Below are 57189 nucleotides of genomic sequence, written 5' to 3'. Positions count from 1 at the left end.
GATTTCGTTGACGCCCTGGGCCTTGAGTTTGGCTGCCGCGTCGATGAACCACTGCATTTCGGCCATTTGCTTGTCCTTGGACAAGGTCGATGGCTGGAACTCTGAATTCACCCATTTTTCTGCCTCGGGAACGCCGGCCCAGGCCGCCGTGCTCCCGATCAACGCGATGGCCACGGCCATCGTCCGCATACGCAATTTCATGACCCATCTCCTCGAAAGACCTTCCCGTTATGCTGCGGACCTGGGCCTGGGAAGAATTCGGCCGACGGTCGTTTCCCTGCTGTTTTTTATTCAACCCTTGCGCATGACCCAGGCCAACACCACGAGCGACACCGCAAAGCTGATCCATAAGCTCGGGGGATCGTCCAATGCCAGCCAATCCATCATTTTTTCGCCGAACCCTACATAGGCCAGATTGATCCAGGCCATGATCATCAGGCCGATAAAGAGCCGGTCGCCGCGCGTCGTGGCCATAGGCAAAAAACCTTTACGCAATCGCGTTGGCGATTTCAATTCCCACACCGTCATACCGGCCAGCATGAGCACGATGCAAATGAAGAACACCGCAACCGGCGTGGTCCATACCATCCACTGAAACATGGTGCGCGCTCCTTTAGACCCGGCCCATCGCAAAGCCCTTTGCGATGTAATGCCGCACGAACCAGATCACAATGCCGCCCGGCACGATCGTCAGTACGCCTGCGGCCGCCAACACCCCCCAGTCCATGCCGGAGGCCGACACCGTCCGCGTCATCGTCGCCACAATGGGTTTGGCATTGACCGAGGTCAGCGTGCGCGCCAACAGCAGCTCTACCCAGCTGAACATAAAGCAGAAGAACGCCGCCACCCCGACGCCCGATTTGATCAGCGGCAAGAAAATCGTCAGGAAAAACCGCGGAAACGAATAGCCATCGACATAGGCCGTCTCGTCGATCTCACGCGGCACGCCGGACATGAAGCCCTCCAGGATCCACACGGCGAGCGGGACGTTGAACACCAGATGCGCCAACGCGACCGCCAGATGCGTGTCCATCAAACCCAGCGAGCTATACAGCTGAAAGAACGGCAACAGGAACACCGCCGGCGGCGTCATGCGATTGGTCAGCAGCCAGAAAAACACATGCTTGTCGCCAATAAAGCGATAACGCGAAAACGCGTAGGCAGCCGGCAACGCCACCGCCAGCGAAATCAGCGTATTGATCACCACATAAATCAGCGAATTGATATAGCCCGAATACCAGGCCGAGTCCGTGAAAATAGTGAGATAGTGTTCAAAGGTGAAATCGCGCGGCCACAAGGTCAGCGAGCCGACGATCTCGGTATTGGTCTTGAACGACATATTCAACATCCAATACAGCGGCAGGATGGCGAACACCAGATACAACACCAGAAAGCCTGTGCGCCAGGCCCAGCCTCGCTTATCCATGAGACTCCTCCTGCGTGGCCGTACCGGCGCGCTGCATCCAGTTATACAGAACAAAGCACAGCAGCAAAATAATCAGGAAATACACAATGGAAAATGCCGCCGCCGGCCCCAGATCAAATTGGCCCACCGCTTTCTGTGTCAGGTATTGCGACAGGAACGTCGTCGCATTGCCCGGCCCGCCACCGGTCAAGACAAAGGGCTCGGTATAAATCATGAAGCTGTCCATGAAACGCAGCAGCACCGCGATCATCAACACACCGCGCAGCTTGGGCAGCTGGATATAGCGAAACACCGCCCACCGCGTTGCGCCATCGATGCGGGCAGCCTGGTAGTACGCTTCGGGAATCGCGCGCAGCCCGGCATAACAGAGCAGCGCCACCAACGGCGTCCAATGCCAGACATCCATGACCAACACCGTCAGCCACGCATCCAGCGGATCGCCCGTGTATTGATACTGCACGCCCAGCCACGTCAGTCCTGCGCCCATCAAGCCAATATCGGTGCGCCCGAATACCTGCCAGATCGTGCCGACCACGTTCCACGGGATCAGCAGCGACAGCGCGATGATCACCAGCACCGCCGATGCCCGCCACCCCGAGGCGGGCATGCATAGGGCCAACAGAATGCCCAACGGGATTTCAATGGCCAGCACCGCCAAGGAAAAACCGATCTGCCGCAGCAAGGCACTGTGCAGTTCCTCGTCCTGCAGCACCGCCGCATACCACTCCGTGCCGACAAACACGCGCCGATCGGGCGACAGAATGTCCTGCACCGAGTAATTGACGATCGTCATCAGCGGCAAAATCGCCGAAAACGCCACGCATATCACCACCGGCAACACCAATAGCCAGGCACGCTGATTAATCGGTTTCACGTCAGCAGCTCCTCGTTCCGGTAGAAGCACGTATGCGTATTCAACAAAGGCAGCCACACCGTATCACCCACCGCGACCGCACTGCCGGCACGCGCACGGGCGCGCAAGAGCGAGCCCTCGAACTCGCCACTCAACAGCAGATAGGTCCCCAGGTCCTGCACTCGCGATACTTGTACAGGCACTGCGCCCGGTGTATTGGCCGCGCAAGGCTGCAAATATTCTGGCCTCACGCCCAATCGCACGTCGCCAGCATCTGCCAGCGATGCCGCCCTGTGCGGTGGCCAATCGGCGGATGGGTGGCGGCTGGACGTCGCGTCTGCGGCGTGATGGACAGAACCAGTATCAACGGGCGCATTGACATCCGGCATCGAAGCCGAGCCCACGCCTCCTCCGGTGGCAGCCGATACCGCCGCGGAATCAGACGGCGAATGCGCGGGTGCCTGCGACGCCCGGCCGTCCCATAAGCGACTCGTCCCGACCGTCAAGACACCGCCCTGCCATTGCGCCGGCAAAAAATTCATCCCCGGCGAGCCAATGAAATTCCCTACAAACGTATGCGCGGGACGCTCGAACAGATCTTCGGGTGTGCCGATCTGCACGGCCTTGCCACGCGACATGACAACGACCTCTTCGGCAAACGTCAGTGCTTCGGTTTGATCGTGCGTGACATAGATCAGCGTCAGATTCAGTTCTTGATGAATCTCTTTGAGCTTGCGCCGCAGTTGCCATTTCAGGTGTGGGTCAATCACGGTCAAGGGCTCGTCGAACAGCACGGCTGATACATCGCTGCGCACCAACCCGCGGCCTAGCGAGATTTTTTGCTTGGCATCGGCGCTCAAGCCGCTAGCCCGGCGATTCAGCTGCGCCGACATGTCCAGCATCTCGGCAATGCGCCCGACGCGGCCCTGGATATGGGCCTCGGGCATGCCACGATTGCGCAACGGAAAGGCCAGATTGTCCGCCACCGTCATCGTGTCGTACACCACCGGAAACTGAAACACCTGGGCGATATTCCGCTGCTGCGGCGTCAACCCCGTCACATCGCGGCCGTCAAACAAAATACGTCCCTGCGACGGTTTCAGCAGACCGGAAATGCAATTAAGCAGCGTCGTCTTGCCGCAGCCCGATGGCCCGAGCAAGGCATAGGCGCCCCCGTCGCGAAACGTAAAGCGCAAGGGCAACAACGCATAATCGTCATCCGATTGAGGATGACTGACATACGCATGAGCCAAATCCAGTTCAATGGCGGCCATCAGGCAACCCCCGCCGGATTACCGGCCGCCAGCAGCCGGCCCGCCGCGTCAAAGGTGTACAAACTCGCCGGATCGAAATACAGGGTCAACGGGTCCTCCAATTGATAGCGGTGTACACCCGCCAATTGGGCGACCACGGGCCCCGCCGCCGTTTCGGCATGCACATAGGTATCCGAGCCGGAAATCTCCGCGAGTTTTACCGTGCCCTGCAGCGCCACCCGGCCCGCTGCCGGCTCGACACTGAATGCGCCCGCTCGCAGCCCCGCCGTCATTTCGGACTGACCCGTGCCGGCATGTGGCTGCGCGGCTGGCGCAGACCGGCCAGCGCCGGCATGCAGCCCTGGCACGAACTCACGCGCGTCTGGACCTGCGTCGGCCGGCGCGCCTGCCGCTAGCGCAGCCTGCCCCCTGCTTTCCGGCACGCGCCCCGCCGCAATGCCTCCCTGCAACACGATGCCACCGTCCTGACGCTGTGCAGCAAATAAATTCATCGGCGGGTCGCTGAACACCTGCGCCACCCGCAAGGACGCCGGCTGGTGAAACACCTCTGCCGCAGGGCCGTATTGCAGCAACTCGCCCGCATCCATCACCGCGGTATAGCCCCCCAGCAGCAAGGCCTCGGCCGGCTCGGTCGTGGCGTACACCACAGTCGATTCCCCCTCAGCAAAGAGGCTGCCGAGCTCGTCGCGCAACTCTTCGCGCAGCTTGTAGTCCAGATTGACCAGCGGCTCGTCCAGCAAAATCAGCGGCGCCTGCTTGGCCAGCGCCCGCGCCAACGCCACACGCTGCTGTTGGCCACCCGACAATTCGGCCGGATAGCGCTGCAGCAAATGTTCGATATGCAGGCGCTCCGCCATCGCATGAACCCGAGCCCGGATGTCTGTAGCGCCTCGCAGCTTCAGCGGCGAGGCGATGTTGTCGTACACCGACATCGACGGATAGTTGATGAACTGCTGGTACACCATGGCCACGTTGCGGCGGCGTACCGGCACCCCGGTGACATCCACCCCGTCGACCAGCACCCGCCCCGAGGTCGGCCGGTCCAGCCCGGCCATGAGGCGCATCAGCGAGGTCTTGCCGGCCAGGGTCACCCCCAGCAATACCGTCATTGCCCCGGGAATCGGCGCCAAACTCATCGGATACAGATGCGTTTGTGCCCCCTCCTGCAGAGCGACCTGGTCCAGCGTCAACTGCATTGCTCTCCTCCGGATCACGGATTCGCTGCGTTTTCGTTGTATTTTTGGTTTTTTGCGTTTTAACCAACAAACGAAAGAAAAACAATCTTGCAGTGCGTCATTATTTTTCGCTTTTGTTGTTTTAATATACAGAAATGATCCTGAATCCTCGCCAAAGCGCACTGGTAGAACTGGTCCGTTCCCACGGATCGGCCAGCATCGAGTCCCTGGCTCGGCATTTTGACGTCACGCTGCAGACCGTGCGGCGCGATGTCAATCTGCTGGCCGAGGCCGGCCTCCTGTCACGTTTTCATGGTGGCGTACGCATCGAGTCGTCCACCATCGAAAACATCGCCTATCGCAAGCGTCAGGGCCTGCATGCCGAGGCCAAGCAACGCATCGCCCAGGCCGTCGCGAAAGCCGTCCCCGATGGCTGTTCGCTGATTCTGAACATAGGCACGACGACCGAGGCCATTGCTCGCGCGCTGTTGCATCATCGAGGCCTGCGCGTCATCACCAATAACCTGCACGTGGCCGATATCCTGTCCGACAATCCGGACTGCGAAATCATCATCGCGGGCGGTGTCGTGCGCTCGCGCGACCGGGGCATTGTCGGTGAAGCCACCATCGACTTCATCCGCCAGTTCAAGGTCGATATCGGTCTCATCGGCATCTCCGGCATCGAGGCCGACGGTACCTTGCGTGACTACGATTTCCGCGAGGTGCGTGTTGCACGCAGCATCATCGACCAGTCGCGCGAGGTCTGGCTGGCGGCTGACAGCAGCAAATTCCAACGGCAAGCCATGGTCGAGCTGGCGCATATTTCGCAGATCGACAGGTTCTTTACCGATGCCTATCCTCAGCCCCCTCTGGCGCAGGTGTTGCAGGAATCCGGCGTGCGCTGCGTGATCGCCGAAGCGGACGCCAATGCCTTGGAGGCAGATCCCTTGAATACGGACAGTACGGGCACGGCCGATGCCCCCACAGCCTCTCGTTCCCACCGCGCGCGGCCATAGCGCTTTACGCACGATTTTCCCATCTCTGCCCAAACCGATAAAAACACCATGAACACCGCCCCCGTTCCCAAAGCCATTCCCAGTCGCGATGCCCTGCTGGGCGTACTGAATGACAACGCGACCTGGGATGTGGTCGTGATCGGCGGCGGCGCCACCGGCCTGGGGACGGCAGTTGATGCCGCGGCACGCGGCTACCGGACCTTGCTGGTCGAGGGACAGGATTTCGCCAAAGGGACCTCCAGCAAAGCCACCAAGCTCGTTCATGGTGGTGTGCGCTATCTGGCACAAGGCAATATCAGCCTGGTGCGCGAGGCCCTGCACGAGCGTGGATTGCTCAATCGCAATGCGCCGCACCTGGTCTGGCCGTTAGGGTTCGTCGTGCCGGCCTACGGCATGTTCGATCAGCCGTTCTACGGCATCGGGCTCAAGATGTACGACATGCTGGCCGGCAAACTCAATCTGTCGCCCAGCCGCTGGCTCTCGAAGAAAGAAACCCTGGCCGAGGCCAGCACCATCGCACCGTCCGTGGGCGGCCGCCATCTGCGCGGCGGAGTGCTGTATTACGACGGTCAATTCGACGACGCGCGGTTGGCGATGGCGCTGATGCGCACCTTGTTCGACCTGGGTGGCACGGCCATCAATTACGTGCGTGCCGCCGGCCTGGTGCGCAGCGGCGATGCCCATAACAGCAAAGGCGCCATCGAAGGCGTGATCGTCCAAGACGCCTTCAGCGGCACGGAATACACGGTACGCGCGCGTTGCGTGGTGAATGCCACCGGCGTGTGGGTCGATAGCGTGCGCCGCATGGACGATCCGCAGGCACAGACCATGGTGGCGCCCAGCCAGGGCGTGCATCTGACACTGCCGCGCGACTTTTTGCCGGGCGACAAGGCCATCCTCATCCCCAAGACCGATGATGGCCGCGTGCTTTTTGTCGTGCCCTGGAACGGCCACACCATCGTCGGCACGACCGATGCCCCGCGCGACGATCTGCCGTTGGACCCGATCGCCTCAAACGCCGACATCGATTTCATTCTGCAGACAGCGGCCCGCTATCTCAGCCGCAAACCCACGCGCGCCGATGTGACGAGCGTCTGGGCAGGCCTGCGTCCGCTGGTCAAGGCGACCGGCGAGGCCGCGACGAAAACGCTCTCGCGCGAACACACGATCCTGGTGTCGCGCAACGGCCTGGTCACCGTGACTGGCGGGAAATGGACGACATACCGCCGGATGGCCCAGGACGTCATCGACACCGCCATTCAACATCAGCTGTTGCCTCAGGCGCATTGCCGCACTGCGGATTTGCCCCTGCATGGCGCAAGCCCAGTGGGAGCACAGCCTGGCCGAGCCGGTACGGGGGCGACATTGCCTACGGGCTCGAGCACCGGCTCCCACACCAACGCGACGCGCAACGCCACGGCCTCGCCGTCCGCGCATCAACCGGCCCATGGCACGCCGGACAGCTACTACGGCACGGATCTGCCGCTGCTGCGTGCCCTGCCCGGCATCGATCATGTGCTCGTCAACGCCAGCGGCCTGACAGAGGCCCACGTGCGCTTTGCCGCGCGACACGAGCTGGCGCGCACCGCCGAAGACGTCCTCGCCCGGCGCAACCGCGCCTTGTTCCTGGATAGCGAAGCCGCCATCCTCGCCGCCCCCGAAGTCGCGCGCATTCTGGCTGAAGAACTGGGCCACGACGCTGCCTGGCAACGCGCTACGTTAGAGGCTTTTATGCACACGGCGGCGCATTATCGTCTGAGCAAATAGCACGTAGATCCTCCGCGTACGAGCGATGAAATAGTGCGGACAATGACAAACGGCGCCGTTTCCCGCGCCGTTTGTCAGTCCATCTCAATGTCGTCGAGGCCAGCCAGCCGCATGAGTGATGCTCATGCGTGGGCTCACCCGCGGGTCCATGTCTTACAGCTTATCCAGATCGAGATACCGGCTGGTTTGAACGATCTGCTCGCGTTCCTTGAAACTCGTCAGTTGCGCAGCCAACGCGCTGCTGTCGCCAGTGCGCTTGATTTCCTGCAAGGTGGTTTGCATGGCATGGATGGCAGCACGCTGCAAATCAGACGGAATGATGGCGATCTGATAGCCCAGGGCCGACAATTCATCGACAGGCACCAGCGGCGTCTTGCCCCCGTAAAACATGTTGATCAGCTTTGGGCCGGGAATCCGGCGCGCGATCTCGCGGATCTGCTCGATGGTCTCGGGCGCCTCGACAAACAACATGTCCGCGCCAGCGGCGGCGTACCGCTCGGCACGCACGAGCGCCGATTCAAAGCCTTCGACAGCGATGGCGTCAGTACGCGCAATCACCAGGCAATCCGGGTCACTGAGCGTTTGCCGGGCGATCTTGATCTTGCGCACCATTTCGTCCGTGTCGACCAGACTCTTGTCGTCCAGATGGCCACAACGTTTGGGGAATGACTGGTCCTCCAGATGGAAAGCCGCCACGCCCGCACGCTCCATGACGCGCACGGTACGCTCGACGTTCGCCGATCCGCCAAAGCCAGTATCGGCATCCGCGATCACAGGCAGGCCGCTGGCCTCGACGATTTTCTCGACCCGGTCCATGACCTCGGTAAAACTCAACAACCCGAGATCGGGCACCCCGGCAGCGCGGGCGATCGCTCCGCCACTGGCATAGACGGCATCAAAACCTGCCATCGCGACCAAACGCGCCGAAAGACCATCAAAAGCGCCTGGCGCTACCAAAGTCTTGCCCGTCGTCAATGCCTGCCGCAATTGCTGCGTCGCTTTCATTCTTTGCTCCTTGTCGTTTGGCTCGGAATGGCGAACTCGCGCCTATCTCGCAAGGCAGGCCATCTCGATCAGGGCGCAAATTATGGCGCGGCGAAATCATTACGTCTAATATATGAAAAATACATAATTAATACTTTTTAAATACCGATATGGAACTACGCCATCTGCGTTACTTCGTTGCCACCGCGCAGGCTGAACACTTCACGCGTGCCGCTCAGCAACTCGGTATTGCTCAACCGCCCCTGAGCCAGCAGATACGCGAACTGGAAAAGGAAATCGGCGCCCCGCTGTTTGACCGTGTCGGCCGTGGCGTAGTGCTCAACAGCGTCGGCAAAGTCTTCCTCGAACGCGCCTCGGATATCTTGTCGCGCGTGGATGATGCCCTGCACACGGCACAGCGCGCCGCACGCGGCGAGGCCGGTGTACTGCGCGTCGGATTCACCGAATCCGCCTCCTTCAACGACCTGGTGACGCACACGCTCAGCCTGTACCAACACCGGCATCCCGAGGTCGAAGTCAGTCTGGAGGAAAGCAACAGCGAATCACTCATCGCCTGCCTCGGTGACAAGACAATTGACGCCGTCTTTGTACGGCCGCCCTTTTCCGTAGCCAGCGGCATTCACTTTGTGAAACTCGCCGAAGAATCGCTGGTCGTTGCGCTGCCAGACAAGCACCCACTCGCCACGCAAGCCAGCCTGCACCTGCAGGACCTGCACGCCGAACGCTTCATCATCTATGCCCGCAAATCCGGCTATGGCCTGAGCGCCGACATCGTCTCGGCCTGCCGCCAACACGGTTTCAGTCCGAGTATCGGGCAGCGCGCACCGCAGCTGTCGTCCGCCGTCAACCTGGTCGCTGCCGGCATGGGCATCGCCGTTGTTCCAGCGTCCATGCGCTGCATGCAACCAGCGGGTGTCACCTATCGTCCTTTGGACTCGTCCTGGCCCAAAGCCGTACTGGGCTTGGCCACGCGCCGCGATGAAACGTCCAGTGTGGTGTCGAATCTGCTGCAACTGGTGAGCGAGGGCAGCGATGGCCGAGCCGGTGCGCTCGATAGCCCGCCCCATTGAGAGGGCGTATTATCTCGGGGTTGACTACCGCACCGCTCACTTGCCATGGATGTATTTCAGCAACTGCAGACCCTGCTGACCGATCACCAGATTTCCTATCGCCTGCTACGCCATGAGCCCGCAGGCAAATCCGAAGAAGTCGCCGTCATCCGCGGCACCACCGTCAGTCAAGGCGCCAAGGCGCTAGTGTGCCGCGTCAAGATCACCTCTAACCAGCGCAAAAATGTCTTGGCGGTTTTTCCGGCCGATAAACAAGCCGATCTGGCCGCCATCGCATTAGCCGCTGGCGGCAAGAAAGCCTCGTTGGCCTCACAAGACCTCGCACGCGAACTCACCGGCTGCGAAATCGGTGCCATTCCCCCCTTCTCGTTCAACGAGGAACTATCGCTATTGGTAGATCCCTCGCTGCGCGAACGGCATGACGAAATTGTTTTCAACGCCGGGCGATTGGACGCATCCATCGTCATGCGCACAGAAGACTATTTTCGTCTGGCCCAGCCTGTACAAGCGGTGTTTGTGCATGCTTGACCAGACATACTGACTCGCTCACCAGACTAAAAACATTCCATGTGTCTCGCCGTACTCGCCCTGCACCATCTCACCGGCATTCCCGTCCTCATTGCCGCCAATCGCGATGAGTTTCACGAGCGCCCGACGCAAGCGGCGTCAATGTGGCCCGGCGAGTCCCGCATCTATGCGGGTCGCGATCTGCGCGCAGGCGGCACCTGGATGGGCGTGAACGAACACGGCCGTTACGCCATCGTCACCAATTTTCGCGACCCGCAGCATCTGCTGAACGACGCGCCGTCGCGTGGCGCATTGGTCGAGGACTTTCTACGCGGCGACGCCAGCCCAGCGGACTATCTCGCCGCGGTGCATGAGCACGCGGCGCGCTACAACGGATTCAACCTGATCGTCGGCGACATCGCCGGCGCCTGTTATCTCAGTAATCGCGACGGCGCACCGCGTGCGCTGCCGCCAGGGGTCTATGCCCTCTCGAATCATCTGCTGGATACGCCCTGGCCCAAGCTCACCCGTACCAAAACCGGTTTTGAACGCATATTAGAGGCCACGCCGCAACCCGACGTGCCCGCGCTCTACGCCAATCTCTTTGACCGCACGCCAGCCGACGACGCAGACCTGCCGGCCACCGGCATTCCGTTGGATCGCGAACGCTTGCTCAGCAGCCCCTTTATCGTCAGCCCCAACTACGGCACCCGCGCCTCCAGCGTGCTGGCTCTGCATGCTGATGGCCGCGGCGAACTGCACGAACGCCGCTACGGGCCAGATGGCGTGCCGGTCGGTGATAGCGATTTGACGTTCAATTGGCAGGCTTGAGCCGATATCCGGCAATCAGCCTCTCAACTATCGTTGACTTTTCCGCGTAACCGCTTGACCTCGCCATGCAATACCTTGCGCTGCACCCTGCGGCGCTGCGATGCCCGTGTCGGTCGCGTCGGCCGCCGGGCCTTTACGGGCTGAGCCACCGCGCGCACCATCTCTGCCAGACGCTCCAGCGCCTCGGCGCGATTTTTTTCCTGGCTGCGATAGGCCTGCGCTTTGATCACGATGACGCCGTCTTTCGACACGCGTCGATCCGGTAATTCGCACAGCGCGTCCTTGATGTGATCGGGCAAACCCGATGCCCGCACATCAAATCGCAGATGCACTGCGCTGGATACCTTGTTGACGTTCTGGCCGCCCGCCCCCTGGGCGCGGATCATGCCGAACTCGATATCGCGCTCGTCGAGGTATAGGTCGTCTTGAATGTGATACATGAATAGAAAATCAGCGCGGCGATGGGAAAACCCCTCGCCGCCCTCGATCAAAATGAGAACTACAGATCACATTTCATCGTTATTTTCCGTTTTTGTGAAGTACAGATCGCATTCTGGTGCCCATCGGGTCGAGCACGGTACCAGAACGCATCAATGGATGGGGGGCTCCGGTGTGGGGTCATTGCCCGACAGACTGGCAAAGTCGCAGCCCAGATGAGCCTGCGTCACCTCGTTTTGATAGATGCGCGTAAAGCCACGCGTATAGGGCTGCGGCGGCGGAGACCATTGGCGGCGGCGTGCCTCCAGTTCCTCATCGGACACCAGCATATCCAGACTACGCGCGCCGATATCCAGTCGCACCCTATCGCCCGTACGCAGCAATGCCAGCGGCCCGCCGATGGCTGATTCGGGCGAGACGTGCAACACACAAGTACCGTAATGCGTGCCGCTCATGCGTGAGTCGGAAATGCGCAGCATGTCGCGTACGCCCTTTTGCAGGAGCTTCTTTGGAATCGGCAGATTGCCCCACTCCGGCATGCCAGGCCCACCGATGGGTCCACCGTTACGCAGCACCAAGACCGTGTTCTCGTCCACATCCAGATCGGGGTCCGCCATCGCCTCGAACATCTCGGCGTTCGAGTCGAATACCAGCGCCGGGCCGGTATGGCGCAGCAGATGCGGACTCGCCGCCGAAGGCTTGATGACCGCGCCGTTAGGAGCAAGGTTGCCGCGTACCACGGCCATCGCCAGACCGGCCTCGGCGCAATCCCCTACACCTTGTTTGAGCGGGGCGGCGGGGTCCAGGATCGTGCCGTCCTCCTCGACCTCAGGCCAGTCCGCGAGGTTTTCTCCCAAGGTGCGGCCGGTACAGGTCAGCGTGGATAGATCCAGATGAGCGGCCACCTTGCGCAGCACCGTCGGCAATCCACCCGCATAGAAAAAATCCTCCATCAGGCGCGTGCCCGATGGGTACAGATTTGCGATCACCGGCACGTCTCGCGCAATCGCATCGATCTCATCCAGATTCAACTCGATCCCAGCCCTGCCCGCCATGGCGGGTAAATGGACGGCGGCGTTGGTCGAGCCGCCCAGGGCGACATACGTCACCACGGCATTGCGAAATGCCGCTGCCGTGCAAATCCGCGAGGGTTTCAAGTCCTCCCACACCATTTCAACCGCACGATGACCGCATTGCCACGCCATGCGAGTATGTGCGGCATCCACGGCCGGGATCGCCATCGAACCCGGCAACGATAGTCCCAGGGCCTCGACGATGGCGGTCATGGTGCTGGCCGTTCCCATGGTATTGCACGTGCCTACACTGCGCGTCATGCGCGACTCCATCGCCATCCATTGCGATTTGTCGATGGCGCCGATGGTGTACTCGGCAAAGAATTTTTTGGTATGCGTGCCGGCGCCGACGGCTTCGCCGCGATAGCGGTCGTTCAGCATCGGCCCCGCCGGCATGAAAATGACGGGCAAATCCATCGACAGCGCACCCATGACCAACGCAGGCGGCGTCTTGTCGCAGCCTCCCATCAGCACTGCACCGTCTATAGGCAAGCTGCGCAACAACTCCTCGCACTCTACCGACAGCAGGTTGCGATACAGCATCGTGGTGGGCTTGACCATGACTTCGCCCAGACTGAGCGCGGGCAGCTCCAGGGGATAGCCGCCTGCCTGCAATACGCCGCGTTTGACGGCCTCGGCCCGCTCGCGCAAATGCGCATGGCACGGCGATAAATCGCTCCAGGTGTTGATGATCCCGATCACCGGCCGTCCCATGAATTCCTCACGGTTCAGGCCCTGCTGTTGCATACGCTGGCGGTGCGCGAAGCCGCGAATATCATCGCTGGCAAACCAACGGTGGCTACGCAGCGTTTCTGGTGTCTTGCGTTTAGGTGTGGTCATGGGCGAACAGGTTAATAGGTGGCAGGCGTCACATCGGCGCCGCGTTTCGCAAACCGGGCAGCCGTCTCATCGCAGGCCTTGCGCAGCAGCACTTGATCCGTCGCCACGGCGACAAACAAGGCGCCCAGATCCAGGCACTCGCGCGCCCGAGGCTCGTCCAGCATCAATATACCCGGCGCTTTTCCGCACGCGAGGATCCGGGCGATGGCGCTATCAATGGCGGCGCGCAACTTGGGATGATGCAGCTCCCCAGGAATGCCCATACTGGCCGACAAATCTGCTGGACCGATGAACACCCCATCGATGCCGTCCACCGACGCGATCTGCTCCAGTTGATCCAACGCCTCCATGGTTTCGATCTGCACCAACACACAAAGCTCGCGTTCGGCCTCTTGCACGTAATTCGTGTCGCGCCCAAAACGCGAACCTCGCATGGAGCCACCCATGCCGCGCACGCCCCGTGGCGGATAACGTGTCGCCGCCACCGCCGCCTCGGCCTCATCGCGGTTTTGCACAAAAGGCAATAACAGCGACTGCGCCCCCACATCCAGGTGACGCTTGATCAGCACCGTGTCGTTCCACGCAGGCCGCACGACGGCGGATGCGGGCCGATCATGTTCCGCGGCGACCGCCTGCAATAGCTGCTGAACCACAATGGGATCGCTGGGCGTGTGCTCGGTATCGATCAGCAGCCAATCAAACCCGGCACCCGCGATCAGCTCGGACACCATGGGAAAGGGCAGCGTCGACCACAGGCCGATCTGTGCTTGCTGCGCCTGCAAGGCACGTTTGAAAAGATTAGGACTAGGCATAGGAAAATAGAAAGTTCAATCGATGTGTACGTTGCCGGCCTTGATGACCTCGGCCATGCGTTGGGAATCAGTTTTCAAGCGCGCCTCAAATTCCTGGGGCGTGGACGACAGGATTTCACTGCCTTGCGACTCTTGCGGTTTACGAAACTCTGGCGTGGCGAGAATGGCAGCCATTTCTTTATGCAGCCGCTCGACGATAGGCGCCGGCGTGCCGCTGCGAACCAACATGCCGCTCCACGCGATCTGTACAGTGCCTGGCGCACCGGCCTCTGCCATCGTCGGTACGTCAGGGGCCAGCGGCGAACGCTTTTCATCGGCCACCGCCAGAATACGTATCTTGCCCGCTTGCGCCACCGGCAATACCGCCGACAAATTGTGGAACATCATCGGGATCTGCCCGCCCATGACATCGGTCAGGGCTGCTGGCCCACCCTTGTACGGCACATGCACCAATTGAGTCCCGGTACTCGCCTCGAATTGCAACCCGGTCAAATGCATGGTGTTGCCGTTACCCGCTGAACCAAACGCCAGTTGGCCGGGCGCGGCCTTTGCCGCCTTGACCACATCGGCCACGGATTTGTACGGCGTCTGCGCGCCTACCACCAGTACGTTCGGCGTCTGGTTCGTCAGCGTGATGGGCTGAAAATCCTTGAACGGATCAAAGCCCGGTGACTTGTAGAGATGCGGATTGACCGCCAGCGTACTGATCGAGCCATAAAAAATGGTGTAGCCATCGGCGGGACGCTGCGCCACATAGGCCGCAGCGATGTTGCCGTTGGCCCCTGCCCGATTCTCCACCACCACGGGCTGGCCCAGCCGGGCGGCCAAGGCCTGCGCGAACGGCCGGGCAACCGCGTCGGCGGCGCCACCCGGCGGCTGGGGCACCACCAACGTGACGGGTTTCTGCGGATAGTCCGCCGCGTGGGCAAGCGGCACGGCGGCCAACGCCACCACGGAAAAAACAGCGCGGCCTAGGCGCGAAATCATCATCGTTTGTCTCCTGTCTGCGAAATTCAGGGGTTGTCGTTATCTGCTGGCCGGTCAAATGATACCGGTTTCATTCACTATGGTACCGGTATCATTTTGCACATGCAAGAGGTATAGTTCCGTCCTATGACGCATGTACCCTCGCCCCCTCCGGACTCTGATCACGCGGCCGATTCCCCTGCTGAATCTCAGCCACGGTCTCGTACTCGTCCCAAACTGGGTCATTACACGATCCATGACGTAGCCGCCCTGGCTGGTGTATCGTCTGTCACCGCGTCCCGCTATTTCAATGCGCCCCACAAAGTCTCGCAAAAGCTGCGCGAGCGCATCGATGCCGTCATCGCCCAGACCGGCTATGCCCCCAATCAGATCGCCCGGCGCCTAGCCTCGACCCATGGCGGCCCTGTCGGTGCGATCATGCAGAACGTCAGCAGCCCTACGTTCGCGCAAATGGTGCGTGGGATGACCGATGGGCTGGAGGCCCAAGGGCTGCAATTGCTATTGGCCAATACCGAGTACTCGGTGGACACCGAATCCCGCGCGATACGTGCCTTTGTGGGGTGGCATCCCAGCGGCCTCATATTGACCCGCGGCGATCACTCCCCTGCCATCGACAGCCTGCTGCAGACCTTGCAGATTCCCATCGTTGAGGCCTGGGAAATCCTGGAAGGCCGCCCGTATCACCAAGTCGGTTTTTCTCAGCACGCTGTCGGGCTGATGCTGGCCGAGCATTTCCTGCAGCAAGGCGCGCGGCGCGTTCGCTTTGCCATGGCACAGGGAGCGCACGGCGCACAGGACACACGTGCCGAACGGCGGGCGCAAGGCTATTCGCAGGCCATGCAGCAGGCGGGACTCAGCAGCGACATCGTGCGCGTCGCTGCCGACGATGACTACGCGGCAGGCTTGGCTCACGTGACGCGATTAGCCCAGGAACCCGCAGAGCAACGCCCCGAGGCCGTGATATTTGCGCACGATCATCTGGCGCTCACAGCGCTCTTGCGCGCGCCGACATTGGGTCTATCCATTCCGCGCGATTGCGCGATCGCAGGCTTTGGCGACGTCCCGCTGGCCAGCATTGTCGAACCCGGCCTGACCACCGTACGCACGCAACCCTACAAAATCGGCGAACAAGCCGCTGCCACGCTAGTGGCTGCTCTGCAAAATTCAGCCCAGGAAATCACGGCGCCCACCATCCACCACGTGCCTTGCGAACTGGTCGCACGGGGCAGCAGCCAAGTCCAGGCCTAGAACCTCTCATTGACATCGTCGACGGCCTGGATCAGGCCGGGTTGGAGCGCTTGGCCGGCCTGCCAATCAGCGACGCAATCTGAATTGCTGTTAATGCCGCTTGCGCTTCGGCGCCGGCATGCCGCGCATGCGCGATGCCAGCGTCTTTGCAATGCACGCAAAGGAGTTTGCTGCACAGCGAGTGATTTATCCGGGATCAAAACCTTTAAGCTGAAACACGCTAAGAAATTGAAGCCGCAACACAACGGAGCTTCAACTTCTAATCTAAAAATACGGAGACAATCATGATCAAACGTAGGCTATTCGCCAGCGCGCTGTCATGCCTGGTATTTTTCAGCACGCCTGCGCCGGCCCAATCATTTCCGTCTAAGCCGATAAGGCTGATTCTGGGCTTTGGGCCAGGTGGAGGCGCCGACGCCATCGCCCGTCTGTATGCCTCAGAATTGCAAAATATCCTGGATACGCCAGTGATCGTGGAGAACAAAGCCGGTGCATATGAACAGCTAGGCGGCCGTGCGACTCAGTCAGCCGATGCGGACGGACATACACTCTGGATCGCCACGACCGGCGGCGTCATCCAAGCTCCACTAATACGGGACATGCCCTATGATCCCGCTCGAGATTTCACGCACGTCGGTGTCATTGCCGAAGCCGACGCCGTGATCGCAGTCAAAAACGACCTGCCGATAAAGAGTATGGATGAGCTGATTGCATACGCACGTGCTCATCCTGGCAAGCTCAACTACGGGTCTGCCGGCACAGGTGCGCCCAGCCATTTGCTCGTGGAATACATTCAGTCCGTTACCGGCATCACGACCACACATATTCCGTACAAGAGCGCCGCTGATGTGGCTAGTGCTCTGATGTCGGGCAACGTAGACTTCGCAGTTATCGTGCCAGGCGTATCGGCGCCGTTGATCAATGCAGGGCGAATCCGTGGAATTGCCATCACCGCTAAACAGCGGGCCCCTGCTCTGCCTGATGTGCCGACGCTCGAAGAAGGTTCCATTGCGGAACTGAAGAATATGAGCGTCTATGCTTTTTACGCTGTCCTGGGTCCCAAAGGGATACCTCCCGACATCACTAAAAAGCTGAATAACGCGTTCAATCAGGCCTCCATGTCGCGGGAGGTGCAAGAACTTTCGGTAGGAATGAATTTCCGCCCGGTTGTCAGCACCCCTCAGGAGTTCACAGACCGAATTGCCCTTGACACGGCAATATGGCGCAAAGTTGTACAGAAACCAAAATAGCCTGAACTCCGACCGCGACATTCAAGTATGAAAAAGACAGCAATCATCACCGGCGGCGCATCCGGAATCGGCCAGGCAACCGCACAAACCCTGCATACCCGAGGATGGGATATATGGTGTCTTGATATCAACATACCCAAATCCGCATCGGGTGCCCTACCCGATCCGTTGGGCATTACTTATCTCCAATGCGATGTTTCCGACACCGCAAGCGTGCAGTCGGCACTGTTAAAGATCGCGGAAAGCACTGATAAAGTCGACGCATTGATCTGTTCGGCCGGAGTACTGCGCACCGGCAACCTGATGGACCAAACGCCCGGAGAAATTGACCTGATGATGCAAGTCAATATTAAAGCGCCATGGTTAATTGCCAGGGAGACACTCCCTCTGCTAAAGAGGGCCTCGCGTCCAGACGACCCGGCCCGTGTGGTCTTTGTAGGATCTATAAGTGGCATTCGGCCCAAAGTGGGAGCCGGGTTCTACGGCGCGAGTAAAGCGGCATTACATGTACTGACCGGAGTACTGGCAGTGGAACTGGCAGCCAGTGGCATATTGGTGAATGCCGTCGCCCCTGGAACCGTTGACACACCGATGATAACGGCAGCATCCCAGCCCTCTAAAACCTCTCAGTACAAGCCTTCAGGCGAGTCGCCTTTGGGCAGAATCGCGAACCCTGGTGATATTGTGCAGGTCATTCTTTTCTTTCTCAGCAACGCCGCCCAGTACGTCACAGGCACAGTCCTCCCCGTGGATGGGGGAACACGAGCAGCATTCCAGCCCAGGTAAAGCCCTGGCCCATCGATGATGAAAACAGAGACGCGGCCTAGCTGCCCAACTATGAATTTGCAAGGCGCACTCTTATACTGAGGTCCGCAGATGCATCGGGAATACGAGCCTCGAATGGACGAACTTGCAGCAATTCGTGTCTTTATCAGTGTCGCTGAATCAGGCAGCTTTTCCGAGGCGGGACGCCGGCTGGGCATGTCGACGAGTTCAGTTTCCCGGCAAGTGGGTGCCCTGGAGGAATGGGTTGACATTCGTCTATTCAAACGCACCACACGCAATCTGTCGCTTACCGAAGCGGGTGAAAACTATCTGGCCTCGGTGGCTCCCGCGCTGCGGGAACTCGAACTGGCGCGGCGCAATGCTCACTCCTATCAGCACAAGGTCAGCGGCGCCATTCGGGTCCATGTACGTGCGTCGGCAGGCACCGAGGTTATCGTGCCGGCCCTCTCATCGTTTTTCGCTCTTTACCCGGATATCGAGATTGACCTTACGCTCACAGACGAGCGCATTGATCTTTTGAAGAACGGCGTGGACGTCGCCGTGTGGTTGGGAAAACTCGATGATTCCAACATGGTTGCACGAGAGCTCAGCGGCAGTAAACGCGTCGTATGTGCAAGCCCAGCCTACCTGCAGCGCAGTGGAGTGCCGAAAAAGCCCGAAGACCTGATACACCACAGTTGCCTCGTCTATCTGAAGCACAACTACTCCAAAGAATGGCACTTCAAGAAAGGCGATGAATCCTACAGCATCCCCGTTTCCGGGGCTTTGCGTACCCCCGACAGTGCGGTTCTGATGGCGGCCGCACGGCAAGGGCTGGGGCTTGTGCTGCTTCAAGATTGGATGGTGCGCAAGGCCGTCGAGCTGGGTCAACTACAGGCGGTGCTGACCGACTACGAAGCGTCGCCCACAGGGCAGCACACCTCGCTCTATGTCGTGTATCCACACCGGCACCGTATCCCCCAGAAAGTGCGAGTCTTCATCGATTTTCTCGTGCGACTCTTCGACTCCAGATCAAGCGTAGCGAGATAACACCTCTTTTTCACCTGGGCCTCAAACCAGACCGCAGTCCGCCGTCGACTCAGCAGGGTGCTTCGGCAAGGTGTATGCGGAGTCTGCCAACTCAGCAGCGGTGTTGTCGGGCAAACCGAGTTCGAATGCATTGAGCGTCAGGGATACCAGGCAGTAATAGCCCAATATGGCAACCAGCTCGACCATTGCACGCGTACCGAGCCCGTTTGTTCCCTTCTCGTAACTGGCTTGAGAGAGTTTCCCGGTCTTCAACAGCTCTGACGAAAGCTGATACACCAGTTCCTCATCAGCCTCACGGAACACAGGTGATCCATGGCTGGCGATGGTCGAAATAATCCCGGGGTCAAGCCCGGCATCCAATGCAATTTTCTTGTGTGCCGTCCACTCATGATGAGAAGTCCAGTGACGTGCGCAGACCAGGATTGCCAGCTCGCTGAGCCGGGGGCTCAGCGACGTCTGGAATCGCAACAATGCCCCTAGATGCTGCGCTCGACGAGCGAGCTCGGCATTCTGCAGCCAGGCAATCATGGGAGCGGGTATTTTTCCGCGAGGCCCGGCCTTGGCCTCTTCACACACGCAAGCCTGTTCGGGAGACATGGTTTGCAAATCGGGTAACTCAATGCGGGACATCGGAGCCTCCAGACGGTCAAATAGCGGGACGTGCAGCCGTTAGGCCACCGTCCACGACCAGCTGGGTTGCAGTGATATAACCGGCCTCATTGCTCGCCAGAAACAACACGGCGTTCGCCACATCCCAAGCATCGCCCATGCGGCCAATCGGAACGCTTGCATGGCGGCGTGCAACGAAAGCCTCGGTATCCGTGACGCCCAACTGTTTGACCAGCCGGCTTTCAACCAAGGGCGTGTGCATCGTTCCTGGAACCACGGTGTTGACTCGAATCCCCTTGCGAGCATAGGCGATACCCAGTGAGCGGCTGAACGCCATGATGCCGGCCTTTGACGCTGCATAGCCCACGCTCACTCGCCCCCCCATCTGGAATGTCATGCAGCCGATGCTGGAAACGTTGACAACGGCGCCTACACTGCCATCTTGCTCAAACTGCCGCTCCATGACCGGAAGAACATGCTTGCAGCCGAGAAATGCGGTTTTCAAGTTGAGATCCATCTGGGCATCCCAGGCTTGCTCTGACATCGTCACGGGGTCGCCCGGAGCACTGCCGCCCACATTATTGACCAGCACGTCGATGCGTCCCATTTTGTCGAGACATTCCTGAACCGCGCTGGCAACCTGTTCACTATCGGTCATATCACATTTGCGAAACGACCAGTCCGTGAGGTTCCCCGCAAGCATCGCAGTGCGCGTCCCCTCAATGGCGGCCTCGTCTCGATCAACGCCAAAAACACGTGCGCCCTGGCGAGCCATGAGGACGGCAGTGGCTTTTCCGTTACCCCAGCCCTCCCCTATGGATCCGGCTCCCGCAATGAAAACGACTTTACCCGACATATTGAGCATATTGCCTGTTCCCTTAGAGCACTTGATGAAGCCCCATGTAAAGATTCTACGTACGGAGAGCGAGGGAGAAACAGCACAGAAACCGGAAAGCAACCTTGCTCCACATGCAAAGATCAGGCCATGCGCGGCCCTCAGTTCTGGAATGTCCCGGCGTCTGCAACACACCTTTCCATAATCAGTACATGCATAAACTGCGGAATCCAAGAACAATGAAGCTCCTGCTCCTTCGCACGGAGCAAGGCTCAGATAACAACATGGGACAAATCAATGAAAATCACGAGAAGATCTCTTCTGATAGCCAGTGCCGCACTGCCGCTTGCGGGCTGGGGCAAGCTCGCGCATGCGCAGCGTTATCCTTCACGGCCAATACATATCGTGATACCTGCTGCCGCATCGACCTCGATTGATGTCACGGCCCGGTTTTTCACTGAGCCTCTAGCTCAGCGTCTTGGCGGTTCTACCGTCATTGAGAACAAGCCAGGCACAGGCGGACTCATTGCGTACGCTGGCGTAGCCAAAGCGGCCGCAGACGGCTACACCTTGATGATGGCAGGAATACCAATGTATCTGCTGCCTTTGCTCTCCCAGGGCACCGCCACCTTCGATCCATTGGCGGCTTTCTCGCCTATTGCCCGCGTCGCGAGGGTGTCTTTCGGATTGGTGGTGAACTCAAGCTCGCCTTACCACACCCTGCAGGACTTGATCCGAGCGATGCGCGACAAGCCCAATGAGTTGACCTACTCGTCTCAGGGAGTCGGCAGTGCAGCTCACTTGTGCGGCGCCCTTCTGACCCATATGAGCAATACAAAAGCACAACACGTTCCGTACAAATCAACGGCGACGGCAACGACAGACGTAGCGGCCGGCCTGGTCAGTTTCACCATGCAGCCCGGCCCGTCCGTCCTCGGTTTGCTGCAGACCGGGAAACTGCGCCTGCTGGCTGTATCAGGAGCTCAACGCTGGGAAGCTTTCCCGGATGTCCCCACCGTCGCACAGGCGGGCATCCCAGACTACGAGCTTTCTTCATGGTTAGACTTCGTCGCGCCAAAGGGCACGCCCGATACAGTCATGACGCTCTTGGACGGGCAGCTCAGAGAGATTGCACGCACGCCGGAATACAAGGACTTCTGCAGCCAAAAAATGATCTTTGCAGAAGAGGTCGGCCATCAGGAGCTCGCACGACAAATGCAACACGAGGCCAGGAGATGGAAGGAGATCGTCGAGTTGATTTAGGCGTCAAAAGGCTGGCGGAACGTTGAGAGGCAGGTTCCCCGGTATCAGCCCGATACCGGAGAGTCCTGCCTATTGAGTCAATCCCAGCTCGCGCGCCTTGATCTGTATCGCAACGTAGTGCGTATACACCCGGTTCTGGGATAACCCGCCCCCCACAAACCACAAACCCCGCTGCGGCGTCGGGCCAAACATGTTGCGCAACTCCCCGTTTTCTGCCAGCCCCCAGATGGGGCCCACTTTCTCGGCAATCTCTTCACCGAGCAAATTTTTCACTACCTCTTCCTGCGGATAATAGCCAGTAGCCGCAATCAGGAGATCGGCCTTCTCTATGGTGCCATCCTTCATCAACAAGCCTTCGGCAACGAACCTTTCGGCATCCTGCCATTGCAGCAGACCGATGTCACCGCTCGCGATCAACTCGGCGCATCCACAATTCAGGTAATAGCCGCCATGGCGCGTACGCAGCTTCATCTGGTGACCTGCCTCATCAGGGCCGAAATCCAGCTTGAAACCACGCGCCCGCAGGCCATTCAACAGCTCTTTGTCGTGCTCTTTCATCCTCTTTACGTTGAGCTGATATCCACGGCGCAGCAATGGCATGGTCGGCGCGGTGCCGATGAGATCGGCATCTTCCAGAGGGATGTTCTCTTGGTAGTGCACCGTGTTGTTAAACGCGGCGGCCTCCACACTCACCACAGTCGTTGAACCGCGCTGTATGAGTCTGACGTTCGCACCATGCTCGTGTAGATCTTGAGCGCAATCGTGCCCGCTCGTACCCGTACCCAGTACGAGCACGTCCTTGCCCTTATACGAGGCACCGGAGTAGTAGTCTTCGGTGTGCAGCACTTCGCCCTTGAAATCGGACAGACCGGGTAACTCGGGGATTCTTTTTCCGCCGGCGATTCCGTTGGCGAAAACAATATGTGTTGGGTGCAGCGTTCGCTCTGAACCGTCCTCGACCCGTACGGTCGCATTCCATCGCCCGGACTTTTCATCGTAGTCGCCATGTATGAACGTCGTGCTCGTCCAGACATTGCACTGCATCGCCCACGCGTAGAACTCCAGGAAACCCGCAAGCATGTCCTTTGGAAGGTACTTGGGCCAGTTCGGCGGAAACGGTATGTAGGGAAAATGGTTGATAGCCACTTCGTTGTGCAGTGCCAGCGAATGATAGCGATCACGCCACGTCTGACCAACACGTGCGCCCCTCTCGACCACCAATGCGTCCACGCCCAGCAAGCGCAATCGAGCCGCCAATGAAACGCCACCCTGGCTTCCGCCAATGATCAGAACCACGGGTTCGCGATCTTCGAAACGTTGTTCTTGCGTGCGCAAATCCGACCAGTTTGCACCTCCAAAGTTGCGCGAAATCGCTGAGCCTGCAGGCCGGCGCTGCAGAATCGGTTCTTCGTGCCCCTTAAGCTCCGTCATCGAACTGGAAAACACCCACGCCCTGTCCGGCGCAGTGACAGGCAGCCGAAGCACACCATGGCAACGCGCGACGTCGGTTTCAAAGCTGAAGATCGCTTCGATGACATCCTCTCCCGTCCGTTTCACACGCCGGGGGGGAGTCCGTCCTTGCGCCACGCGGAAATTGCGAGCGTTGACTTGAGGCTGATGGCATATCAGAGCATCTACCACGGACAAGCAATCATCGTGCGGCGAAATGTTCCAGGTGAATGCCAGCATGTCACGCCAGTGACATTCCCCTGCAAAGCACTCGAGCAAGGCTTCGCGATCACATGCTCGCAGCGCTTTTTCGAACGCAGTCAGCCACCTGCTGGCTTGCGCATATTCGGAGCGTTGCTCCATCGCAGTGCAATTTTCTTGTGTTCCTGTGTCGACCAACATTCTTGCCCCTGATAAGACTGGGCTCCCTGCCATTAGGGCCCCACGCATGCAGTCGATTCTAGAGTGGGCGCGGGCCTCCACTAAGTAGCTGGCGCGGCAAAGAACATTGCAGAAACCGCAAAACTCCTGAAGCGAAGTTTCCTTTCCAAATGCCTTTGCCGGGGATGCAAAGCACCTTTTCGGTCTTCAAGTATCTATTGCGCAAGCCAGTCCCTAAAATTTACGCAACACGCCTCCGAGTTCGGCGCTTGTAAATAATCCTTAAAGGGAAACGCCATAGTGCCAGACGAATTCATACTGAAGGCATTGGGAGCAGACATCCCCCAATCATGGCCAACTCAATACCTGCGAGCCGCCTCCAAAGGCGCCAGCGTGCTCACCTCCCTTGAAGACTAATCCACCAACCACAGCCGAACAGACATGAGACTAAAGAACAAAATTGCCATCATCACCGGTGCAGCAAACGGCATGGGCGAAGCAGAGGCGCGCCTCTTTGCCCAAGAAGGCGCCACCGTCGTACTTTCCGACATCGACGACGTTCGTGGCGAGCTGGTTGCCGGGCAGATTCGCCTGGACGGCGGCCAAGCCACATTCTTCAAAGCGGACGTATCGCGAACAGATGATTGGAAGGCCCTGCTCGATCATGCCGTGTCTACACACAGTCGACTCGATATCCTGATCAATAATGCCGGCATATCATCCAGCTCGTTCGGTATCGACGACCTGGATGCTTGGGACACGCTAATGGATGTCAATTCCAAAAGTGTTTATATCGGCTCGCAACTGGCTGCGGAAATCATGAAAAAGGCCGGCAGGGGTTCAATCGTGAATATCTCGTCAATATTTGGAATCGTGGGCGGCGAGACCGGGCATCCGGCGTACCATGCATCAAAAGCTGCAGTACGAAACGTCAGCAAAGCGCTGGCGGTACGGCTGGCCTCGCATGGCGTGCGGGTCAATTCGGTGCACCCCGGCTATATGACGCCGATGGTGTCGTCCAATGCCGCGGGGGTGGACCGGGCCTCAAAATCCCCAATGATGCGCCTGGGACAACCGATAGAGGTTGCTTACGGTGTGCTCTTTCTCGCTTCGGATGAGGCATCTTTTGTCACCGGAGCCGAACTGGCGATTGATGGCGGTTTTTTAGCGCGGTAGTAACAGGCAGGCTAGGCGGCGCTGCAGATCACGAAACGGTACTTCCGTGCCAGTTGGTCGCGCGCGGCGGCAACAAGGCCGCATAACCCGGTAAAATACTGGATTACCCTAGATCGGCCCTGCCGTTCTCGCATGACTTATTCCGCCAAAGAAATCTTCAAAACCCTGCAAGGCGAAGGCGCCCAGGCGGGGCGTGCTGCTGTGTTCTGCCGGTTCGCCGGATGCAATCTGTGGTCGGGCCGCGAGGCCGACCGGGCCAGTGCCGCCTGTACGTTCTGTGACACGGATTTTGTCGGCATCAATGGCGAGGGTGGCGGCAAATTCGCCACGGCGACCCTGCTCGCCGATACCATCGCGGCGACATGGGGCCCGGATACCAAAGACCGCTATGTCGTCTTCACCGGCGGCGAACCGCTGTTACAGCTCGACGAGGCCTTGCTCGAGGCGGTGCACGCGCACGGTTTTACCGTCGCCATCGAAACCAACGGCACGCTGCCACCGCCCCCCGGTATCGACTGGATCTGCGTCAGCCCCAAGGGCACCGCACCCGTCGTCATCGAACGCGGCCACGAGCTGAAGCTGGTCTACCCGCAAGCCAATGCATTGCCCGAAACCTACGCCCACCTGGATTTCGAGCACTTTTTCCTGCAGCCCATGGACGGGCCGGCGCGCGTCGCGAACACCGAACAGGCCGTTCAGTACTGTTTGCAGCACCCGCAATGGCGGCTCAGCCTGCAAACCCATAAATACATAGGCATTCCTTAATGATGACCCCTCACGCCCAGCGAGGCTTGCGATGATCTCAGTGACTCGCAAGCTGGAATTCGATGCCGGGCACCGCATCCCCGATCACCGCAGCCAATGCCGCAACCTCCATGGCCATCGTTATGTCCTCGAGGTCACCCTCACCGGCGATATCGTCGACGCGCCGGGGGAATCCGATAACGGCATGGTGATGGATTTTTCGGAAATCAAATCCATCGCCAAGCAACATATCGTCGACCCCTGGGATCATGCCTTTCTGGTGTATCGCGGCGATGAGGCGGTGCGGGGGTTTCTCGATACCTTGCCTGGCCACAAGACCGTGGTGCTCGACTGCATCCCCACGGTCGAAAACCTGGCCAGCATTGTTTTTCGCACCCTGGCGCCGCACTACCATGGGCACTATGGCGCACAACTGCGCCTGAGCCGCGTGCGCCTGTACGAGACGCCCAATTGCTGGGCGGATTGCGAGGGCTGAAACGCCCTCATCACAGGCCTTTCTCTCGCGTTGCCATCAGATAGTTTTCCGCCGCGCCATCGTTCACGCTGTTCCACAGCAGTTGATCCGCACGAAACTCGCGCCACGATGTAAAGACTTTGGCGAACTGCGGGCTCTTTGCTGCGTAGTCGTCCAGGACCTGCTTGGTCGCGCTCTGCATCGCTTGCATGACCTCGCGCGGCCAGGACTTTAGCTTGACGCCCTGCCCCACCAGGCGCTTGAGCGCCACGATATTGTTGGCGTCATACTTGGCCAGCAAATCATCGGCTGCCATGGCGCTGGCGGCACGCAATGCCTCTTGGTAACGGGGCGGCAGCTTGGCCCAGCTATCGCGATTGATCGCCAGGCATAGGTTCGCCCCCAGTTCCATGACGCCAGGACCGTAGTAGTAGCTCGCGACCTTGGCAAAACCCAGTTTTTCGTCGTCGTACGGCCCCACAAACTCCACTGCGTCCAGCGCCCCCTTTTCCATCGCGGGATAAATATCGCTGCCCGCGACCTGCTGCGGGATGGCGCCGAGTTTTTCGTACACCATGCTCAGCATGCCAGGCGTACGTATCCGCAGTCCCTTCAGATCGTCGACTGTCTTGATCTCTTTGCGAAACCAGCCGCCCATCTGCGCGCCCGTATTGCCGCAAGGAATCGCCAAGGCATTGAAGCGAGCGTACAACTCGTCCATCAATGCACCGCCGCCGCCATGCAATAGCCATGCCGTCTGCTGACGCGGCGTCAGTCCGAACGGCACGCCTGTATCAAACGACAAGGCAGGCTCTTTACCGAGGTAATAAAAACCTGCAGTGTGCCCACACTCGGTCGTGCCGTTCTGCACGGCGTCCAGCACCTGCAAGGGCGGCACGATCTCGCCCGCAGAAAATCCCCGGATGGTGAATTTTCCATCCGTCAGATCGGAAACGCGCTTGGTCAGGTATTCCGCGGCTCCCCAGACGGTGTCCAGGGACCGTGGAAAACTGCTGGGCATACGCCAATTGATGGTGGGAGCCTCTTGCGCCACGACCGGCGCGGACAACAGGGCCCCACCCGCCCCTGCCAAAGTTAGGAAACGGCGGCGTTGCATGGCAAAGCTCCTCTCAATCGAGACAGTCAGGCGCCTCGCGCAACGCGCGACGGGCGAAATAGGCGAAAGTCAGCTCCAGGATCTTGGGCTTGACCAGAAAATCGTGGGACTCGCGTGCGCGGTCGGCAGGCACGGGATTGACCGGCCCGATCGCGCGGGCACGCAATTGCAATGCCGCGACCTGCTCGAGCCAAATAGCCATCACCGTGGCTTCCTCGACCGATTTGCCGGCCGTGAGCAGGCCGTGATTCGCCAAGAGGATGGCACGTTTGTTACCCAACGCCTTGGAGATGATTTCGCCTTCGTCGTCACCGATAGGCAAACCCGGCCACTCGGGCAGATAGGCACAATCGTCAAAAAACGGCGTGGCGTCCATGTGCGCCACAACGAGCGGCTCACCCACCATCGACAGCGCCGACACGGACGGGGGATGCGTGTGCACAATGCACTGGACTTCCGGGCGATGCCGGTAGATCCAGGCGTGGAAACGATTGGCCGGATTCGGCAGCGATTTGCCATCCAGAGGATTGATGTCTTCATCGATCAGAATCAATTCGCTGGCACGTGCCTCGTCGGCGCCGATCCCGAAAGGCAAGGTCCAAATCGTGCCAGGCTCATCGCCCCGCGAGGTGATCTGTCCGGCCAGGCCGCCATGCCAATGGCCTTGCGCGGCCAGCATCCGGCAAGCCAGGGCCATTTTTTGCGCTGAAGTCCAATTCGCCGAGGGCGTCGCCCGTGCCTCGATCTCGCGATCGACACGGCTGCGCAGGGCTTCTTTATCTTGAAAAGCGTAATCCGACATCTTGATATCCGTTCATTCCAGGGAGAGACAACACGTACCGGTTATCTCGTCTGCTTTGCCCTATAGGCAACATGTTGTCCAAAGTACAAATTATTGCCCATATAGACAACAAGGGGAAACCCTCAATGTCGCGCTGTGCGCCACGCCCAAAAGTGGCATCATCGCGTTTTCGCCCGAGATAGCCGCCGTCTTGCCATGCCAGCCAAACGTCCACCTTTAGCCGCCGCGCCCCCTGATGCTCAGCAAGTGGGTCTACGTATCCGGGCAACGCGACGCCAGCGCAAATTGACGCTGACAGCACTGGCGGCGCAAACCGGCTTGGACAAGGGATTTCTGTCGCGCCTCGAACGCGGGGAAAAATTCGGATCGGTCGGCACGCTGCATACGGTGGCAACCGTGTTGGGAACGCCGCTGTCCGCCCTGCTGGGCGAGGCCGATCCCAAAGACGAAATCCATATCGTGCGCGCAGGCGAACGGCACCGATTGAGCTCGTCAGACACGGAGCCAGGTGAACACACTTATGAAGCCATCACCATGGGAGCCAGCAACAGCGGCCTGTCCGTCATGGTGGTAGAGGTCGGAACGCATGGCGAGCGCACCGTGGCTCACCACGGCGGCGATGAATTGATCTTTGTGCTGGAAGGCCGCGTCCGCGTGCATTTCGGCGAACACACGGTGCTGCTGGAGCGCGACGATAGCGTGCGTTTTCCGGGCTATCTGCCACACAGCTTGTGCGCCGAAGGCCGCAAGACCGCACGAGCGCTCATCATTATCGCCAGCGATCAGGCTTGAGAGCAGGTTGCCTGGTCGGTACCCTGCCGTCATAAAGCAAGACGCCCTCACCCCATGCAATGAAAAGCATGGCATGCAGTAGAGAGGTCTTCAGCCAGCCACGTCGGCCGCCCCCATGGATACGGCCGTTTCGTTCATGAAACGGGCCATGCGGACATCCAACTCGGTCACGCCGTCAGCCGAATGGGTGGACAGCACCACGTCGACGCGGTTGTACACGTTGAACCATTCGGGGTGGTGATCGAGCTTCTCGGCGTACATGGCCACGCGCGCCATGAAACCAAAGGCAGCGTTGAAGTCTTTGAACTGGAAGCTTTTCTGGATAGCGTCACGCTCGGCATGCGCCCGCCAGCCGGCAAGGCCGGACAGGACGTTCTGCGCGCCCAGCCGGGGCAAGGATGGTTTAGTCAAAGTCGCTCTCCTGAACGGTCAATGTGCCCTAAAGGAAAATTCTCGCCCAAATATATTGTTAGGATGCTAATAAATAGCATACAATACAAATATGACGAACCCACACACCGACTCCTGCCTTATGGCCACCACCGCCAGCCTGATGGTGCTATCGCGTGCTTATCGCAGCGTAGCCGATAGCGCCCTGTCTGCCTATGGCCTGTCACAGGCAACTGCCTGGCCTGTCATTTTGACGGGCCGGCTGGGCGATGGCGTGCGCCAGGGTGCGCTCGCCGAGGCGCTCGGTGTCGAGGGACCATCGTTGGTTCGTGTCTTGGATCAGTTGGTTTCGGCCGGTCTGATCGAACGCCGCGAGGATCCGCACGATCGCCGTGCGCGCACGATACATCTGACGCCTGATGGCCATGCCCTGCGCGAACAAGTCGAAGGCGTCCTCGTCAAGCTGCGCCGCGAGATTTTCAAAGACGTCAGTCACGAAGACCTGCAAGCATGCATGCGTGTTTTTGACACATTGAAATCGGCACTAGGCCGAGACGATGCGGTTCCCATGCCCAAGGAGCCCCGGCCATGAAACTGCCCGACGGCGATGAAATACTGTTTTCGATCAAGTGCTACATAGGCGCCATTACGGCGCTTTATCTTTCGTACTCCATCGGATTGTCCCGCCCGTTCTGGGCGATGACGACGGCCTATGTTGTGGCTCAACCGTGGGCCGGCGCAGTGCGATCCAAGGCGGTTTTCCGGCTTGGTGGTACTTTTTTTGGCAGCGCCGTGGTGGTGTATCTCGTGCCGCGCCTCGCCAGCCAGCCAGTGCTGATGGTGCTGGTCATGTCGCTCTGGATCGGTCTGTGCCTGTATATCTCGGTTCTCGACCGCACTCCCCGCTCGTATTTGTTCATGTTGGCGGGTTATACCGCCGCCATGATCGGCTTTCCGAGCGTGACCGATCCCACGACGGTGTTCGATACGGCTTTAGCACGGGTCGAGGAAATTTCTCTAGGCATTGTTTGTGCAACGCTAGCGCATAGTTTGATTTTCCCGCACGGAATTGCCGGCCCCTTGATGGCGCGACTGGATGCGACGATGCGCGATGCGCGCAACTGGGTTCACGATATCCTGACCAATCGCGAGACCGTGCTGCGCGGCAAAGAGCGTCGCGTCTTGGCCGAGGATCTATCCCAACTGCGTATACTGGCCACTCACGTGCCGTTCGATACGGGCAATATCCGTTGGACGGCGGGTGCGGTACGCGCAATGCAAGACCAGATCTCTGCCTTGACACCATTGGTGTCGGCTGTCGATGATCGTTTGAACGCACTGCAAAAAGACGGGCGTGCACTGCCCGATACCGTCAATAGCATTTTGCGGGACATTGCGGCTTGGGTCGATATGGGTCCCAAGGCCGACCGCGCACAAGCCCACACACTGCGTACGGCGTTGACGGCGCTGACCCCCGAGATCGGTCCTGCTGCCGATTGGCATGATGTGTTGATGATCAGCCTGGTCAATCGTTTACGTGAGTTGGTCGACGGTTTTGATCGCTGTCTGGCATTGCGACATGATATTCGTGATGGTCTGGCGGGTACGCCGCGCAAGTCCGGCCGCCCCGCCCGTCTGGAGTTCGGTGCCGTGATGCACCGTGACCATGGCTTGGCATTGTGGTCGGCGCTGGCCGCTGGCCTGGCCGTGTCAATCTGCAGCATTTTCTGGATTCAAACGTCGTGGACTAACGGCTCGACGGCAGTCATGATGGCTGCGATTTTCAGCTGTTTCTTTGCCGCGCAGGATAACCCCGTGCCCGGCATCATGATGTTCCTGAGGTACACGATTTACTCGATTCCCATCTCAGCACTGTATTTATTGGGGATCTTGCCAGCGGTGCATTCGTTCGAAATGCTGGCGTTTGTCATGGCGCCTGTCCCCCTGATGCTCGGTGTATTGATTGCCCGTCCGGCTTATACCCTCAAGGCCATGGCCTTGCTATTCGGCTTTCTGGGGACACTCGCGCTGCACGATACGAACACAGCCGATCTGGTGTCGTTTATCGACACGATGACCGCACAAATCATCGGTGTGACGACGGCGGCTATCACTGCCGCGATCTTCCGTACCATGAGTGCAGACCGCAGCGCACGTCGAATTCAAGCCGCGAACTGGAAAGAACTGGCGGCGTTGGCGAGCGCCAGCCAGGCTCCCTCGCGTTCGGCCTATGCCTCTCGGATGTTGGACCGTATCGGCATGCTGCAACCTCGCCTGTCTCTCGCTAAACGCGCCGATGACCATTTGGCCGATGATGCGTTGAAAGATCTGCGCGTCGGTAACGATATTGCCGAGCTGCAGCGTGCACGCCGTATTCTGCCTGCCATCGACGCCACGGTACGCCCGGTATTGAAAGGCTTGGCGGATTTTTTTCGGCAACGCTCGACCCAACACCGCAAGTCATCCGATTACCCCAACTTGCTCGACAACATTGACCGGGCCTTGGCTCGCGTTACGGCATCTCCTGGGGCGCTGGTGGCGCGCGAACGCGCCGTCGTGGCGCTGGTCGGCATCCGGCGTGCCTTGTTTCCTGAAGCCCCTGACTATCAATCCGGTATTTTGCTGCCGGCCCATGCATCATGATCGGCGAATTTAATTTGTACGGCATTTATTTCCCTTGGCCATTGGTGCTGGGGGTGATCACGCTAGGGGTCGCCTGGGTCGTGCGCCGGGTGTTGGCCCGAGTCGGTTTTTATCGGCTGGTATGGCACCCCGCCTTGTTCGATATGGCGCTATATGTGGTCCTGCTCTATGGCGTGTACCTGATTTCACCTTATATATTCAAGAAGTAGCATCATGAACATCCTCAATTCGCCGCGCTTTCGCCGTGTAGGCAAATTTGTCGTGACGGTACTGACCGTATGCGCGGCGGTCTATGCCGGCTGGCAGTTATGGATCCATTACGAAATCGATCCCTGGACACGCGATGGGCGCGTCAAGGCCTACGTCGTGCAGGTCGCGCCCGATGTATCCGGCCTGGTCACTGCCGTCCCTGTGAACGACAACCAAGACATCAAGAAAGGCAATGTCCTGTTTGAAATCGATCGCGCACGGTTCCAATTAGCCCTGGACCAGGCCCAGGCCGCCGTACGCTCACAACAAGTGGCTCGTGACCAGGCGACACGAGACGTCAAACGCAACCGTTCGCTCGGTTCGTTGGTCGCGACCGAAGCCGTCGAACAAAGCCAGGCACGCTTGCAACAAGCCGAGGCCGCTTTGGCCGAAGCCGAAGTCCAACTCAATACCGCCAAGCTGAATCTGGAGCGTAGCCGCGTGGTGGCGCCGGTTGATGGGCGCGTCACGAATTTGGATTTGCGCGCGGGCTCCTATGCGACAGCCGGCCGCGGCGTCATGGCTCTCGTTGATGCCAACTCGTTTTACATCGAAGGTTATTTCGAAGAAAACAAACTGGTGCACATCCACGAAGGCGATGCCGCCACGGTCACGCTGATGGGTGAATCCCGTCAAATCAGCGGCCACGTGGAAAGCATCTCGATGGGGATTGCGGACCGCGATCGCAGCTTGGGTGAAAACTTGCTCCCCAACGTGAACCCCAACTTTAACTGGGTACGCCTGGCGCAGCGTATCCCCGTGCGTATCCGCATTGATAAGGTACCCGAGGGTGTCCGTTTGGTAGCGGGTCAGACTGCAACGGTGGAGGTTCATTCAAAATGATTGCCTCTCGCGCTCTAACCCCGCTGGCGCTAGCCATCATCCTCGCGGTGGCGGGCTGCGCCGCGGTCGGCCCGGACTATCAAGTCCCCACAGACGCCGCCGTGAATCGCCCTGCCGCTGCAGGCGAGTTTCAAGAGTCCCACGAAGCGGTCTTTCAGCAAAATAGCGTGCCCGGTACGTGGTGGCGCTTGTACGAAGACCCGACGTTAGACAAACTCATCGGTCAGGCACTGCAGGCCAATACCAGTTTGCGTATGGCGGCGGCTAATCTGGAACGCGCTCAGGCCGTGACCGAAGAGGCCCGTGGTGCTCAACAACCGACCATCGGCGTGAATGCTTCGCCCACCTATGGGCATGCGTCCGGGGTCTCCGTGCTGTCGCCAGACACACGGCCCATGAACCGCTGGTCGTATTCCGGTGGCATCAGCATCGGCTACCAAGTCGATTTATTTGGCAAAATCCGTCGTGCCATCGAGGCTGCCGAGGGCGACGAACAGTCTGCTCAGGCCGCCTACGATGCCACACGCGTGACCGTCGCCGCGGAAACAGCGCGTGCCTATGCGGATATCTGCTCGGCCGGTATGCAACTGGCCTCGGCCCGCCATTCGGTGAACGTGCAGCGCGACTCGCTGGACGCGGTGCAACGCCTGCAACAAGCCGGTCGCGGCACCGCACTGGATGTCACGCGTGCACGTAGCCAGTTGCAGCAATTGCAAGCCAACCTGCCGCCCTTTGAGGCGAGTCAACGCACAGCACTCTATCGCTTGGCTGCGCTGACCGGCCAGACGCCCGCCGAAATGTCCACGACGCTATTAGAGTGCCACCAACCACCCCGCCTGACGCAGGCGATCCCGGTCGGAGATGGCGCCGCCCTGCTGCGCCGCCGGCCCGATATACGTCAGGCCGAGCGCAGCTTGGCCGCCGCGACCGCGCGTATTGGCGTCGCCACGGCGTCGTTGTACCCGTCCATCTCGCTGGGCTTGTCGGGAGGGTCTGCTGGGCCTGCCACCATGTTTGGCGAACGCGGCACCTTTAGCTGGAGCGTCGGCCCACTGATTTCCTGGACAGTCCCTAACACGGGTGTGGCGCAGGCGCAGATCGCGCAAGCCAAGGCCGTCGCGAGCTCCGCCCTGGCCAACTTTGACCAAACGGTATTGGGTGCACTGCGCGAAACTGAAAGCGCACTGGTCTCATATGCCCGACAGCTCGATAGAAATGCCGCCTTGGCAGAGGCGCGCAACCAAAGCGCGATCGCAGCCAAGCAAGCCGAGCAACTATTTCACGCAGGTAAAACCGATTATCTGAACGTGTTGGATGCACAACGCACGTTGGCCAGCGATGAAAGCGCATTCGCAGCATCGCAGGCGGCATTAAGCAGCGATCAGATCGATTTATTCCTGGCGTTGGGTGGAGGTTGGCAGGATACGCCGGTGGCTCAAGATACGTCCGCGTCGGATCAAACCACATCGCATACTCGATCCCAGAACCGGCCAAGCGACAGGTAAAGTGCCTGTCGCTCAAGCTGTCCGCCCCTAAAGCCGCAGCTCAGACCTGGTTTTAAGCACTACGGATCAATGCAGCGTCTCGCCCTTTGACGGCGCCTGATCCAGCCCCAGCGCGGCTTCCCAACTGCGCAGCGGGACGCAGGTTTGCAGGCGTTCGATGGCGCGCTGGATCAAGGCCGGATGCAGCTCGTGGCCGACGCGGCTGGCCACGTCGATGGTGCAATCACCATGTAGAGAATCCAGCCATGCCTGCGCCGTTTGGGCATACGACACGTTCATCACGTGATCATCGGCCCCGTGCAACAAGTGGATGGTCGTATATTGCGGCGGGACTTTAGGCAACTGGGCATAGCGGCCGGAAAATGCCAGCACGCGCCCGGCCAGACCATCATGTGCCTGCACGGCCTCGAGCGACATGATCGCTCCCTGCGAAAAACCGGCCAGCGCGGTATCGGACTGCAATAGGCCAAATCGAGCCTGTGCGGCGCGGACATAATCCACCAACGGCGGCAAAGCACGGGCCACGCGTTCCGCGCGGTTGTCCTCGTCAATCCCGCGCACCGAAAACCATTGGCGCCCCTCGCCCCCGCCGTCATAGGGCTCAAATCCGGCCGGTGCCAAAATCGCCGCCGCCGGAAATGCCGTGCGTACAGCCTGGATCAAGGCTGCAAGACTGTGCGGCGTACTGCCCACACCGTGCAGCAGGATAAAAAGCTGTTTGATCTCGGTATCGGCGTCAGGCAGGAATTCAAGGGAGGCAGGCTCTGTCATGGGGGGCTCCAGCATGTCGGGGCATGGTGGATCTGGCCCCAATACGTCATTGTAAATCCCTCCCGAAAATACTGTATATTTATACAGCAAAAGAGATTAACCATGATGTCCCCAGAACATATCCATCCCGCCTTATGGCGAGCTACCCAATTGGCTCACGGCGCCCAGCGCGGCGTTGCCACCGGCTATGCCACGCTGTCGGCCCAACTGCCTGGCGGAGGCTGGCCCTCGGGCGCGCTCATCGAGCTCCTGACACCGCATGCCGGGATCGGTGAAATCCGACTGCTGCAGCCGGCATTGGCGCAGCTTGATCGCCATCATCCGATTGCCTTGGTCCAGCCCCCGCATGTGCCACACCAGGCTTGCTGGCAAGGCTGGCGCTTGAATCCCGAGCAGTTGCTCTGGATTGCCCCCGAGCGTCCGCTGGATGCACTCTGGGCGGCCGAGCAAATCCTGAAACACGGCAGTTGCGGGGCACTGTTGTGCTGGCTGCCTCGGGTCCGTCCAGAATCCTTGCGCCGCCTGCATCTGGCGGCTCAGATGGCAGATACGCTGTGCTTTGTGTTGCGTCCGGCCACCGCTGCACAACAGGCATCACCCGCGCCATTACGACTGGCCCTGGCGCCTGCCCCCGGCGGGCTGTCTGTGCATATTCTGAAACGCCGCGGTCCGAGTTGCACAGAGCCGTTGTCGTTGGTTTTCGAATCCCCGATGCATACGGGGGTGGAGACTGGCGTAGGTACGGTGCCATCCGTGGAATCGACCGAGGATACGGTCGCCACACCGATGCTCACATCAGGAACCCTGTCTCCTGACTCGTTAAAAACAATGCTTTCATCAGGAACCCTATCCCCCGGCGCGCTTAATACCCTTTTCACATCCGGAGCCCACGCCACCGACGCGTTAAAAAGCTTGTCTTCTGATCATGTCTCTTTGGATCGCCACCTTTCTGCGCAGCCTGCCGCTCGACGCCGTTCATCCACGATGGTCCCCTGAGTCGGCGTTTGCGGTGTTGGAGCAAGCTCGTGTTGCGGCGCTGACGCCAGCGGCTGCGGCGACGGGCATCCATATCGGCATGCGTCGCGCTGGCGCTGCCGCGATCGCGCCAGATGTTCCGCTCTTGACACGTGATCCCTTGGCCGAAGAGCACTTGCTGCACGAAACCGCGCTCGCTTTGCTGCAATACACGCCCGACCTTGCCATCGCAGCGCCGGATACGTTGCTCTTACAAGTCAGCGCCAGTCTGATGTATTTTGGCGGCCCTCGCCGCCTGCATCAACGCATTGCCACTACGCTGCAGGGCATGGGTCTGCACACGTCTTTAGGCATGGCTCCCACGGCACAAGGCGCCTGGTTGTTAGCGCATCAATCCTCGGACCGAACACCGAGACGCACGCTGCAAACTCACACCTTGGCACGTCGGCTCGATACCTTGTCCCATACGTTATTGCCTAGTGCTGAGCCTCGTCGGGAATGGTTGCACAGTATTGGCTGCCGCACCCTCGGCGACCTGCGTCGATTACCTCGTGCCGGGCTGCAACGTCGTTGCGGCACCGAGTTGCTCCATACGTTGGATGCGGCTTATGGCGACGCGCCCGAGTGCCACGTCTGGATGCAGCCACCCGCCCGTTTTTTTCAACGTCTGGAATTACCCGATTACATCGAGCATGCCGAGGCGGTTTTGTCCTGGGCGCAACGGCTCATCGAGCCTCTCTGTGGCTGGCTCGTCGCCAGACGTCGCGCGGTTCAACATTTCACGCTGGCGCTGGAGCACGAGCGCGGCCGACATGCTCGCCCGCCGACCACCTTGCCGATCAGTCTGGCACAGCCCGCGTGGCAGACCTCGCATCTGCGAAATCTGCTGCGTGAAAAACTTGGACGTTTACCACTGGAGGCCCCAGCCATCGCATTGAGTCTGCGTGTGGATGACACCGTAGAACAACCTACCGCCAGCACCAGTTTGTTTCCCGATCCCGGTGGCTCGCCAGCGGAGCACGCCCGTTTGCTGGACCTGCTCAGCGCACGCTTGGGACGCGAACGCGTGTTGCAGGCGCAACCGGTTGCGGACCATCGCCCCGAGACAGCGAATCGCTGGTGTGCGGCTCAAGACGCCAAAAAGAGTCCTGACTCTGTCCAGCGCTCATCGAGTCACCCCGATCCGCTATCACGGCCCCCGTTCGCCCTCATGGATCGTCCCTTTTGGTTGCTCGACCCTCCGATTCCGTTGCAGGTCCAGCAACATCGTCCGGTCTATTCCGGCCAACCTTTGCGGCTCGTGCGCGGACCCGAGCGTATCGAAAGCGGCTGGTGGGATGCTGCGTTGACGGTGCGCGATTATTTTGTCGCCGAGGACGCGGCATCCGCACGCTATTGGATTTACCGCGAGCGCGATACCGAACACGCACGGTGGTTTTTACATGGACGGTATGCCTGATATTCCGGCCCTGCCGGGCTTGCCCGCTTATGCGGAATTGCAATGCCTGTCGAACTTCTCGTTTCTACAAGGGGCCTCGCATCCCGAGGAACTCGTCACGCAAGCTGCGCTATTGGGATACAGCGCGATTGCCATCACGGATGAGTGTTCGTTGGCCGGTGTGGTGCGTGCATTGGCTGAGGTGGAAAAACTGGCTAAAGAGGAAGAACGGAAGATTCACCTCATTATCGGCAGTACGCTGCGGCTACATACCGCCTCTGCGTCGCCACAGACATACCCTCTGTCACTCGTGTTGCTGGCACAAACACGCGAAGGCTATGGCAACTTATCCGAGTTGATTACGCTGGGTCGGTCGCGCGCTGAAAAAGGCGCGTATCAGCTCTATCTGGATGATATTTCTGCCCCCACACCTGCGTATACGCATCTGCGTCATATGCCCGAGTGCCTGGCAATTTTGTCACCCCCACAGGGTACACCGGCAGAGGTCATCGCGAAACAAGCACAATGGCTGGCGCACACCTTTCCTGGCCGGGCCTGGATCGGCCTGACATTACTGCATCATGCGCGCGATGATATACATCGCAACGCTATCCAGCATGCCGCCCGTCTAACGGGGCTGCCCGTCACCGCGCTCGGGGATGTGCATATGCACGTGCGCTCGCGCAAACCCCTGCATGACACATTGACTGCCATCCGCAGCAAGCGCACTGTCTCGCAGTGTGGCTACGATCTGCAATCCAACGCTGAACAGCATCTGCGCAGCCGCTTGCGCCTGTCATCACTCTATTCGCTCGAAATATTGGCTGAAACGGTAGCCATCGCACAGCGTTGCACGTTTTCGCTGCGGACCTTGCGCTATGAATATCCTGATGAAATCGTGCCCGAGGGAGAAACGCCCACCAGCTATTTGAGACGAGAGGTCTATGCCGGTGCGGCAAAGCGCTTTGCCGCAGGCATCCCTTCCTCTGTTCGCGAGACAATCGAAAAAGAACTTTCGCTCATCGCCGAATTGCAATACGAGCCGTATTTCCTGACGGTCTACGACATTGTGCAAGAGGCAGATCGCCTAAAGATTCTCTGTCAGGGACGCGGCTCGGCCGCCAACTCCGTCGTGTGCTACTGCCTGGGTATTACTGCCGTCGATCCGCAATGCAGTCAGACATTGTTCGAACGCTTTATCAGCAAGGAACGTGGCGAGCCGCCCGACATCGATGTCGATTTCGAGCATCAACGTCGCGAAGAAATCATTCAGTATATCTATGAAAAATACGGCCGGCATCGTGCTGCGCTGACTGGCGTTGTCATTTCCTATCGGCCCCGCAGCGTGTTGCGCGATACTGGCCGCGCGCTGGGCATCGACCCAGGAGTCATTGATGCGGTGGCTCGTGCGCATCAATGGTGGGATGGCAAACGCGCCATGCTGCGTACGTTAGGTGGCTGTGGTTTGGATCCTAATTCGACCGTCGCTAAACACTGGGCCATTCTGGCCGAAACCTTGATCAATTTTCCGCGCCATTTGTCTCAGCATCCTGGCGGATTTGTTATTTCACAGGGAAATCTGGCCCGTCTGGTGCCCATCGAAAACGCAGCCATGCCGGATCGCAGCGTTGTGCAATGGGACAAAGATGATCTCGATACGTTGGGCCTATTAAAGGTCGATGTGTTGGCGTTGGGTATGTTGTCTGTTCTGCGTCGGGCATTGAATTTTGTTAATCAACGACGAGGGATATCGTGGGCTTTGCACGATATTCCCAAAGAGGAATCCGATACCTACGACATGATCTGCAAGGCCGACACGATAGGCGTATTCCAGATCGAGTCTCGCGCGCAGATGAGCATGTTGCCTCGTCTACGACCTCGCAAGTATTACGATCTGGTCGTGCAAGTCGCCATCGTGCGGCCGGGGCCGATTCAGGGAGGGATGGTGCATCCGTATCTGAAGCGGCGACAAAATCCTGCGGAAATCACCTATCCCAGCAAGAAGGTAGAGGCCGTTTTAGAGCGCACCATGGGCGTACCCATATTCCAAGAACAAGTCATGCAAATCGCCATGGTCGCTGCCGATTTTTCAGCTGGCGAAGCCGATCAACTGCGACGCTCCATGGCTGCTTGGAAACGCAAAGGCGGCATCGACAAATTCAATGACAAACTCGTCACAGGTTTACTCAAAAACGGCTATACCGAGGAATTCGCTGACGCCATCATCCGGCAGATCCAAGGCTTCGGTGAATATGGTTTCCCGGAAAGCCATGCCGCCAGCTTTGCCCTGCTGGCCTATGCGAGCGCTTGGATAAAGTGCAATGAACCGGAAGCCTTTCTGGCAGCGCTATTGAATTCCCAACCCATGGGCTTCTATGCGCCCGCGCAATTGATCCAAGACGCGCAACGCCATGGCGTGCGTGTGTTACCGACCGATGTCACTATCAGCAATTGGGAAGCTACATTGGAGCCCTTGCCAATAGAAGCCTTGCCTGTGGAAACATCATCTATCGCTACACCACTGGCCTCGTTGACACAGCCTCCCGCAGCATCAGGCAGTGCACATCGCGACGCATCACTCCCGAACGATTCATCCGACCAGCCACGTCTCGCCGTCCGCCTGGGCCTGAACCAAATCCAAGGCCTCTCAGAAGCCGCCGCGCTACGCATCGAACACGTTCGCGCCATACAGCCTTTCATTCACACCCAAGACCTCGCGCGTCGTGCAGAGCTCACCCGGCATGACCTTGATGCATTAGCGGCGGCCGATGCGCTGCATCGTTTGGTCGGCCATCGCCGGCTCGCCAGTTGGGAAGCCAGCGCCAGCGTAGCCAGCCGCGATCTGCTGCGCGAGGCAGATCTCACAGAGACCGAAACGCCATCCTTACCTGTCCCCACCGAAGGCCAATCGATTATCGAAGACTATCGCAGCTTGCGAATGACCTTGCGACGCCATCCGCTGGCGTTGCTGCGTCCTCGCCTGCAAAGCATGCGTTTTGAGTCTGCAGCGATACTCAACGAGTATCCCGACCGCCGCCTGGCCCGCGCCTGCGGACTCGTCACCATGCGCCAACGCCCCCAAACCGCCAAGGGCGTCATATTCCTCACCCTGGAGGACGAAACCGGCCCCGTGAACGTCGTCGTACGGCCGGAGCTCATGGAGCGCCAGCGACGAGAGCTGCTCGGCTCCACGCTATTAGGGGTGTATGGCACGTGGCAAAACGTCCAGGGCATCCACCATCTCATCGCGAAACGGTTGATCGATCTGTCGTCATTACTCGGTGGACTGACGGCACGCAGCCGGGATTTTCATTGAGGCCGGCTGCCCAGCAATCCCCCCCACGCCGCGCCTTCGGCTTGCTGCCCCGTCAAAGGGGGTTCTTTTGTTTTTTATGTGGCCGATGAGTTAGCCCCCAATAGAGAAAATATCGCGGGCTCCACCACCCTCTTTTCCGCCATAGCCGATTGCATCGCAAGAGTGATGTCCACGTTCAGACGGATCAGGTTGTCAGCCGCCAGCAACTGAGAACCGGCAAGCGCCTGCCCTAACGTCCCAGCTCCATCGACCCCCACCCCCAACAATGCCCGGGCCAAGCCGATATTACCGTTACTAGCCGCCTGCATCAGCGCAGCACGCCCCTCGTCAGGCTGGGCCCGCACGAACATCTGCAATTGATCAGTTAGACCATTTTCGAACAGACTCTCACATACCTCGACATCATGCAGACCGCAGATCTCGATCCAATTGATCGCCTCACGCACATAGCCTTGCTCGATGAAACGGGTCAGCCCCTCGGTGACGTCCAGCCCTGCCCCAACCAGCGTGTTGACCGCTCTCCAACGTCCACTTTGCAAGGCGTAATTCACCACAGCGGTAATATCGACACCAGCAGCCACCAATAGTATCGCCGCGTTGACATCGGTTTCGTCCACCGCATTTTTGAGCGCCTCAGTACCATCGACCGTTCCGTCTGCGATCAAACGTTTGATCGCCGGCCAATCGCCGCGCTCGACGGCGAGCCACAGCTCAGCAGATCGGTGAAATCCACTCGCCGCCAATGCATTTGCTGCGGTTTTCCAACTGCTTTCCGGTATATCCCCCATATTGCTGAGTGCCTCATACCGTCTCTTTGCAAGCAGAGATGCGCCGATCACGCGATCATCGTCCACATCCACATACGGCGCGACCTCGGATACCTTGGTTTTTACCAAATCAACGAAGCTTCGGATTTTTGTGTACGTCGGCCCCGAGCCATTCCCGTTAAAGTGCGGTTTGAGCTCAGCAAAGTCCGCGCCAGCGATCATCAACAAGGCCGCCATCGGGATACGATTCAGGCTCATCGCATTCCGCACGGCAAATGTGCTGTCTGCGTTCGCGTCAATGAGGCTGCGCGTCTGTGCCAGATTTCCTGCATCTGCCACTTCGATCAAGAGCGCGCTGATAGCATTTTTATAGCGGTCGTAACCGTCCGGGCTCGATGGCACGTGACCACATAAAACCATTTCCCCCGCCTCCAGCATTGTTTGGAACGCGTCGTCATCCTCCGGTTTTTTCGCTAGCGCCTGCAACGCCCGTAATACGTGATCGCCCCCTTCACCAATGAGAACCGCCACTGCCCTGACATTGTTATCTCTGGCCAGATCCATCAGCACGTCAAAGGCGTTGGCCCCATTGGACAACAAGGTTTTCATCGTTTTCAGATCACCGACATCGGCGGCTTGTTCCAATAGCTCGGAGGGATCCACGCCAATATCCAACAATCGTCTCACCGCGTGCATCTCTCCGCGATCGATAGCCGACGTCAGCTCCCCAATACCATCGGCACCACAAACTAACAACACGGTGGCGACGTCCATTAAATTGCGTCGGACGGCCCGTTCGAATGCCTCGGACACGTCGGCCCCCGAGGCGATCAATTCGTCAGCCATCTCTTTCCAGCCTCTGCTCATGGCATTCACCAAGAGCTTCGATGGATTTGCCCCGGCGGCGGCCAAGACTTTCATCATCGCAATACCTTGTGCTTTGTCCGCGGACATCAGCGGCGTGTATCCCAACCGATCCGGCGTATTAATGATGCGAGGATCATCACCACATCGCAGCAACAAGGCATCAAAAATCTGCGCATGACCCATTTCAATGGCGACATGCAGTGGTGTCTGCCCAGCGGTGTTGATCGATCTCAGGTCGACCTCGGGATGCTGCAGCAGATCCTTGACGGCACCAAGATCGCCCGCGGCGATAGCGTCGAAAAAGATCTCATTGGAAAAGGGGCGTTGTGTTGAATCGCGGTCGGCGACGACATGCTGGACGTTGGCTGAGGCGGCAGCGCCATTGGACGGGCTTTGATTGACTTGCATAGAGTGGGCTCCGTAAGCGAAAAAAAGCGCTGCCTCGTGTGGATCACGCCGATATAACGCGCCCCCCAGAGACAACGAACGCCTCAATGAGTAACTCAAGCCCAGATATTGTTCCGCCAGTCACACGGCTCTCGCCAAATTAGCCATACACCGCGCTAAGTATCGATCACCCTGCGCGTAAACAGTTCTAAATAATCCATCAGGCGATTCGCGCCGACCACGGCCTCGGCGGCCTGGCCGCTGACAATCGCCTCGACCATAGCGAGATGCGCAGCCGCCCCCTCGCTGATCTCGCCCTCGTGCTGGTAGGCATACCAGAACCTGCGGCACTGCACCACCAGAGGGATGACTGCCTTGACGGCGGATTTATTACGGCAAGCTGCGTGACAGATGTGATCCAGTTCTTGATCAGCGGTCATGTAATCATCGAGATTGCCCCGATCGGCCGCCTTGACCATCTTGTGCGCACATGCCAGCAACGCCTTGCGCTGACTGTCTGTCGCCCGCCGCGCCGCGCTGGTGCAGATCAGTTGCTCCAGCACGCGCCGCGTGGCCAGGACATCCAGGTGCTCCATCACATCGATCGTCGACACCAAGAGCCCGCGCCGCGGTTGTTGCACGACCAGGCCGATTGAGACCATGCGCATCAGCGCCTCGCGTACAGGCGTGCGCCCCAGCCCTGTCATCTCAGCCAATTCGGCTTCGATGACGGGACTGCCAGGGGCAATCTCCAGTTTGGAGATCAATGTCTCGATCTTGTCGTACGCAAGGTCGGCGGCTCGCCGTTTAGGCAGACGGGCCGACGATGAAGCGGATGTTTTTGTCATGAACGAAAGCGTACCGGAATCCTGCCGGGCTCACAGTCCCGGCGTGCGCACGAATTTACAGGGTCGCGCCGATTTTGCGCAACTCGGCAATTTGCGGCGCCTTCGGCAACCAGATCTTGTCGAACTCCGCGATGACGGGCTGCGGATCGTAGCCGGCATCGCTTTTGAAGGCGATCGGCGTCTCTTTCAATTTCTCGATCAAGCCTTTTTCTGTGGTCACGATGTCTGCGATCTGGGCATCAAGCGACTGCGCCACCAGGCCGCGGATCAGGTCCTTGTCCTTGGCATCGAGGTCCTTCCAGACACGTCCGGATACCAATGGCGCAAACGGCATGAACAGCGCATTCATCGGCAAAAGCGCTTTGGAAACCTTGTCAAAACGCTGGTTCCACGATAGCTCGATATCGGCCTCCAATCCGTCTACCTGGCCATTGGTCATGGCATCAAACACCGCCGGAGTCGGAATCGGCGTCGGCGCCACACCAAAGAGCTGGTAAAAATCACGATAAACCGGCGTAGGGTTAATACGCAGCTTCATGCCCTTCAGATCGGTTGGCGCATTAACGTCGCGCGTGGCAAACACCACCCGCATTCCCGTAATCCCCCACCCCAAGCCTATCGTCCCGGTCTCTCGCGGCAACACCTCCAGCAACTTGAGCGCCTGTGGTGTCTTGACCAATTTGGCGACGCTCTCCGTCGAACGCACCAAATACGGCGCATTGATCGCCGCCACACTATCGACGCGCGATCCCAGTTCGGCTGCCTGAATCCAGCCCATATCCAAGGCCCCGGTTTGCAACTGCTGCATCATGACTGACTCATTACCCAATTGGCCCGAGTGAAAAACCGTCACACTCAGCCGGCCATCGGTTTCTTTCTTCAGCGCTTCGCCAAACGCCACGGCTGCACGATTCCAGGAGTGCCCTGCGGGAGTAATCAGCCCCACGCGAAACTCTCGCGATGACGCGGCCCGCACAGCAGGCGTCCAGATCATCGGCGCCGCAGTCGCGGCCAAAGCAGTTTGCATAAAACGGCGGCGGGAATAAATAGTCATGACGCGATCCTGTGATGGATTATCAAAGAGAGAAAACAACAGACAGCGTAAGAAGACCTGCGCGGCCTACCTGAGCAGAGCCAAAGACAGCGACGGGAAAAAAGACAGCAAGATCAGTGCGACGCAACACACCAGAAAAAACGGCAAGGTGACGACAAACATCTTGCCCGGCTTGGCCCCAGTCACGGCTGCCGCGACAAAAAAGCACAACCCGACAGGCGGTGACATCAACCCCAGCACCAGATTGATCACCACCACCACACCAAAATGAACGGGATCAATGCCATAAATCCCCGTCGCCACGGGCAACAGAATGGGAACGGTCATGATCAAACCCGGAATGCCGTCGATCACCGTACCGATCACCAGCAGAATCAAATTGGCCAGCAGCAAAAAAGCCAGAGGCGTCGTGGCCACGGACTGAATCCATTGCGCCACCATCTGCGGCACCTTGCCGTAGATCAGCAGCCAGGAAAACACCGCCGCGGCGGCCACGAGAAACAAAACAATGGCCGCGTAAATCGCCGACCGCAACATGATGTCGGGCAACATGCGCCAGCGAAATTCACCAGTGATATGACGGCCCACCAATGCCGCTGCCAGCGCCCCTACCCCCGCCGCCTCGGTCGGGTTGGCCAGACCGCTTGTGATCGACCCCACAATAATCACGGGAATGGACAGCGTCGGGCTGGCCCGCACAACAATCGCAACGCGCTCACGCCAGCTGCGCCGCTCGCTGCGGGGATAGGCATACACCATTCCCATCATCGCAATGATGATAAAGAACAGCACCGTCAACAGCAGCCCCGGCAAGATGCCGGCAATCAGCATATCGCCCACCGCCACCTGCGCGAGCACGCTATACACCACGAACATCACTGACGGCGGGATGATGGAGCCCAGCATCCCGCCATACACCGTCAAGCCCGCCGAGAACGTCTTGTCGTAACCCTGGCGTTCCATTTCAGGCACCATGGTTTGCGACATCACCGCTACCTGTGCAGTCGCCGACCCGATGATCGACGACACCAAGGCATTGGCCAACACATTCACATAGGCCAATCCGCCTTTGACCGAGCCGATGAACGCCATGGCCAGCTCGACCAGCCGGCGGGTAATGCCACCGTTGTTCATGATCTCGCCGATCAAGATGAACAGCGGAATCGCAATCAGCCCGTAGCTATCCACCCCTGCAAACATCTGCATGGGAAACGATTGCAGCAGCACGGTATTTCCCGTGCCGAAAATATAGGCCAGGCCAGACAGGCACAGACAGATACCGATCGGCACGCCTGCCAGCAACACCACCAGGAAAAAAATGGATGTCAGCATCTCAGTTCACCATGTCCGGACTGCTCACAGGGAAATTGCGGCGTGACTGACGCGGTGTCCAGGACAGGTCCTCAAACAAATTGGCCAGCGCATGCAAGGTCAGGGATATGGCGAACAGAGGCATTACCATCCTCAATATCCAGACGGGCCAGTTCAGCGTCTGCGTGCGCTCGGTATAGAGAAAATTGAACGATTCTCCGGCGTAGGCGTGCGCATCAAAGCCATAACTGGCAATGCCGATGGGGTCCAGCCACGTCCAGCACATCCAGACCATTGCCAATGCAAAACTCAGCACACAAGCGGTCGCGACGATGCGTGCGATCCGCACACCACGCGGGCTGAGTTTCTCGGTCAGCATGCCTACTGAAAAATCCAACCGCAGCCGCGTCATGATCGACGCGCCGACAAAGGTCAACCACACCATCGTGTACACGGACGCCTCGTCGATCCAGTAAATCGGCACACCGGCATAACGCGTCACCACGTTGATCAATACCAAAATCACCAACAGCGCCATCAGCCCGCTGAGCACACGCCGCTCAATACGCAAGACGCACTCCGAGGCGCCCACAATCCCACGCACAGGCCATGATGCCGCCGAGACGATAGGCGGATCGCTCTTCAGATCAGACATTTTTCACCCTTGGTATTTCTATTGAATATTTGAAATATATTTAATTTTGAACAAAAGCCTGGCGTGTCGGCATTGGTTGTTTCCCTTATCTGGTTGAACACGAGCGCCCCGTAGAGCGGGGCCAACAGTTGGGTATCCCCCAAACTGTTGGGTCCTTCATCACGGAGACTAGGCGATGAGCTACATCACCGAACGATATTGTTCCGGACGTTCGGCTAACGCCTTTTTCACGACACCTTCGACATAGGCGCGCTCGTCGCCCGTCAACGGCAAACGAGGACGGCGTACATGCTCGGTGCCTACACCGACCAGCGCATCAATCAGCTTCAAATTCTGGACCAGCTTGGTAGACACGTCCAAGTGCAGCAGCGGCGTCATCCACCGATATAGCGCCAATGCCTCTGCGAATTTTCCAGCCTTCATTAAATCGAACAGCGCGACCGTCTCACGCGGAAACGCGCACCCCACCCCCGCCAACAAGCCGTCGCAGCCCAGCGCCAGCCCTTCGTACGCCAGGTCGTCCACGCCCATGAAAATCTGGAACCGATCGCCCAGCGCATTGCGCAGATCAGTCACACGGCGAATATCACCTGTGCTTTCCTTGATCGCCCCGACCCATTTGCAATCGGCGAGTTCGGCCATGTGCTCCGGTTTCAGATCGACGCGATACGCGACCGGATTGTTGTAGACCATCACAGGCTTTTGCGCCGCCTCCGCCATCGTACGCACGTTCAGGATGGCTTCACGCGCATCCGCCACATAAATCACCGACGGCATCACCATAAAACCCGCAACGCCCAGTTTGTTCGCGCCATCAATATATTTCAACGCGTCGCGGGTACTGGTCTCCGACACGTTCGCCAGCACTGGGATCCGCCCATCGGCAGCCTCCAGCGCAATGCGCGTCACTTCCAGTTTTTCATCCAGCGACAACGTGCTGGCCTCACCCAGAGAACCGCAGGTCACTAGACCGTGTATGCCATTGCGGATCTGAAAATCGATGTGCTTGATCGTACCTGCCGCATCAATGCTCTCGTCGGCGTGGAATTTGGTCGTAATGGCCGGAAAAATACCGGTCCAGCGGGTGGCGTTCATGCGCGCTCCTTATGCACGGGGTTGAACTGAAAAAGTGGCATTGATATTTCATTAATATATTTACGATATCTTATGAAATTAGCCGCCCGCCATTAAGGTTTTCCATGAGATCGACCACGCTTTTTGTTTTGGGGCGGCCCGGCAACAAAAAAGGCCCCCACGCTGCGCCTCCGGCTTGCTGCCCCCCAAGGGGGCGTTTTTGTTTTGGGGCGGCCCGGCAACAAAAAAGCCCCCACGCTGCGCCTCCGGCTTGCTGCCCCCCAAGGGGACGTTTCTTGTTTTGGGGCGGCCCGGCAACAAAAAAAATCCCCCGCGTTATAGCGGGGGAAACGTCATCTCGTATCCGTTATCAGCGCGCCCATCAAGGCCTGAACGGCACCGCGTCAATCGGCAATTCCAATCCTGACATCTGCGCCGTCAATAGCGCCGCGCTGCCGCAGGCAAGCGTAAAGCCCAAAGCCCCCTGCCCCAGGTTCAGCCACAGGTTATCGGCCACACGGCTCTCGCCAATCAAGGGCTTGCCGGTAGGGGTTGCCGGGCGCTGCCCTGCCCACGATACGGCCTGGCTCAGATCCAATTGAGGAAAGGCCTCGCGCACCTGCCGTTTCAGCAAAGCGATACGTGCCGGATCAATATCGGCATTGGGGCTGCCGATATCCACCATGGCAGCAATGCGCAACACGCGTCCGATGCGCGCATACACAATGCGCCGCTCGTAATCGGTCACGCTGATTTCGGGGGCTGTCCCATCGCCGGGCTCCATTGGCACACTCAGGCTATAGCCTTTCAGCGGATACAGCGGCAAATCCCGGCCCAAGGGCTTGATCAGACTGCGCGATGCAACCCCTGCTGCCAACACGACAGCATCGGCCGTAATATCCCCATTTGCCGTTTCCACCGCCACAATCCTGCGGCCCTCGCGACGCAACGATTGCACGGGAGTCGCCATGCGGCATTCGACATTGCCCAAGTCTTTCAGGCGCCGGAACAAACCCTCGGTAAATTGACGGCAATCGCCGGCCTCTTCGCTGGGGGTGTAGACAGCTCCAGCCAGATTCCCGCCCAATCCCGCCAAGGCGGGCTCCAGCGCAACGGTTTCGGCTGCGCTCAATACGCGCTGCTCGGCCCCCAATGCCGCTTGATAGTCCACCAGCCGACGCGCTTTTTCCAACAATTCGGGGCTGCGATAAGCAATCAGTTTGCCATTGCGCACGTGACCAAAATCGAGATTTTCTTGTTCGAGCAGACGATGCAATACATCGCGGCTGAGGTACGACAGGGACTGTAATTGCGCCGTCGACGCCTGGGCCACGGACGCACGGCAGGCCAATGCGAATTGCAGGCACCATAGCCATTGATGAGGGTCCAGGCGCGGCTGGAACCGCAGCGGCGAATCGGACCGCAACAGCCAGCCCGGCACGCTGGGCAGCACGCCCGGCCCCGCCAGCGGGGCCACATAGCTATAGCTCAGTTGCCCGCCGTTGGCGTAACTGGACACCGTCGCCGGACGCGCCCGGCTATCCACCAGCACGACGTCATGACCTTGACGCGCCAGAAAATAAGCCGACGTCACACCAATGACGCCGGCACCGATTACACAGACTTTCATCGAAACCTTGGCTGATAAGAGACATTCTCGCTGTCTCTTATTCTGAGAGCTTGGCCCCGTTCCCACCAATGCCAATCTGACAGGTAGTCATAACCTAAGGTTTACCCTAGGTCCATCAAGCCACCAATTGCAGCCTCACGATAGCCTCGCCCGTGGGCGCACGCACCAGATCGGCCAAGGTGTGCCGATTCAATTCGTCGTAAAACGTCTTCAAGCTGTCTGCCAATACGCCTGAGAGCAGGCAAAACCCCTGCAGTGCGCAAACCGGCTCCCCGCAATTCACCAATGCTTTTTGGTTTTCCAGGGCATAAACCAGATCGCCGAGCCGGTATTCGGCCGGCGCACGTGCCAGCCGAATACCGCCGCCCTTGCCCCGGGCGGTCGTCACCCAGCCCTGCTGGGCCAGGAAATGCGCGACCTTGACCAAATGATTGCGCGACACGTCGAACCGCTCGGCGATCTCGGGGATCGTCACCGGCGTATCGCGGCCGTTGCCCTGCGTCAGATACATCATGACGCGCAGGCCAAAATCAGTGTATTTGGTCAGTTGCATGCGGTCGCACTATACCGGTTAAGCGCCCGGGCCGCCCGTGCCGAATAATTCGGCATGGATGCGCTCTGGCGCCACACCCAACGCGGTCAGCGCTTGACGCTGCGCGCTCATAAAGGGCAAAGGACCGCACAAGTAGTAGTCCGCGTCCGGCAGCACTGCAACATCGCGAATGGACTCCAGGTTCATACGGCCCGCGTAGTCATAATCCTGGCCTTGCTGGTCCTCCGGGGAGACGCTTTCGTAATAGACCACTTTGCGCACATTGGGCCGCGAATTCGCAATGTCGTTTACATGCGATTTCATGGCATGCACGGAACGGTCACGGCAAGCGTGCACGAATCGAATCTGACGGCCGTCATCGCGCGCGACCAGGTGATTCAGCATCGACACCATCGGCGTCAAACCTACGCCGCCGCTCAACAGCACGACTGGCGCAGCGCCTTGATCGTTCAAGGTGAACTCCCCTTGCGGAGGAGCCAGGTCCACCACGTCACCTTCTTTTACGTTGGCGTGCAATACATTGGAAACGCTGCCCGCAGGCGTGTTGTCGGTGCCCGCCTCACGTTTGACCGAGATACGCAGACGGCCTTTGCCTGGCGCATCCGACAGGCTGTACTGACGCGGCTGCATGAGGCCTAATTGAGGCACATAGACGCGCAGGGAAATGTATTGCCCGGGCAGATAATCCGGCACAGAGCCGCCGTCTGCGGGGACCAGATAGAACGACGTGATTTCGGCGCTTTCCGGGACTTTGCTATCCACACGGAAACCACGCCAGCCAGTCCAACCGCCGTCCTTGCCAGCGGACTGTGCGTAAAGCTTGGCTTCTTCGGCGATGAGCAGATCGGCCAACTGACCATAAGCCGCAGCCCAGGCTGCAATCAACTCATCAGTCGCGGCCTCCTCGCCCAGGACTTCTCTGATCGAAGCCAGCAGATGCTTGCCGACAATCGCGTAATGCTCGGGCCGTATCCCCAAGCTGACGTGCTTATGCACGATGCGAGTCACTACCGGCATTAACACCGAAGGATCATCAATATGCTCGGCATACGCGGCAACAGCCGCAGCCAAGGCCTGCTGCTGTTGCCCGCCATCCTGGTGGCCTTGATTGAACACCTGCTTCAGTTCCGGGTTGTGGCGGAACATGCGGGCATAGAAGTGACAGGTGAGCGTTTCACCGTGGACTTTCAATACCGGCGCAGTGGCTTTTACCAGATCGCGGACTTCCTGGCTCAACATGATGCTAGCTCCTTCGGCTACTAGAAAACTTTAAACATGTATTTATTATACATATTTAAGATGCTTATGAGGTGACGAGGGGTGGTGCGTGACTATGTGTGTGTTTTTTTTAGGGTGCTTGGGATGGGAAGCGAGAGTGATTTTTCGTGGCGTGAGGTAGAGGTTCTGTTGGTCGTCGAGCCGAGGCAATCGGCCCGGCCGGGCTTCACAAAGTCGGTCCGGCGCGCGGGCGCCGGACACCGTGTTCGCTCGCTTCGTCCGGCCCCTTCGGGCCTCCCTTCAGCGTCCGCTCCACTCGACTTTGAGGCGCCCGGCCGGGCCGATTGCCTCGGCTCGACTGGCAGCAACTAGAATTCTCTGCATCGCTGGCACGACTTTCTTGCTTGGCGTTTTTCTGCAGCCGCATTGGTAGAGAGAAAGATCTTTCGGTGCTACTTTCGGCGGACGCCCAGCGCGTCCCCCTCAAGCGATCGGTCCGGGCATACGGGAGGGGTGGCGTGGTACCTGGTTGGAAGATCTGCTTGGCAGCGTTTAATGCTTGCGGCGATGATGCACAGGGCACTTTTTTCGGCAGCGTATCCGTAGCATGTCCGTGCTCTGGATCAGAGTTCATCGCCGCGGACGTGATTTACGCTCACCATGATGGCGCTATAACGGGTGCCATGCGTGGCATTACGTCAATGTGACTCGAGAGATCTTTTGTCCCGCAACGGTGCTACAGCCTGTGCATGCCGATCCCGAACGCGATTTTCGGGGGTGCAGGGCACCCGAAAATCGCAGCCCTGCAAGATCTTTCTCTTCACCAGGCTGATGCAGAAGAATGCCAAGCAAGAAAGCCGTGCCAGCGATGTGATGAGCTTGAGTTACTGCGAGTCGATGCGGGGCAGTGGCCGCGTGGGGGCGCCTCGTTGGCGAGCGGAGTGGATGTCGAAGGGAGCGCGAAGGCGCGGACGAGACGAACGAACGCGGTGTCCGGCGCCCGCGCGCCGGACCGCCAACGTGAAGCCCCCACGCGGCCACTGCCCCGCATCGACGCCAATAGCACTAACCCCACCCTCATCCGGTTTACACTTAAGCCTCCCCCCTCCGTATCTCAAAGGTTTCCCAATGAGCACCACTACGCTCAAAACCCGCCTGACCGACGCCGTCAAAGAAGCCATGCGCGCCCGAGACTCCCAGCGCCTGTCCACGCTGCGTTTCCTCGTTGCCGCGGTCAAACAGAAAGAAGTCGACGAACGTAAAGAACTGAGCGACGCAGAAGTCACCGCAATCATCGAAAAGCAGGTAAAACAGCGCCGCGAATCGATTGCCGCTTTTGAACAAGCCGGCCGGTTGGAAACAGCGGCACAGGAAACCGCCGAGCTGGACGTGTTGCGCGAATTTCTACCGCAAGCAGCCTCGCCCGAGGAAATCTCCGCTGCCATAGACGCTGCACTCGCAGAAGTTGCAGCGCAGGGCCTGAGCGGCGGCGCTGCCATGGGTAAAGTCATGGCCATTCTCAAGCCCGCGTTGGCTGGCAAAGCCGATATGTCCGACGTATCGCAACAGGTTAAACAGCGCCTGAACGGCTGATCCCGATCAGTAAGCCGTCTCGCCGAACAAATCCAGATCTGCCTGCCGGGCTTGTTCGGCAACATCTTCAAAGTTGCTCATACCCACACCCGCCAAGCGATATCGCGTTGTGCCGGGCAAATCCACACGCATGCAAAGCTGCTGAGCAACCATAGCGAGATCCTGGGCCGAGGCCGGCGCACGTGTGAGCGTCAATGTGCGCGTGACGATACGAAAACGATCCGTCTTCAATTTCAGGACTACCGTACGGCCAATCGCGCCCTTTTTCAGCCCCTGATCCCAGACCTTGTGCGCCAGACGCCCCAACACCTCGTCCAACGCCTCGATCGGCTGGTCCACCATCAACGTCGTTTCCGCGGATATCTGCTGCAATGGTGCGTCAGGCTGCACGGCCCGATTGTCGATGCCTTGTGACAGCTCGTGCAATCGCACCCCATAGCGCCCAAAATGATGCTCCAGCTCAACCGCAGTAAACCGCGATAAATCCCCCACAGTCTGTACGCCCAGCGCTTCAAGCTTGCCCTGCATGACCTTGCCCACCCCTGGCACTTTGCGCACTGGCAAGGGCTGCAAGAACGCCAGCACCTGCGATGGCTTGATCACAAACAGACCGTCGGGCTTATTCCAGTCAGAGGCAATTTTGGCCAGGAATTTGTTGGGCGCCACACCCGCAGAGGCCGTCAGGTGCGTTTCTTGCAGGATCTCACTGCGGATCACCCGCGCAACCTCCGTCGCCGATGCCAGCCCGAGCTTGTTGACCGTCACGTCCAGATAGGCCTCATCCAGGGACAAGGGCTCGATCAAATCCGTATGGCGCGCAAACACCTGCCGCACCTGACGCGATACCTCGCGATATCGATTGAAATCGGGTGGCACGTAAATAGCATTGGGACAAAGCCGCTGCGCGCGAGCGGCCGACATGGCAGAGTGCACCCCGAACCGCCTAGCCTCATAAGAGGCAGCACAGACCACCGAACGGGGCCCTTCCCAGGCGACCACCACCGGCAATCCGCGCAACGATGGGTTATCGCGCTGCTCCACCGATGCGTAAAACGCATCCATGTCTACATGTACGATCTTGCGCGAAAACGAAAGCATGACAAATGGGATAACAACCTTGCCGGCAGCGCAATCAAAAAAAAGAATATTATGACGCGCTATTGCACCGCGCTTTTAACAATTTTGCTGATCTGCTCGTATCCATGACCACGCCTGCCACGACTGACTATTTCGGCCTGACGATTCCCTTGATGCACCTGATGGGGGTGATTCCCGAAAGCATAGGCCCGGGCCATGCGCGCACGCGATTGCCCTGGCGCGAGGATCTGACCAACAGCCGCGGCGATATTCACGGCGGCACGCTGATGAGCGTGCTGGATTTCACGCTCAGCGCCGCCGCCCGTGGCAGCGACCCCGGCCTAGGCATGGCCACCATCGACATGACCACCAGTTTCCTGTCCCCCGGCAACAGCGACTTGGTCATCGAAGCCCGCTGCCTGCGCCTGGGCACATCGATCGCCTTCTGTGAAGGCGAAATCCGCAATGCCGAGGGACAAATCGTCGCCAAGGCCTCGGCCACCTTCAAAGTCATCAAACGCCGGCCCGGCAGTGACTGACCTGCATGGTTAAGCGATACGGCAAGCGGCGAAATTGCCTCATGCCAAGTCGCCAGGCCCTGCCTCAGCATAGCCACGGCCGCAGTCAAGACGACAGCAAATCACTCGCCGTCGAAGCGACCTGCCACCCCTATTTTCCGGACTTTTGCTCCGCAGGCGGATCCTTGGGCATATAGGTCGTGCACGACGGCACCTGGTAAATCAACGCTGCACGCATGGCATGGAGAGCGCCCTCATTCCAGATGCCGCGTCCCCACATGAGAATGTCCACCTGCGACGCACGGTCACCCTGGCCGGTGATTTTCACTCGCGCCACGTCGTCACCGGTAAACGGCGCCTCGACCCGCACCAATGCGCTGCGGGTCGCATCATCCACCGTACCATGTACGGTGTACGCCCCCGTGCCACGCAGGCAACGCTCGGCCTGCGCCGTCGCCGCCTCGTACGTCGAACGGTAATCCGACTGCACCGTCAAACTATCCGACGGCATATTTCCGCCCGATGAAATCCCGGTCGAGCAGCCCGCCAGGCCGGCCACGGCGATCGCCGCCACTGCAATTCTGATCATGTTCACTCCAATAACCAGCCGCGATTATCCCGCAATCCGGCTCTCGATCGCCAGTTCCCCCGAATGCCGGCCCTAACAGGGACGGTTTACCCATGCGCTCCCCACGGTTCGACGGGACCCCTGCCCCTATGGCATGATCAATAGCTAAAACCGCTGGCCCGAACGCCGACCAGGAGATCGACTTTGCCTCACACCTCGCAGTTGCCCCAAAAATACCCGCTGAAAGACTTCTTCCGTAATCCCGACCGCGGCTATTTCCGCCTGGCCGACGACGGCAAGACGCTCGGGTTCATGCAACCTGTGGCGTTGGACGACCAGCCGGCCCGCATGAATATTTTTGTGCAGCCCCTGCAAAACGCCCAACCCGTTGGCGAACCGCGCAGATTGACCAGCGAAACCGCACGCGATATCAGCAATTTTTTCTGGAAAGGCGACAACATCGTCCTGTATCAGAAAGATTTCGGCGGAGACGAAAACTTCCACGTCCTGGCCGTCAATGCGCAAACCGGCGTAGCCCATGACCTGACTCCCTACGAAAGCGTCCGAGCCGGCATCGAAGACGATCTGCCCGATGATCCCGATCATGTCCTGATCAGCCACAACCAGCGCGATCCACAAGTATTCGACGTCTATCGCGTCAATGTCCACACCGGCGCGGCAGTCCTCGTGGCGCAAAACCCCGGCAATGTCGTCGGCTGGCAAACCGATCACGCCGGCAAAGTCCGCGCAGCCATCACCAGCGATGGGCTGGACACTACCCTGCTCTATCGTGACGACGAGGCAGCGCCTTTCAAACCGCTGATCACCACCGACTACCGCACCACCGTCAGCCCGGCGTTTTTCACCTTTGACGATCGCAAGTTCTACGCCCTGAGCAATCGCGGCCGCGACAAACTGGCGCTGGTCATCATCGACCCCGCCGCGCCCGATCACGAGGAACTGATATTTGCCACCGACGAGGTCGATCTCGATGCCGCCGGCTATTCCCGCAAACGCCACGTCCTGACTGTCGCCGCCTATCAAACCGACAAACCGCGCCGTCACTATTTCGATGCGGAAACCGAAGCGCTGTACCAGCAATTGGAAAGCCTGTTGCCCGGCTACGACCTGGCCATCCAGGGGTTGAACCGCAACGAAGACACCTTCATCGTCGCCGCCTACAACGATCGCACGCCGGGCGCACGCTATCTGTTCCAGACAGCGACGGGTGCGCTGCACAAGCTCGCGGATATCAATCCGTCCATTCCCGAGGCCGATATGTCGCCGGTGCAGCCCATCCGCTACACCAGCCGCGACGGCCTGGAAATTCACGGCTACCTGACCCTGCCTGCCGGCCGCGACCCGAAAGGCCTGCCCTGCATCATCAATCCGCACGGCGGTCCGTGGGCGCGCGACGGCTGGGGCTATAACCCCGAGATCCAGTTTCTGGCCAACCGGGGTTTCTGCGTCCTGCAAATAAATTTCCGTGGTTCCACGGGCTATGGCCGCCAATTCTGGGAAGCCAGTTTTGGCCAATGGGGCCTGGCCATGCAGGACGACATTACCGACGGCGTGCATTGGCTTATCGACCAGGGTATCGCTGATCCCGCGCGCATCGGCATCTACGGCGGCAGCTACGGCGGCTACGCTACGCTTGCGGGCATCACCTTTACCCCTGATCTCTACGCCGCCGCAGTGGACTATGTAGGCGTGTCCAACCTGTTCACCTTCATGAACACCATTCCGCCCTACTGGAAACCCCTGCTGGCCAAAATGTACGACATGGTCGGCCACCCCGAGCGCGATCAGGAACGCCTGGCCGCGACCTCGCCCGCGCTGCACGTCGATCGTATCCGCACGCCGCTCTTGATCGCCCAGGGCGCCCAGGATCCGCGCGTCAACAAAGCCG

At 59.2% G+C, this 57189-nt stretch carries 54 protein-coding genes and 1 pseudogene (2 of these 55 cut by a window edge); 26 read left to right on the top strand and 29 right to left on the bottom strand.

The window, feature by feature from the left end; all coding sequences use genetic code 11:
• The 6 genes from ACYVI2_RS11915 to ACYVI2_RS11890 form a co-directional block, all read right to left on the bottom strand.
• Positions 1–201, bottom strand: the 5' end (the start) of a protein-coding gene (locus tag ACYVI2_RS11915; RefSeq protein WP_415821616.1) for an ABC transporter substrate-binding protein. The gene continues 1530 nt to the left of window position 1, outside the view; only the first 201 of its 1731 coding nucleotides appear in the window; its start codon is at positions 199–201; its stop codon lies beyond the left edge, outside the window.
• A gap of 90 nt (positions 202–291) precedes the next feature.
• Positions 292–600: a DUF2160 domain-containing protein gene (locus ACYVI2_RS11910; RefSeq protein ID WP_415821615.1), complete on the bottom strand. Its 309-nt coding sequence runs from the start codon at positions 598–600 to the stop codon at positions 292–294.
• A 13-nt stretch (positions 601–613) separates the two neighbouring features.
• Positions 614–1426 carry a carbohydrate ABC transporter permease gene (locus ACYVI2_RS11905; protein ID WP_415821614.1) on the bottom strand — a complete coding sequence of 271 codons (813 nt, stop codon included), beginning with the start codon at positions 1424–1426 and terminating at the stop codon, positions 614–616.
• Positions 1419–2300, bottom strand: coding sequence for a carbohydrate ABC transporter permease (locus tag ACYVI2_RS11900; RefSeq protein ID WP_415821613.1), 882 nt, complete (start codon positions 2298–2300; stop codon positions 1419–1421). The genes ACYVI2_RS11905 and ACYVI2_RS11900 overlap by 8 nt, the downstream gene beginning before the upstream one ends.
• A complete protein-coding gene (locus tag ACYVI2_RS11895; RefSeq protein WP_415821612.1) occupies positions 2297–3553 on the bottom strand; it encodes an ABC transporter ATP-binding protein in 1257 nt (418 codons plus the stop codon). The genes ACYVI2_RS11900 and ACYVI2_RS11895 overlap by 4 nt, the downstream gene beginning before the upstream one ends.
• A complete protein-coding gene (locus tag ACYVI2_RS11890; protein ID WP_415821611.1) occupies positions 3553–4749 on the bottom strand; it encodes an ABC transporter ATP-binding protein in 1197 nt (398 codons plus the stop codon). Before ACYVI2_RS11890 ends, ACYVI2_RS11895 begins: the two co-directional genes overlap by 1 nt.
• A 134-nt stretch (positions 4750–4883) precedes the next feature.
• Here ACYVI2_RS11890 and ACYVI2_RS11885 point away from each other — a divergent pair, with 134 nt between their 5' ends.
• Both ACYVI2_RS11885 and ACYVI2_RS11880 read left to right on the top strand, forming a co-directional pair.
• A complete protein-coding gene (locus tag ACYVI2_RS11885) occupies positions 4884–5744 on the top strand; it encodes a DeoR/GlpR family DNA-binding transcription regulator (RefSeq protein WP_415821610.1) in 861 nt (286 codons plus the stop codon).
• A 48-nt stretch (positions 5745–5792) separates the two neighbouring features.
• On the top strand, positions 5793–7511 hold the full coding sequence (locus ACYVI2_RS11880) for a glycerol-3-phosphate dehydrogenase/oxidase (protein WP_415821609.1): 1719 nt from the start codon (positions 5793–5795) through the stop codon (positions 7509–7511).
• 153 nt (positions 7512–7664) lie between these two features.
• On the opposite strand, the gene ACYVI2_RS11875 is transcribed toward ACYVI2_RS11880, so the two are convergent.
• Positions 7665–8516, bottom strand: a complete 852-nt coding sequence (locus ACYVI2_RS11875) for an isocitrate lyase/PEP mutase family protein (protein WP_415821608.1) — start codon at positions 8514–8516, stop codon at positions 7665–7667.
• A 149-nt stretch (positions 8517–8665) separates the two neighbouring features.
• On the opposite strand from ACYVI2_RS11875, the gene ACYVI2_RS11870 reads away from it, so the two are divergent.
• From ACYVI2_RS11870 to ACYVI2_RS11860, 3 genes are read left to right on the top strand one after another with little or no spacing between them, the layout of a single operon-like run.
• Positions 8666–9586 carry a LysR family transcriptional regulator gene (locus tag ACYVI2_RS11870; protein WP_415821607.1) on the top strand — a complete coding sequence of 307 codons (921 nt, stop codon included), beginning with the start codon at positions 8666–8668 and terminating at the stop codon, positions 9584–9586.
• Between the two features lie 45 nt (positions 9587–9631).
• Positions 9632–10114 carry a YbaK/prolyl-tRNA synthetase associated domain-containing protein gene (locus ACYVI2_RS11865; protein WP_415821606.1) on the top strand — a complete coding sequence of 161 codons (483 nt, stop codon included), beginning with the start codon at positions 9632–9634 and terminating at the stop codon, positions 10112–10114.
• Positions 10115–10153: 39 nt separating this feature from the next.
• Positions 10154–10924 carry an NRDE family protein gene (locus ACYVI2_RS11860; protein WP_415821605.1) on the top strand — a complete coding sequence of 257 codons (771 nt, stop codon included), beginning with the start codon at positions 10154–10156 and terminating at the stop codon, positions 10922–10924.
• 23 nt (positions 10925–10947) lie between these two features.
• On the opposite strand, the gene arfB is transcribed toward ACYVI2_RS11860, so the two are convergent.
• The 4 genes from arfB to ACYVI2_RS11840 all read right to left on the bottom strand — a co-directional run bounded on the left by arfB (position 10948) and on the right by ACYVI2_RS11840 (position 15077).
• On the bottom strand, positions 10948–11364 hold the full coding sequence (gene arfB / locus ACYVI2_RS11855) for an alternative ribosome rescue aminoacyl-tRNA hydrolase ArfB (protein WP_415821604.1): 417 nt from the start codon (positions 11362–11364) through the stop codon (positions 10948–10950).
• Between the two features lie 150 nt (positions 11365–11514).
• Complete coding sequence (locus ACYVI2_RS11850) at positions 11515–13275, bottom strand: IlvD/Edd family dehydratase (protein ID WP_415821603.1); 1761 nt, start codon at positions 13273–13275, stop codon at positions 11515–11517.
• A gap of 11 nt (positions 13276–13286) precedes the next feature.
• Positions 13287–14087 carry an HpcH/HpaI aldolase family protein gene (locus ACYVI2_RS11845; RefSeq protein ID WP_415821602.1) on the bottom strand — a complete coding sequence of 267 codons (801 nt, stop codon included), beginning with the start codon at positions 14085–14087 and terminating at the stop codon, positions 13287–13289.
• A gap of 15 nt (positions 14088–14102) precedes the next feature.
• Positions 14103–15077: a Bug family tripartite tricarboxylate transporter substrate binding protein gene (locus tag ACYVI2_RS11840; RefSeq protein WP_415821601.1), complete on the bottom strand. Its 975-nt coding sequence runs from the start codon at positions 15075–15077 to the stop codon at positions 14103–14105.
• Positions 15078–15200: 123 nt separating this feature from the next.
• On the opposite strand from ACYVI2_RS11840, the gene ACYVI2_RS11835 reads away from it, so the two are divergent.
• From ACYVI2_RS11835 to ACYVI2_RS11820, 4 genes are all read left to right on the top strand, one after another.
• Positions 15201–16322, top strand: coding sequence for a LacI family DNA-binding transcriptional regulator (locus ACYVI2_RS11835; RefSeq protein ID WP_415821600.1), 1122 nt, complete (start codon positions 15201–15203; stop codon positions 16320–16322).
• A gap of 284 nt (positions 16323–16606) precedes the next feature.
• A complete protein-coding gene (locus ACYVI2_RS11830) occupies positions 16607–17572 on the top strand; it encodes a Bug family tripartite tricarboxylate transporter substrate binding protein (protein ID WP_415821599.1) in 966 nt (321 codons plus the stop codon).
• Positions 17573–17599: 27 nt separating this feature from the next.
• Positions 17600–18358 carry an SDR family NAD(P)-dependent oxidoreductase gene (locus tag ACYVI2_RS11825; protein ID WP_415821598.1) on the top strand — a complete coding sequence of 253 codons (759 nt, stop codon included), beginning with the start codon at positions 17600–17602 and terminating at the stop codon, positions 18356–18358.
• A 114-nt stretch (positions 18359–18472) separates the two neighbouring features.
• Positions 18473–19387 carry a LysR family transcriptional regulator gene (locus ACYVI2_RS11820; RefSeq protein ID WP_415821597.1) on the top strand — a complete coding sequence of 305 codons (915 nt, stop codon included), beginning with the start codon at positions 18473–18475 and terminating at the stop codon, positions 19385–19387.
• Between the two features lie 21 nt (positions 19388–19408).
• On the opposite strand, the gene ACYVI2_RS11815 is transcribed toward ACYVI2_RS11820, so the two are convergent.
• On the bottom strand, positions 19409–20017 hold the full coding sequence (locus tag ACYVI2_RS11815) for a carboxymuconolactone decarboxylase family protein (protein WP_460490308.1): 609 nt from the start codon (positions 20015–20017) through the stop codon (positions 19409–19411).
• A 16-nt stretch (positions 20018–20033) separates the two neighbouring features.
• Positions 20034–21065 carry an SDR family NAD(P)-dependent oxidoreductase gene (locus tag ACYVI2_RS11810; RefSeq protein WP_415821596.1) on the bottom strand — a complete coding sequence of 344 codons (1032 nt, stop codon included), beginning with the start codon at positions 21063–21065 and terminating at the stop codon, positions 20034–20036.
• Positions 21066–21070: 5 nt separating this feature from the next.
• Here ACYVI2_RS11810 and ACYVI2_RS11805 point away from each other — a divergent pair, with 5 nt between their 5' ends.
• Together ACYVI2_RS11805 and ACYVI2_RS11800 are read left to right on the top strand one after the other, a co-directional pair.
• Positions 21071–21268 carry a hypothetical protein gene (locus ACYVI2_RS11805; protein WP_415821619.1) on the top strand — a complete coding sequence of 66 codons (198 nt, stop codon included), beginning with the start codon at positions 21071–21073 and terminating at the stop codon, positions 21266–21268.
• A complete protein-coding gene (locus ACYVI2_RS11800; RefSeq protein WP_415821618.1) occupies positions 21237–22094 on the top strand; it encodes a tripartite tricarboxylate transporter substrate binding protein in 858 nt (285 codons plus the stop codon). Before ACYVI2_RS11805 ends, ACYVI2_RS11800 begins: the two co-directional genes overlap by 32 nt.
• Before the next feature lie 69 nt (positions 22095–22163).
• Here the strand turns inward: ACYVI2_RS11800 and ACYVI2_RS11795 are convergent, their stop codons facing one another.
• Positions 22164–23906, bottom strand: coding sequence for a flavin-containing monooxygenase (locus ACYVI2_RS11795; RefSeq protein WP_415821595.1), 1743 nt, complete (start codon positions 23904–23906; stop codon positions 22164–22166).
• A 459-nt stretch (positions 23907–24365) separates the two neighbouring features.
• On the opposite strand from ACYVI2_RS11795, the gene ACYVI2_RS11790 reads away from it, so the two are divergent.
• From ACYVI2_RS11790 to queD, 3 genes are all read left to right on the top strand, one after another.
• Positions 24366–25100 carry an SDR family NAD(P)-dependent oxidoreductase gene (locus ACYVI2_RS11790; protein ID WP_415821594.1) on the top strand — a complete coding sequence of 245 codons (735 nt, stop codon included), beginning with the start codon at positions 24366–24368 and terminating at the stop codon, positions 25098–25100.
• 132 nt (positions 25101–25232) lie between these two features.
• Positions 25233–25865, top strand: coding sequence for a 7-carboxy-7-deazaguanine synthase (gene queE, locus ACYVI2_RS11785; protein WP_415821593.1), 633 nt, complete (start codon positions 25233–25235; stop codon positions 25863–25865).
• 31 nt (positions 25866–25896) lie between these two features.
• Positions 25897–26340: a 6-carboxytetrahydropterin synthase QueD gene (queD, locus tag ACYVI2_RS11780; RefSeq protein ID WP_415821592.1), complete on the top strand. Its 444-nt coding sequence runs from the start codon at positions 25897–25899 to the stop codon at positions 26338–26340.
• A 10-nt stretch (positions 26341–26350) separates the two neighbouring features.
• Here the strand turns inward: queD and ACYVI2_RS11775 are convergent, their stop codons facing one another.
• Both ACYVI2_RS11775 and ACYVI2_RS11770 read right to left on the bottom strand, forming a co-directional pair.
• The gene (locus ACYVI2_RS11775; protein ID WP_415821591.1) at positions 26351–27436 is read right to left on the bottom strand and encodes a TRAP transporter substrate-binding protein; all 1086 of its coding nucleotides are present in this window, start codon (positions 27434–27436) and stop codon (positions 26351–26353) included.
• A 13-nt stretch (positions 27437–27449) separates the two neighbouring features.
• Positions 27450–28238 carry an aldolase gene (locus tag ACYVI2_RS11770; RefSeq protein ID WP_415821590.1) on the bottom strand — a complete coding sequence of 263 codons (789 nt, stop codon included), beginning with the start codon at positions 28236–28238 and terminating at the stop codon, positions 27450–27452.
• A gap of 195 nt (positions 28239–28433) precedes the next feature.
• Here ACYVI2_RS11770 and ACYVI2_RS11765 point away from each other — a divergent pair, with 195 nt between their 5' ends.
• A complete protein-coding gene (locus tag ACYVI2_RS11765; protein WP_415821589.1) occupies positions 28434–29030 on the top strand; it encodes a helix-turn-helix domain-containing protein in 597 nt (198 codons plus the stop codon).
• A 90-nt stretch (positions 29031–29120) separates the two neighbouring features.
• Here ACYVI2_RS11765 and ACYVI2_RS11760 read toward each other — a convergent pair whose 3' ends face one another.
• Entirely contained in the window at positions 29121–29441 is a 321-nt protein-coding gene (locus ACYVI2_RS11760; RefSeq protein ID WP_415821588.1) for a 4a-hydroxytetrahydrobiopterin dehydratase, read from the bottom strand.
• Positions 29442–29562: 121 nt separating this feature from the next.
• Between ACYVI2_RS11760 and ACYVI2_RS11755 the strand changes: the two genes are divergently transcribed.
• Genes ACYVI2_RS11755 through ACYVI2_RS11735 form a run of 5 tightly spaced genes read left to right on the top strand, consistent with a single transcriptional unit; the run spans position 29563 to position 34660 of the window.
• Complete coding sequence (locus tag ACYVI2_RS11755; RefSeq protein WP_415821587.1) at positions 29563–30012, top strand: MarR family winged helix-turn-helix transcriptional regulator; 450 nt, start codon at positions 29563–29565, stop codon at positions 30010–30012.
• Entirely contained in the window at positions 30009–32063 is a 2055-nt protein-coding gene (locus tag ACYVI2_RS11750) for an FUSC family protein (RefSeq protein WP_415821586.1), read from the top strand. The genes ACYVI2_RS11755 and ACYVI2_RS11750 overlap by 4 nt, the downstream gene beginning before the upstream one ends.
• The gene (locus tag ACYVI2_RS11745; protein ID WP_415821585.1) at positions 32060–32272 is read left to right on the top strand and encodes a DUF1656 domain-containing protein; all 213 of its coding nucleotides are present in this window, start codon (positions 32060–32062) and stop codon (positions 32270–32272) included. Before ACYVI2_RS11750 ends, ACYVI2_RS11745 begins: the two co-directional genes overlap by 4 nt.
• A 4-nt stretch (positions 32273–32276) precedes the next feature.
• Positions 32277–33155 (top strand): efflux RND transporter periplasmic adaptor subunit, encoded by an 879-nt coding sequence (locus ACYVI2_RS11740; protein ID WP_415821584.1) that lies wholly within the window; start codon positions 32277–32279, stop codon positions 33153–33155.
• Positions 33155–34660 carry an efflux transporter outer membrane subunit gene (locus ACYVI2_RS11735; RefSeq protein WP_415821617.1) on the top strand — a complete coding sequence of 502 codons (1506 nt, stop codon included), beginning with the start codon at positions 33155–33157 and terminating at the stop codon, positions 34658–34660. The genes ACYVI2_RS11740 and ACYVI2_RS11735 overlap by 1 nt, the downstream gene beginning before the upstream one ends.
• A 66-nt stretch (positions 34661–34726) precedes the next feature.
• Here ACYVI2_RS11735 and ypfH read toward each other — a convergent pair whose 3' ends face one another.
• Positions 34727–35431: an esterase gene (gene ypfH, locus ACYVI2_RS11730; RefSeq protein WP_415821583.1), complete on the bottom strand. Its 705-nt coding sequence runs from the start codon at positions 35429–35431 to the stop codon at positions 34727–34729.
• Positions 35432–35533: 102 nt separating this feature from the next.
• On the opposite strand from ypfH, the pseudogene imuA reads away from it, so the two are divergent.
• From imuA to ACYVI2_RS11715, 3 genes and pseudogenes are all read left to right on the top strand, one after another.
• Positions 35534–36172: pseudogene (gene imuA, locus ACYVI2_RS11725) on the top strand (translesion DNA synthesis-associated protein ImuA); the annotation flags it as partial.
• Positions 36173–36356: 184 nt separating this feature from the next.
• On the top strand, positions 36357–37865 hold the full coding sequence (locus ACYVI2_RS11720; protein ID WP_415821582.1) for a Y-family DNA polymerase: 1509 nt from the start codon (positions 36357–36359) through the stop codon (positions 37863–37865).
• Positions 37849–41160, top strand: coding sequence for an error-prone DNA polymerase (locus tag ACYVI2_RS11715; RefSeq protein WP_460490307.1), 3312 nt, complete (start codon positions 37849–37851; stop codon positions 41158–41160). Before ACYVI2_RS11720 ends, ACYVI2_RS11715 begins: the two co-directional genes overlap by 17 nt.
• Before the next feature lie 74 nt (positions 41161–41234).
• On the opposite strand, the gene ACYVI2_RS11710 is transcribed toward ACYVI2_RS11715, so the two are convergent.
• The 9 genes from ACYVI2_RS11710 to hmpA all read right to left on the bottom strand — a co-directional run bounded on the left by ACYVI2_RS11710 (position 41235) and on the right by hmpA (position 51545).
• Positions 41235–43202 carry an ankyrin repeat domain-containing protein gene (locus ACYVI2_RS11710; RefSeq protein WP_415821580.1) on the bottom strand — a complete coding sequence of 656 codons (1968 nt, stop codon included), beginning with the start codon at positions 43200–43202 and terminating at the stop codon, positions 41235–41237.
• A gap of 155 nt (positions 43203–43357) precedes the next feature.
• The gene (locus ACYVI2_RS11705) at positions 43358–44029 is read right to left on the bottom strand and encodes a GntR family transcriptional regulator (protein ID WP_415821579.1); all 672 of its coding nucleotides are present in this window, start codon (positions 44027–44029) and stop codon (positions 43358–43360) included.
• 55 nt (positions 44030–44084) lie between these two features.
• Positions 44085–45083, bottom strand: a complete 999-nt coding sequence (locus tag ACYVI2_RS11700) for a TRAP transporter substrate-binding protein (protein WP_415821578.1) — start codon at positions 45081–45083, stop codon at positions 44085–44087.
• A gap of 66 nt (positions 45084–45149) precedes the next feature.
• Positions 45150–46415, bottom strand: coding sequence for a TRAP transporter large permease (locus tag ACYVI2_RS11695; protein WP_415821577.1), 1266 nt, complete (start codon positions 46413–46415; stop codon positions 45150–45152).
• A gap of 1 nt (position 46416) precedes the next feature.
• Positions 46417–47049, bottom strand: a complete 633-nt coding sequence (locus ACYVI2_RS11690; RefSeq protein ID WP_415821576.1) for a TRAP transporter small permease — start codon at positions 47047–47049, stop codon at positions 46417–46419.
• A gap of 180 nt (positions 47050–47229) precedes the next feature.
• Positions 47230–48144 carry a dihydrodipicolinate synthase family protein gene (locus ACYVI2_RS11685; RefSeq protein ID WP_415821575.1) on the bottom strand — a complete coding sequence of 305 codons (915 nt, stop codon included), beginning with the start codon at positions 48142–48144 and terminating at the stop codon, positions 47230–47232.
• Between the two features lie 361 nt (positions 48145–48505).
• Positions 48506–49753 carry a D-amino acid dehydrogenase gene (locus tag ACYVI2_RS11680; protein WP_415821574.1) on the bottom strand — a complete coding sequence of 416 codons (1248 nt, stop codon included), beginning with the start codon at positions 49751–49753 and terminating at the stop codon, positions 48506–48508.
• Between the two features lie 115 nt (positions 49754–49868).
• On the bottom strand, positions 49869–50306 hold the full coding sequence (locus ACYVI2_RS11675; protein WP_415821573.1) for an RrF2 family transcriptional regulator: 438 nt from the start codon (positions 50304–50306) through the stop codon (positions 49869–49871).
• Between the two features lie 18 nt (positions 50307–50324).
• Positions 50325–51545: an NO-inducible flavohemoprotein gene (gene hmpA, locus ACYVI2_RS11670; RefSeq protein WP_415821572.1), complete on the bottom strand. Its 1221-nt coding sequence runs from the start codon at positions 51543–51545 to the stop codon at positions 50325–50327.
• A 1107-nt stretch (positions 51546–52652) separates the two neighbouring features.
• On the opposite strand from hmpA, the gene ACYVI2_RS11665 reads away from it, so the two are divergent.
• Positions 52653–53117, top strand: a complete 465-nt coding sequence (locus ACYVI2_RS11665) for a GatB/YqeY domain-containing protein (protein ID WP_415820710.1) — start codon at positions 52653–52655, stop codon at positions 53115–53117.
• Positions 53118–53123: 6 nt separating this feature from the next.
• Here ACYVI2_RS11665 and dinB read toward each other — a convergent pair whose 3' ends face one another.
• Complete coding sequence (gene dinB, locus ACYVI2_RS11660) at positions 53124–54215, bottom strand: DNA polymerase IV (protein WP_415820709.1); 1092 nt, start codon at positions 54213–54215, stop codon at positions 53124–53126.
• 104 nt (positions 54216–54319) lie between these two features.
• Here dinB and ACYVI2_RS11655 point away from each other — a divergent pair, with 104 nt between their 5' ends.
• Positions 54320–54733: a PaaI family thioesterase gene (locus tag ACYVI2_RS11655; RefSeq protein ID WP_415820708.1), complete on the top strand. Its 414-nt coding sequence runs from the start codon at positions 54320–54322 to the stop codon at positions 54731–54733.
• Between the two features lie 130 nt (positions 54734–54863).
• Here ACYVI2_RS11655 and ACYVI2_RS11650 read toward each other — a convergent pair whose 3' ends face one another.
• Positions 54864–55301 carry a BPTD_2524 family lipoprotein gene (locus tag ACYVI2_RS11650; protein WP_415820707.1) on the bottom strand — a complete coding sequence of 146 codons (438 nt, stop codon included), beginning with the start codon at positions 55299–55301 and terminating at the stop codon, positions 54864–54866.
• Between the two features lie 183 nt (positions 55302–55484).
• Between ACYVI2_RS11650 and ACYVI2_RS11645 the strand changes: the two genes are divergently transcribed.
• On the top strand, positions 55485–57189 hold the 5' portion of the coding sequence (locus ACYVI2_RS11645) for an alpha/beta hydrolase family protein (protein WP_415820706.1). The gene runs 155 nt beyond the window's last position; the window shows 1705 of its 1860 coding nt (coding positions 1–1705); the start codon lies at positions 55485–55487; its stop codon lies beyond the right edge, outside the window.

The organism is Bordetella tumbae, assembly GCF_054780995.1.
The sequence above is the reverse complement of the archived record's forward strand: the minus strand, read 5'-3'. Positions and strand labels throughout refer to the sequence as shown.

Bases quoted from the DNA above. Each gene is read 5' to 3' on its own strand.
- ACYVI2_RS11910 (WP_415821615.1), bottom strand. From the start codon at position 600: ATGTTTCAGTGGATGGTATGGACCACGCCGGTTGCGGTGTTCTTCATT.
- ACYVI2_RS11905 (WP_415821614.1), bottom strand. From the start codon at position 1,426: ATGGATAAGCGAGGCTGGGCCTGGCGCACAGGCTTTCTGGTGTTGTAT.
- ACYVI2_RS11895 (WP_415821612.1), bottom strand. From the start codon at position 3,553: ATGGCCGCCATTGAACTGGATTTGGCTCATGCGTATGTCAGTCATCCT.
- ACYVI2_RS11890 (WP_415821611.1), bottom strand. From the start codon at position 4,749: ATGCAGTTGACGCTGGACCAGGTCGCTCTGCAGGAGGGGGCACAAACG.
- ACYVI2_RS11885 (WP_415821610.1), top strand. From the start codon at position 4,884: ATGATCCTGAATCCTCGCCAAAGCGCACTGGTAGAACTGGTCCGTTCC.
- ACYVI2_RS11880 (WP_415821609.1), top strand. From the start codon at position 5,793: ATGAACACCGCCCCCGTTCCCAAAGCCATTCCCAGTCGCGATGCCCTG.
- ACYVI2_RS11875 (WP_415821608.1), bottom strand. From the start codon at position 8,516: ATGAAAGCGACGCAGCAATTGCGGCAGGCATTGACGACGGGCAAGACT.
- ACYVI2_RS11870 (WP_415821607.1), top strand. From the start codon at position 8,666: ATGGAACTACGCCATCTGCGTTACTTCGTTGCCACCGCGCAGGCTGAA.
- ACYVI2_RS11865 (WP_415821606.1), top strand. From the start codon at position 9,632: ATGGATGTATTTCAGCAACTGCAGACCCTGCTGACCGATCACCAGATT.
- ACYVI2_RS11860 (WP_415821605.1), top strand. From the start codon at position 10,154: ATGTGTCTCGCCGTACTCGCCCTGCACCATCTCACCGGCATTCCCGTC.
- arfB (WP_415821604.1), bottom strand. From the start codon at position 11,364: ATGTATCACATTCAAGACGACCTATACCTCGACGAGCGCGATATCGAG.
- ACYVI2_RS11850 (WP_415821603.1), bottom strand. From the start codon at position 13,275: ATGACCACACCTAAACGCAAGACACCAGAAACGCTGCGTAGCCACCGT.
- ACYVI2_RS11845 (WP_415821602.1), bottom strand. From the start codon at position 14,087: ATGCCTAGTCCTAATCTTTTCAAACGTGCCTTGCAGGCGCAGCAAGCA.
- ACYVI2_RS11840 (WP_415821601.1), bottom strand. From the start codon at position 15,077: ATGATGATTTCGCGCCTAGGCCGCGCTGTTTTTTCCGTGGTGGCGTTG.
- ACYVI2_RS11835 (WP_415821600.1), top strand. From the start codon at position 15,201: ATGACGCATGTACCCTCGCCCCCTCCGGACTCTGATCACGCGGCCGAT.
- ACYVI2_RS11830 (WP_415821599.1), top strand. From the start codon at position 16,607: ATGATCAAACGTAGGCTATTCGCCAGCGCGCTGTCATGCCTGGTATTT.
- ACYVI2_RS11825 (WP_415821598.1), top strand. From the start codon at position 17,600: ATGAAAAAGACAGCAATCATCACCGGCGGCGCATCCGGAATCGGCCAG.
- ACYVI2_RS11820 (WP_415821597.1), top strand. From the start codon at position 18,473: ATGGACGAACTTGCAGCAATTCGTGTCTTTATCAGTGTCGCTGAATCA.
- ACYVI2_RS11815 (WP_460490308.1), bottom strand. From the start codon at position 20,017: ATGTCCCGCATTGAGTTACCCGATTTGCAAACCATGTCTCCCGAACAG.
- ACYVI2_RS11805 (WP_415821619.1), top strand. From the start codon at position 21,071: ATGAAGCTCCTGCTCCTTCGCACGGAGCAAGGCTCAGATAACAACATG.
- ACYVI2_RS11795 (WP_415821595.1), bottom strand. From the start codon at position 23,906: ATGGAGCAACGCTCCGAATATGCGCAAGCCAGCAGGTGGCTGACTGCG.
- ACYVI2_RS11790 (WP_415821594.1), top strand. From the start codon at position 24,366: ATGAGACTAAAGAACAAAATTGCCATCATCACCGGTGCAGCAAACGGC.
- queE (WP_415821593.1), top strand. From the start codon at position 25,233: ATGACTTATTCCGCCAAAGAAATCTTCAAAACCCTGCAAGGCGAAGGC.
- queD (WP_415821592.1), top strand. From the start codon at position 25,897: ATGATCTCAGTGACTCGCAAGCTGGAATTCGATGCCGGGCACCGCATC.
- ACYVI2_RS11775 (WP_415821591.1), bottom strand. From the start codon at position 27,436: ATGCAACGCCGCCGTTTCCTAACTTTGGCAGGGGCGGGTGGGGCCCTG.
- ACYVI2_RS11770 (WP_415821590.1), bottom strand. From the start codon at position 28,238: ATGTCGGATTACGCTTTTCAAGATAAAGAAGCCCTGCGCAGCCGTGTC.
- ACYVI2_RS11765 (WP_415821589.1), top strand. From the start codon at position 28,434: ATGCCAGCCAAACGTCCACCTTTAGCCGCCGCGCCCCCTGATGCTCAG.
- ACYVI2_RS11755 (WP_415821587.1), top strand. From the start codon at position 29,563: ATGGCCACCACCGCCAGCCTGATGGTGCTATCGCGTGCTTATCGCAGC.
- ACYVI2_RS11750 (WP_415821586.1), top strand. From the start codon at position 30,009: ATGAAACTGCCCGACGGCGATGAAATACTGTTTTCGATCAAGTGCTAC.
- ACYVI2_RS11745 (WP_415821585.1), top strand. From the start codon at position 32,060: ATGATCGGCGAATTTAATTTGTACGGCATTTATTTCCCTTGGCCATTG.
- ACYVI2_RS11740 (WP_415821584.1), top strand. From the start codon at position 32,277: ATGAACATCCTCAATTCGCCGCGCTTTCGCCGTGTAGGCAAATTTGTC.
- ypfH (WP_415821583.1), bottom strand. From the start codon at position 35,431: ATGACAGAGCCTGCCTCCCTTGAATTCCTGCCTGACGCCGATACCGAG.
- ACYVI2_RS11720 (WP_415821582.1), top strand. From the start codon at position 36,357: ATGTCTCTTTGGATCGCCACCTTTCTGCGCAGCCTGCCGCTCGACGCC.
- ACYVI2_RS11715 (WP_460490307.1), top strand. From the start codon at position 37,849: ATGGACGGTATGCCTGATATTCCGGCCCTGCCGGGCTTGCCCGCTTAT.
- ACYVI2_RS11710 (WP_415821580.1), bottom strand. From the start codon at position 43,202: ATGCAAGTCAATCAAAGCCCGTCCAATGGCGCTGCCGCCTCAGCCAAC.
- ACYVI2_RS11705 (WP_415821579.1), bottom strand. From the start codon at position 44,029: ATGACAAAAACATCCGCTTCATCGTCGGCCCGTCTGCCTAAACGGCGA.
- ACYVI2_RS11700 (WP_415821578.1), bottom strand. From the start codon at position 45,083: ATGACTATTTATTCCCGCCGCCGTTTTATGCAAACTGCTTTGGCCGCG.
- ACYVI2_RS11695 (WP_415821577.1), bottom strand. From the start codon at position 46,415: ATGCTGACATCCATTTTTTTCCTGGTGGTGTTGCTGGCAGGCGTGCCG.
- ACYVI2_RS11690 (WP_415821576.1), bottom strand. From the start codon at position 47,049: ATGTCTGATCTGAAGAGCGATCCGCCTATCGTCTCGGCGGCATCATGG.
- ACYVI2_RS11685 (WP_415821575.1), bottom strand. From the start codon at position 48,144: ATGAACGCCACCCGCTGGACCGGTATTTTTCCGGCCATTACGACCAAA.
- ACYVI2_RS11680 (WP_415821574.1), bottom strand. From the start codon at position 49,753: ATGAAAGTCTGTGTAATCGGTGCCGGCGTCATTGGTGTGACGTCGGCT.
- ACYVI2_RS11675 (WP_415821573.1), bottom strand. From the start codon at position 50,306: ATGCAACTGACCAAATACACTGATTTTGGCCTGCGCGTCATGATGTAT.
- hmpA (WP_415821572.1), bottom strand. From the start codon at position 51,545: ATGTTGAGCCAGGAAGTCCGCGATCTGGTAAAAGCCACTGCGCCGGTA.
- ACYVI2_RS11665 (WP_415820710.1), top strand. From the start codon at position 52,653: ATGAGCACCACTACGCTCAAAACCCGCCTGACCGACGCCGTCAAAGAA.
- dinB (WP_415820709.1), bottom strand. From the start codon at position 54,215: ATGCTTTCGTTTTCGCGCAAGATCGTACATGTAGACATGGATGCGTTT.
- ACYVI2_RS11655 (WP_415820708.1), top strand. From the start codon at position 54,320: ATGACCACGCCTGCCACGACTGACTATTTCGGCCTGACGATTCCCTTG.
- ACYVI2_RS11650 (WP_415820707.1), bottom strand. From the start codon at position 55,301: ATGATCAGAATTGCAGTGGCGGCGATCGCCGTGGCCGGCCTGGCGGGC.